Origin of the sequence: Eximiradius sp. (assembly GCA_937127445.1) — a bacterium.
Lineage (GTDB): Bacteria > Bacteroidota > Ignavibacteria > Kapaibacteriales > UBA2268 > JAKIZO01.
The window spans coordinates 1-57,671 of the sequence record CAKZLY010000027.1; the positions used below are offsets into that span (position 1 = coordinate 1).

Annotated in this window: 53 protein-coding genes and 2 tRNA genes (1 of these 55 running past the window's edge); 28 read left to right on the top strand and 27 right to left on the bottom strand. The window is 33.5% G+C overall.

The features are described 5' to 3' along the window. Positions 1-100 precede the first annotated feature (100 nt). The gene (locus AC6QZF_RS08130; RefSeq protein ID WP_499799383.1) at positions 101-586 is read right to left on the bottom strand and encodes a tyrosine-type recombinase/integrase; all 486 of its coding nucleotides are present in this window, start codon (positions 584-586) and stop codon (positions 101-103) included. Between the two features lie 497 nt (positions 587-1,083). On the opposite strand from AC6QZF_RS08130, the gene AC6QZF_RS08135 reads away from it, so the two are divergent. The 8 genes from AC6QZF_RS08135 to AC6QZF_RS08170 all read left to right on the top strand — a co-directional run bounded on the left by AC6QZF_RS08135 (position 1,084) and on the right by AC6QZF_RS08170 (position 6,723). Further along, positions 1,084-1,791 carry a DUF6994 family protein gene (locus tag AC6QZF_RS08135; RefSeq protein WP_499799384.1) on the top strand — a complete coding sequence of 236 codons (708 nt, stop codon included), beginning with the start codon at positions 1,084-1,086 and terminating at the stop codon, positions 1,789-1,791. 236 nt (positions 1,792-2,027) lie between these two features. Further along, positions 2,028-2,807: a hypothetical protein gene (locus tag AC6QZF_RS08140; protein ID WP_499799385.1), complete on the top strand. Its 780-nt coding sequence runs from the start codon at positions 2,028-2,030 to the stop codon at positions 2,805-2,807. 202 nt (positions 2,808-3,009) lie between these two features. Beyond that, a complete protein-coding gene (locus AC6QZF_RS08145) occupies positions 3,010-3,600 on the top strand; it encodes a serine hydrolase domain-containing protein (protein WP_499799386.1) in 591 nt (196 codons plus the stop codon). A gap of 76 nt (positions 3,601-3,676) precedes the next feature. Continuing rightward, complete coding sequence (locus AC6QZF_RS08150) at positions 3,677-3,985, top strand: hypothetical protein (protein WP_499799387.1); 309 nt, start codon at positions 3,677-3,679, stop codon at positions 3,983-3,985. 142 nt (positions 3,986-4,127) lie between these two features. Further along, on the top strand, positions 4,128-4,694 hold the full coding sequence (locus AC6QZF_RS08155) for a Crp/Fnr family transcriptional regulator (protein WP_499799388.1): 567 nt from the start codon (positions 4,128-4,130) through the stop codon (positions 4,692-4,694). A gap of 149 nt (positions 4,695-4,843) precedes the next feature. After that, positions 4,844-5,161, top strand: coding sequence for a DMT family transporter (locus tag AC6QZF_RS08160; protein WP_499799389.1), 318 nt, complete (start codon positions 4,844-4,846; stop codon positions 5,159-5,161). Between the two features lie 27 nt (positions 5,162-5,188). Continuing rightward, the gene (locus tag AC6QZF_RS08165; protein WP_499799390.1) at positions 5,189-6,106 is read left to right on the top strand and encodes a nitroreductase family protein; all 918 of its coding nucleotides are present in this window, start codon (positions 5,189-5,191) and stop codon (positions 6,104-6,106) included. Between the two features lie 20 nt (positions 6,107-6,126). Continuing rightward, positions 6,127-6,723 (top strand): GNAT family N-acetyltransferase, encoded by a 597-nt coding sequence (locus AC6QZF_RS08170; protein ID WP_499799391.1) that lies wholly within the window; start codon positions 6,127-6,129, stop codon positions 6,721-6,723. 98 nt (positions 6,724-6,821) lie between these two features. Here AC6QZF_RS08170 and AC6QZF_RS08175 read toward each other — a convergent pair whose 3' ends face one another. The 7 genes from AC6QZF_RS08175 to AC6QZF_RS08205 form a co-directional block, all read right to left on the bottom strand. Beyond that, positions 6,822-7,118 carry a hypothetical protein gene (locus AC6QZF_RS08175; protein ID WP_499799392.1) on the bottom strand — a complete coding sequence of 99 codons (297 nt, stop codon included), beginning with the start codon at positions 7,116-7,118 and terminating at the stop codon, positions 6,822-6,824. A 16-nt stretch (positions 7,119-7,134) separates the two neighbouring features. Then, on the bottom strand, positions 7,135-8,424 hold the full coding sequence (locus tag AC6QZF_RS08180; protein ID WP_499799393.1) for an HAD-IC family P-type ATPase: 1,290 nt from the start codon (positions 8,422-8,424) through the stop codon (positions 7,135-7,137). Between the two features lie 765 nt (positions 8,425-9,189). Further along, positions 9,190-11,121, bottom strand: coding sequence for an ABC-F family ATP-binding cassette domain-containing protein (locus AC6QZF_RS08185; protein ID WP_499799394.1), 1,932 nt, complete (start codon positions 11,119-11,121; stop codon positions 9,190-9,192). 2 nt (positions 11,122-11,123) lie between these two features. Beyond that, positions 11,124-12,449, bottom strand: coding sequence for a ribosome biogenesis GTPase Der (gene der / locus AC6QZF_RS08190; protein ID WP_499799395.1), 1,326 nt, complete (start codon positions 12,447-12,449; stop codon positions 11,124-11,126). Between the two features lie 83 nt (positions 12,450-12,532). Then, complete coding sequence (gene serC, locus AC6QZF_RS08195) at positions 12,533-13,618, bottom strand: 3-phosphoserine/phosphohydroxythreonine transaminase (protein ID WP_499799396.1); 1,086 nt, start codon at positions 13,616-13,618, stop codon at positions 12,533-12,535. A 134-nt stretch (positions 13,619-13,752) separates the two neighbouring features. Further along, a tRNA-Leu gene (locus AC6QZF_RS08200) sits at positions 13,753-13,837 on the bottom strand. A 67-nt stretch (positions 13,838-13,904) separates the two neighbouring features. After that, positions 13,905-15,098: a CaiB/BaiF CoA transferase family protein gene (locus AC6QZF_RS08205; protein WP_499799397.1), complete on the bottom strand. Its 1,194-nt coding sequence runs from the start codon at positions 15,096-15,098 to the stop codon at positions 13,905-13,907. A 442-nt stretch (positions 15,099-15,540) separates the two neighbouring features. On the opposite strand from AC6QZF_RS08205, the gene atpB reads away from it, so the two are divergent. From atpB to AC6QZF_RS08255, 10 genes are all read left to right on the top strand, one after another. Further along, a complete protein-coding gene (gene atpB / locus AC6QZF_RS08210) occupies positions 15,541-16,551 on the top strand; it encodes a F0F1 ATP synthase subunit A (protein ID WP_499799398.1) in 1,011 nt (336 codons plus the stop codon). Between the two features lie 55 nt (positions 16,552-16,606). Continuing rightward, entirely contained in the window at positions 16,607-16,840 is a 234-nt protein-coding gene (atpE, locus tag AC6QZF_RS08215; protein ID WP_491816368.1) for an ATP synthase F0 subunit C, read from the top strand. Positions 16,841-16,985: 145 nt separating this feature from the next. Then, on the top strand, positions 16,986-17,480 hold the full coding sequence (gene atpF / locus AC6QZF_RS08220) for a F0F1 ATP synthase subunit B (protein ID WP_499799399.1): 495 nt from the start codon (positions 16,986-16,988) through the stop codon (positions 17,478-17,480). An 8-nt stretch (positions 17,481-17,488) separates the two neighbouring features. Then, on the top strand, positions 17,489-18,031 hold the full coding sequence (atpH, locus tag AC6QZF_RS08225) for an ATP synthase F1 subunit delta (protein ID WP_499799400.1): 543 nt from the start codon (positions 17,489-17,491) through the stop codon (positions 18,029-18,031). A 24-nt stretch (positions 18,032-18,055) separates the two neighbouring features. Beyond that, complete coding sequence (atpA, locus tag AC6QZF_RS08230) at positions 18,056-19,612, top strand: F0F1 ATP synthase subunit alpha (RefSeq protein WP_499799401.1); 1,557 nt, start codon at positions 18,056-18,058, stop codon at positions 19,610-19,612. Beyond that, positions 19,609-20,571, top strand: a complete 963-nt coding sequence (rfaD, locus tag AC6QZF_RS08235) for an ADP-glyceromanno-heptose 6-epimerase (RefSeq protein WP_499799402.1) — start codon at positions 19,609-19,611, stop codon at positions 20,569-20,571. Before atpA ends, rfaD begins: the two co-directional genes overlap by 4 nt. Positions 20,572-20,586: 15 nt before the next feature. Beyond that, a complete protein-coding gene (atpG, locus tag AC6QZF_RS08240) occupies positions 20,587-21,465 on the top strand; it encodes an ATP synthase F1 subunit gamma (RefSeq protein ID WP_499799403.1) in 879 nt (292 codons plus the stop codon). A gap of 192 nt (positions 21,466-21,657) precedes the next feature. Next, entirely contained in the window at positions 21,658-22,935 is a 1,278-nt protein-coding gene (locus AC6QZF_RS08245; RefSeq protein ID WP_499799404.1) for a M16 family metallopeptidase, read from the top strand. 12 nt (positions 22,936-22,947) lie between these two features. Beyond that, entirely contained in the window at positions 22,948-24,033 is a 1,086-nt protein-coding gene (locus tag AC6QZF_RS08250) for an Mrp/NBP35 family ATP-binding protein (protein ID WP_499799405.1), read from the top strand. Beyond that, complete coding sequence (locus tag AC6QZF_RS08255) at positions 24,033-24,272, top strand: NifU family protein (RefSeq protein ID WP_499799406.1); 240 nt, start codon at positions 24,033-24,035, stop codon at positions 24,270-24,272. Before AC6QZF_RS08250 ends, AC6QZF_RS08255 begins: the two co-directional genes overlap by 1 nt. Position 24,273: 1 nt before the next feature. Here the strand turns inward: AC6QZF_RS08255 and AC6QZF_RS08260 are convergent, their stop codons facing one another. Genes AC6QZF_RS08260 through AC6QZF_RS08270 form a run of 3 tightly spaced genes read right to left on the bottom strand, consistent with a single transcriptional unit; the run spans position 24,274 to position 26,456 of the window. Beyond that, entirely contained in the window at positions 24,274-25,320 is a 1,047-nt protein-coding gene (locus tag AC6QZF_RS08260) for a CBS domain-containing protein (protein ID WP_499799407.1), read from the bottom strand. Between the two features lie 36 nt (positions 25,321-25,356). Beyond that, on the bottom strand, positions 25,357-25,983 hold the full coding sequence (locus AC6QZF_RS08265; RefSeq protein WP_499799408.1) for an LEA/WHy family protein: 627 nt from the start codon (positions 25,981-25,983) through the stop codon (positions 25,357-25,359). Beyond that, positions 25,983-26,456 carry a response regulator gene (locus AC6QZF_RS08270; RefSeq protein ID WP_499799409.1) on the bottom strand — a complete coding sequence of 158 codons (474 nt, stop codon included), beginning with the start codon at positions 26,454-26,456 and terminating at the stop codon, positions 25,983-25,985. The genes AC6QZF_RS08265 and AC6QZF_RS08270 overlap by 1 nt, the downstream gene beginning before the upstream one ends. A gap of 160 nt (positions 26,457-26,616) precedes the next feature. Here AC6QZF_RS08270 and AC6QZF_RS08275 point away from each other — a divergent pair, with 160 nt between their 5' ends. The 4 genes from AC6QZF_RS08275 to ybaK all read left to right on the top strand — a co-directional run bounded on the left by AC6QZF_RS08275 (position 26,617) and on the right by ybaK (position 31,634). Next, positions 26,617-27,840: a hypothetical protein gene (locus AC6QZF_RS08275; protein WP_499799410.1), complete on the top strand. Its 1,224-nt coding sequence runs from the start codon at positions 26,617-26,619 to the stop codon at positions 27,838-27,840. A 94-nt stretch (positions 27,841-27,934) separates the two neighbouring features. Continuing rightward, the gene (thrS, locus tag AC6QZF_RS08280; protein ID WP_499799411.1) at positions 27,935-29,875 is read left to right on the top strand and encodes a threonine--tRNA ligase; all 1,941 of its coding nucleotides are present in this window, start codon (positions 27,935-27,937) and stop codon (positions 29,873-29,875) included. Positions 29,876-29,883: 8 nt separating this feature from the next. Beyond that, positions 29,884-31,149 (top strand): PP2C family protein-serine/threonine phosphatase, encoded by a 1,266-nt coding sequence (locus AC6QZF_RS08285; protein ID WP_499799412.1) that lies wholly within the window; start codon positions 29,884-29,886, stop codon positions 31,147-31,149. Between the two features lie 8 nt (positions 31,150-31,157). Continuing rightward, on the top strand, positions 31,158-31,634 hold the full coding sequence (ybaK, locus tag AC6QZF_RS08290) for a Cys-tRNA(Pro) deacylase (RefSeq protein ID WP_499799413.1): 477 nt from the start codon (positions 31,158-31,160) through the stop codon (positions 31,632-31,634). A gap of 87 nt (positions 31,635-31,721) precedes the next feature. Here the strand turns inward: ybaK and AC6QZF_RS08295 are convergent, their stop codons facing one another. The 3 genes from AC6QZF_RS08295 to nuoE are packed head-to-tail and all read right to left on the bottom strand — an operon-like array spanning position 31,722 to position 35,179. After that, positions 31,722-33,509 carry an NADH-dependent [FeFe] hydrogenase, group A6 gene (locus AC6QZF_RS08295; RefSeq protein WP_499799414.1) on the bottom strand — a complete coding sequence of 596 codons (1,788 nt, stop codon included), beginning with the start codon at positions 33,507-33,509 and terminating at the stop codon, positions 31,722-31,724. 15 nt (positions 33,510-33,524) lie between these two features. Further along, complete coding sequence (locus tag AC6QZF_RS08300) at positions 33,525-34,706, bottom strand: NADH-ubiquinone oxidoreductase-F iron-sulfur binding region domain-containing protein (protein ID WP_499799415.1); 1,182 nt, start codon at positions 34,704-34,706, stop codon at positions 33,525-33,527. An 8-nt stretch (positions 34,707-34,714) separates the two neighbouring features. Further along, positions 34,715-35,179 carry an NADH-quinone oxidoreductase subunit NuoE gene (gene nuoE / locus AC6QZF_RS08305; protein ID WP_499799416.1) on the bottom strand — a complete coding sequence of 155 codons (465 nt, stop codon included), beginning with the start codon at positions 35,177-35,179 and terminating at the stop codon, positions 34,715-34,717. A gap of 538 nt (positions 35,180-35,717) precedes the next feature. Between nuoE and AC6QZF_RS08310 the strand changes: the two genes are divergently transcribed. Together AC6QZF_RS08310 and AC6QZF_RS08315 are read left to right on the top strand one after the other, a co-directional pair. After that, positions 35,718-36,218: a chemotaxis protein CheW gene (locus AC6QZF_RS08310; RefSeq protein ID WP_499799417.1), complete on the top strand. Its 501-nt coding sequence runs from the start codon at positions 35,718-35,720 to the stop codon at positions 36,216-36,218. A gap of 15 nt (positions 36,219-36,233) precedes the next feature. After that, positions 36,234-38,738, top strand: a complete 2,505-nt coding sequence (locus tag AC6QZF_RS08315; protein ID WP_499799418.1) for a methyl-accepting chemotaxis protein — start codon at positions 36,234-36,236, stop codon at positions 38,736-38,738. Between the two features lie 50 nt (positions 38,739-38,788). On the opposite strand, the gene AC6QZF_RS08320 is transcribed toward AC6QZF_RS08315, so the two are convergent. Then, on the bottom strand, positions 38,789-40,150 hold the full coding sequence (locus AC6QZF_RS08320) for an MATE family efflux transporter (RefSeq protein ID WP_499799419.1): 1,362 nt from the start codon (positions 40,148-40,150) through the stop codon (positions 38,789-38,791). Positions 40,151-40,326: 176 nt separating this feature from the next. Between AC6QZF_RS08320 and AC6QZF_RS08325 the strand changes: the two genes are divergently transcribed. After that, the gene (locus tag AC6QZF_RS08325; protein WP_499799420.1) at positions 40,327-42,612 is read left to right on the top strand and encodes a TonB-dependent receptor; all 2,286 of its coding nucleotides are present in this window, start codon (positions 40,327-40,329) and stop codon (positions 42,610-42,612) included. Positions 42,613-42,665: 53 nt separating this feature from the next. On the opposite strand, the gene AC6QZF_RS08330 is transcribed toward AC6QZF_RS08325, so the two are convergent. From AC6QZF_RS08330 to AC6QZF_RS08365, 8 genes are all read right to left on the bottom strand, one after another. Beyond that, positions 42,666-42,748 (bottom strand) — tRNA-Leu (locus AC6QZF_RS08330). A gap of 51 nt (positions 42,749-42,799) precedes the next feature. Further along, positions 42,800-43,297 (bottom strand): DinB family protein, encoded by a 498-nt coding sequence (locus AC6QZF_RS08335; RefSeq protein ID WP_499799421.1) that lies wholly within the window; start codon positions 43,295-43,297, stop codon positions 42,800-42,802. Between the two features lie 19 nt (positions 43,298-43,316). Further along, positions 43,317-44,087 (bottom strand): cytochrome b/b6 domain-containing protein, encoded by a 771-nt coding sequence (locus AC6QZF_RS08340; RefSeq protein ID WP_499799422.1) that lies wholly within the window; start codon positions 44,085-44,087, stop codon positions 43,317-43,319. Continuing rightward, a complete protein-coding gene (locus tag AC6QZF_RS08345; protein ID WP_499799423.1) occupies positions 44,084-45,436 on the bottom strand; it encodes a hypothetical protein in 1,353 nt (450 codons plus the stop codon). Before AC6QZF_RS08345 ends, AC6QZF_RS08340 begins: the two co-directional genes overlap by 4 nt. 190 nt (positions 45,437-45,626) lie before the next feature. Beyond that, the gene (locus AC6QZF_RS08350; protein ID WP_499799424.1) at positions 45,627-45,974 is read right to left on the bottom strand and encodes a c-type cytochrome; all 348 of its coding nucleotides are present in this window, start codon (positions 45,972-45,974) and stop codon (positions 45,627-45,629) included. 67 nt (positions 45,975-46,041) lie between these two features. After that, positions 46,042-46,551 (bottom strand): Rieske (2Fe-2S) protein, encoded by a 510-nt coding sequence (locus AC6QZF_RS08355; RefSeq protein WP_499799425.1) that lies wholly within the window; start codon positions 46,549-46,551, stop codon positions 46,042-46,044. Positions 46,552-46,563: 12 nt separating this feature from the next. Further along, on the bottom strand, positions 46,564-47,838 hold the full coding sequence (locus AC6QZF_RS08360; RefSeq protein WP_499799426.1) for a hypothetical protein: 1,275 nt from the start codon (positions 47,836-47,838) through the stop codon (positions 46,564-46,566). Between the two features lie 129 nt (positions 47,839-47,967). Next, a complete protein-coding gene (locus AC6QZF_RS08365; protein ID WP_499799427.1) occupies positions 47,968-49,056 on the bottom strand; it encodes a hypothetical protein in 1,089 nt (362 codons plus the stop codon). A gap of 336 nt (positions 49,057-49,392) precedes the next feature. Between AC6QZF_RS08365 and AC6QZF_RS08370 the strand changes: the two genes are divergently transcribed. After that, entirely contained in the window at positions 49,393-50,370 is a 978-nt protein-coding gene (locus AC6QZF_RS08370; RefSeq protein WP_499799428.1) for a hypothetical protein, read from the top strand. Positions 50,371-50,447: 77 nt separating this feature from the next. On the opposite strand, the gene clpX is transcribed toward AC6QZF_RS08370, so the two are convergent. The 4 genes from clpX to AC6QZF_RS08390 form a co-directional block, all read right to left on the bottom strand. Continuing rightward, positions 50,448-51,695 (bottom strand): ATP-dependent Clp protease ATP-binding subunit ClpX, encoded by a 1,248-nt coding sequence (gene clpX, locus AC6QZF_RS08375; protein WP_499799429.1) that lies wholly within the window; start codon positions 51,693-51,695, stop codon positions 50,448-50,450. A gap of 78 nt (positions 51,696-51,773) precedes the next feature. Further along, positions 51,774-53,084 (bottom strand): DUF389 domain-containing protein, encoded by a 1,311-nt coding sequence (locus AC6QZF_RS08380; RefSeq protein ID WP_499799430.1) that lies wholly within the window; start codon positions 53,082-53,084, stop codon positions 51,774-51,776. 20 nt (positions 53,085-53,104) lie between these two features. After that, entirely contained in the window at positions 53,105-54,412 is a 1,308-nt protein-coding gene (locus AC6QZF_RS08385) for an oligosaccharide flippase family protein (protein ID WP_499799431.1), read from the bottom strand. Continuing rightward, positions 54,409-55,719 (bottom strand): replication-associated recombination protein A, encoded by a 1,311-nt coding sequence (locus AC6QZF_RS08390; protein WP_499799432.1) that lies wholly within the window; start codon positions 55,717-55,719, stop codon positions 54,409-54,411. The genes AC6QZF_RS08385 and AC6QZF_RS08390 overlap by 4 nt, the downstream gene beginning before the upstream one ends. Before the next feature lie 163 nt (positions 55,720-55,882). Between AC6QZF_RS08390 and AC6QZF_RS08395 the strand changes: the two genes are divergently transcribed. Continuing rightward, a complete protein-coding gene (locus AC6QZF_RS08395; protein WP_499799433.1) occupies positions 55,883-57,253 on the top strand; it encodes an MFS transporter in 1,371 nt (456 codons plus the stop codon). A 97-nt stretch (positions 57,254-57,350) separates the two neighbouring features. Then, positions 57,351-57,671 carry the start of a glycosyltransferase family 117 protein gene (locus AC6QZF_RS08400; protein ID WP_499799434.1) on the top strand. It continues 2,853 nt past the right edge of the window, so only the first 321 of its 3,174 coding nucleotides appear in the window; its start codon is at positions 57,351-57,353; the stop codon falls past the right edge of the window.

The window sequence follows — 57,671 nt, forward strand, 5'->3', positions numbered from 1 at the left end:
AGTAAGATTTCATCAAAAATATTTATTTTCTACATATATTTTGAAAAATAATAAATACAAATTGCAAGTTATAGTTTACGGCTAATATCCTTTTATTTTATTATAACAAATCCAACGGACTTTTAATTTCTGTAATTTTTGAGATACTTACTTGTGTATAAATTTGAGTAGTTTTAATAGAATTGTGACCAAGAAGTTGCTGAATTATTCTAATATCTGTTCCTGATTCGAGTAAGTGTGTAGCAAAACTATGCCTTAAAGTGTGAACCGATGCCTTTTTAGTAACCTTTGCTTTTTTTAGTGCTTGTTTCAAGATTGCTTGAATTGAACGAGCTGAGTATTTATCACCTTTTTGCCCTTCAAATAAATAATCTTTCGGTCTATATTCTTTATAATAATCACGAAGAAGGGATAAAAGTTTATTGGAAAGCATAACATAACGATCTTTTTTACCTTTAGCGGTCGTAATTCTGATCACCATCCGCTTAGAGTCTATGTCCTTTACTTTAAGTTCAATAACCTCCCCAAGTCGTAAACCTGCACTATAGAGATATAATAGATTTATGTTTGATGTTTTCAATAGCATTCAGAAGAAGAAGGATTTCTGATTTATCTAAAACAATAGGCAATTTCTTTTCGGTTCTGTCAGGATAAAGATAATTAAGCTTAAAATTTTTACGTAATAATTCATTGTAAAATAATTTGATAGCACCAACAAGAATCTTTTGATAAGCTTGGGAAATATTTTTTTATGAACCAAAGAATTAATATAATTTTCAATTAAAATAGGACTAATATGTTCTCAGCTTTCATATCTGGAAAATATGATAAAAAGTCTTTCAAAGCATTTGAATAAGCTTTGATAGTACTATAGCTATATCTTTTAATAGTTAAAAGTTTTTTAAAATTATCTAAATAATTCATATTCAGTTCGACGCAATTATAGATAATAATATACAAAATTAAGTATTTATACGCAATTAAAACACAATAAAAACAATATTTTTTTTAATTTTGCGTATAAAAATATAATTAGTGGCAAGCATAAACGACAGACACGTAAAGAGAAACTAAACAGGAAAAATGAAAATTGACATAACATTTAACGTTTATACAGACGCAAACGGTGGCGACCCGGACAGCACAAGTCCGACACTTCGCTCCTACCATAAAATGTTATGGAGTAAGAAATTGCCAAACGGAGAAAAATTAGAGTTAACCGACAAAAAAAGTGGTACGTATTTATATCACAAGTCAAAACTTGGAGAATTCAATTTGGGAAGTGATGCTATAACTCACTCGTACAGAAACCAGACGAGAAAACAATGGTTGATAAAACAAACTCCAAACGAAGTAAACGAACTCTTTGACATTGGTTCGACAATTGGTGCTTATACACTTTTTCCGAAAAATAAAATAGATAACAAGTTTACAATCAATCAAGCTCGTGGAGTAAACAGCTTAATTGATGATAGGTTCGACTTGACTTTGGAATGTATCAGACTTTTTTACGAAGGACAACAAAGCCCACTTTTCGACACTTTTTTAAGATATAAAAACTTCTTCGACTTGTTTGACAGCTTTAAAGGTTACATTGACTTTTTCTTACTCAACGACCTTGTTGACGAAAACGAGAATGTTAAGTTTTACTTACCGTTTGACAATTTCAAAACAAGACCAACATTTGCGGACGTTGAAGAATATTTGACTTACAAAAAAGGAGTAATGAACTTCATAAAAGCACGTAACAAACGAATTGACAATTATGCTAACCAACAGACGACAGAATAGAATGCCAGCCACTAACACGGGTTTTGCGTCAGGCGGGGTGACGTGCAAAATTGGAGCTTTGGACCTCTATTTAGGTCAAGTGCCTCTTGTTTACTAAAGTTATTTGTTTTAAAATTTTAGAAAATTTTACGCAATAATTAAAATAAATAATGATAAATTACATATAATTTGATGTTGGATAACAAAATATAAAATGCATATCTATGAAATATTTGATAATACTTTTTTTTAGTTTATTGCTCTTGAGTTGTGAAAAAGATGAATCCATAGACTTTCTTAAAGGTCCTTGGGTTGTAAGTACACTTAAGAATATTGAACTTTACACACGACCCAATAATTTCTCAACTTCAAAATCTCCAGACTCGACAACAATTAATTCTGTTTTGATTGACCAGAATTCATTTATTGATACTATTAATAAAAGATTACATATTAATTGTACAAGTAAGTTTAAAATTTACTTATTTAATAGGGATGAAGCCAAAGATTTAATTGGTACCAACACCGGTGGATATGCAAATCCAAAGGATGCCTCGATATATTATACCTTTTTTGAGAAGCCTTTTTTTTATCCTGATATGAACCTGTATTCATATTTAGGGCTACATGAATTGGTACATCTTATTACTTATGATGCATTTGGGCTTCCCAAAAATAGAATGATGATTGAAGGATATGCAGTGGCAATAGAGAATTCTTATGGTGGACATTTTGGGAACAATGGTGAGATGATTAGAACAATGAATCGAGATTGGATGAAGATATTTGTTGCAAATAACTCAATATTAACACCTAATGAATTACTTGAGGGTAATTATATACCTGAAGGGACGTATTATCCACAAGTAGGAACATTTATAAACTGGTTATTTGATAGGTTTGGTGTTGAGCAAATTAATAAGCTCTATATGGTAGATAAACAAGATTTTAAAAGGCGATTTAGGGAGTTGTTTAATATTGAATATGATGATATAGAAAAAGATTATTTAGAATTTTGTAAAAAAGAATTTAAATAAATACTATTGCCAGTATATGGTATAAAAAATTGTCGGTACATTGTGTTCTTAAAGGGTTTTTAGCGAGTTTTAATCTCTGTTCAGATTGATAGGAAATCGTTCGCAATCGGGAATTTTTCATACCAGTGAGAGTCAGATGCAATTTGCAGGAGCATAAAAGCTTATAGATAAATAAGAACTTTGCTTAAAATTTAATAGAAAAATGACGAAAAAGCTTCCTAATAATTTGATTGAATTACTAGAAAATGACTATCATAATATAGCAGGAATTGTTGTTCAAGACGATAACGAAACAATTTTTGAGAGTTATTTTCAGGGATACAATCTGAATGATACGATTCATATAGCATCGGTTACTAAAAGTATAATATCCGTTTTAATTGGTATAGCCATAGATAAAGGAGTAATACGTAGTGTTGAGCAGTATGTGTTGGATTTTTTCCCTGATTATAAAATTAAGAAAAGAGAAAGGACAATTCAAAAAGTAACAATTCAGCATTTGTTGACAATGACCGCTCCATATAAATACAAACATGAACCATATACTAAAGTATATTCAAGTGAAGACTGGACTCAATCAGCATTGGATTTATTAGGAGGTAAAACTTTAAGTGGGGATTTCAAATACACAACGATAGGATTACAAATATTATCAGGAATAATTGAAAAATCATCGGGAAAACCAGTACTTGATTTTGCAGCAGAAAACCTTTTTCAGCCTCTCAACATTGATAAACCCAAAAATATTAGAATAAACAGCAGGGACGAATACATGTCATTTCTTAAAGATTAAGTATGTAAATGGATGGATAATTGACCCAAACGGAACAAATACGGCAGGTTGGGGATTGACATTAACTACCAGAGGTTTGGCCAAAGTTGGACAATTATATTTGAATAAAGGCAAATGGGCTAATCAACAGATTATATCTCAAAGATGGATTGAAGAAAGCACCAAGATTCATAGCAAATGTGGTAATTTAACATATGGCTATTTATGGTGGATAATTGACAACCTGAATAATAATTATTTTGCAGCTATAGGTGATGGAGGTAATATACTTTATGTGGATTCAAAAAAGAAAATCGTAATTTCGATTACTTCTCGTTTTTTACCAAGAGCCAAGGACAGAATTGAACTGATTAGAAAACATATTTTACCATTACTTAAGAATTGATGGCAGTAAAAAATTACGCATAATATACGATAGCCGCCAATGTTGTTCTGCTTTGCATACGCCAAACAGAACAACATAAAACCTTGTACTGCGGTTTACAATTTTTCGTTTTGTAAATAGTTTGCAAGAATATAGTTTACCAATGAAAGATTATTTTAACAAAATAGACAATTTTATAAAATCCCTTGACAAAGAAACATTAGATTTGTTAGATAATATTTCTACTATACGTGAATTTAAGAAAAACGATTACCTATTAAAACATGGTAGCATTTGTCAAAATAGCTTTCTAATTAAACAAGGTACTGTTCGAAAATATCATTTATTTAATGGGAAGGAAATTACAACTCAACTATTATTTGAAAATGAAATAGCGGTTGCTTTTAACAGCTATACGCTGCAAGTTCCAAGTAATGAGATTATTCAGGCTTTATCAAATACTATTGTTTTACAAACAAATTATACTTTATTTCAAAAAGCAAAAAAAAATAATCCCAAATTATTGCAATTAGATTTGATGATAACAGAGTATTACACTTTATGGCTTGAAAATAGGTTTATAGAATTTCAAACTTTAAATGCTACGCAAAGATATTTACATCTATTACAAAAGCATCATAAAGTGATAAAAACTGTCCCATTAACCATCATTGCATCCTACCTTGGCATATCGCTTGAAACCTTAAGCAGAATTAGAGCCAATATATAAAATATTTGATGTAAGTCAAATGTTATTAAATTGATATTTAATAATTTTGTTGTATTCAACTTTAAAAATCTTAATATAAATAAGTTTTTAGAGTTGTCTTTTAAGAATCAGACGATTTATTAATAAAGATGTAAAAACTTCTAACTAATATGGGCTGGATTTATTTAATTATTGCAGGGTTACTTGAAATAGGATTTGCATTATCCTTGAAGTTATTAAACAAGCATAAAGGCCTACTGTGGGCAATAATCTTTCTGGTATGCACATTTGGAAGTTTTTATTTTTCATATAAATCTTTAAGCAACATCCCTATTGGTACTGCCTATGCGGTATGGACTGGAATAGAGGTTATAGGAACCGTACTATGTGGAGTTCTTATTTTCAAAAAACTCGTGACACTGATGCACATAGCATTTTTATTTCTAATCATTGTTGCTGTAACTGGTTTAAAGCTTTCAACAAACTAAATAATAACAACATAAAAAAAGGTTAATATGGCTATCCCAACATCAAGAACAAAAGCAAATGCACAAATTATAATTACTCCTGACAAATGTACGGGATGCGGGTTGTGCATATCAGTATGTAAAGACAATAGCTTAAGGCTTGAAAAGAAAAAAGTGAAAGTTAACCCTGAGGCTGTATTTGGCTGCTACGGATGCTGTCATTGCATGGCTATTTGCCCTACCAATGCTATTAAAATTGCAGGAAGGAAGGTAAATGAAGATGCAATTATTGAATTACCTCATAAATTGAACAATGCAACGTATGAGCAATTATTCTCTTTATTACAGCATCGTCGCAGTATTAGAAATTTTGTTAATAAGGAAATAGAATCCGGAGTAATTGAGAAAATATTGAATGCATCTCTAACTGCTCCAATGGGCATCCCCCCCTCAGATGTTCATATATTGATTATTAATGGGAGAGAAAAAACAAGAGCCTTCACATCTGATTTTTCGAATTATCTAAAGGGACTACGGTTAATAACTTCAAAGCCTGCATTGCTATTAATGCGACTTTTTTCGGGTAAAGCAATATATGAACTATTTAATGGCTTCATTGCACCACTGTTTGATGTATATACCTCAGAATTTGATAAAGGAAAAAATTACATAACGTATGATGCTCCTTTGTTGATGTACTTTTATGGTTCACCTTATTCAGACCCTGCCGATCCTATTATAGCCGCTACGTATGCAATGATTGCAGCTGAATCTCTTGGTCTTGGCACTTGCATGTTAGGGGCAATCCATCCATTTATCCAGAATGGGAAAAAAGCTGATGAATTTCGAATTAAACATAAAATTAAACATAAAAGCAAAGAGGGGTTGTTCTTGGCCATAGGCTATCCGGCTGTAAAGTACAATAAAGGCATCCGTAGAACCTTTGCATCAATAGATTATATTTAATAATATATAATTCAATAAGTATGAACATTTCAATAAGGTTAGGTATTAAACCTGAACATAAAGAGGACGCTGCAAAATTATTTGCATTAGCGTTTAAAAAAAAGTTAGTCAATATTTTAGGCAATACAGAGCAAGTTATTGCATTATTAAAAGATAATTTTTGTTTAAACCAAGCAATTACAGCTGTAACTGAAAATGGTGAAATTGTAGGAATTGCAGGTTTTCAAATAAAAAAGGTACCTCTTATCAATCTAAAGTATCACGACTTCGTTAATTATTTCGGTGTAGTAAAAGGTAGTTATAAGTTTTTGCTCATATATTTGATATTTGACAGAAAACAGGATAATAAGAACCAATTATTATTGAATGGTATAGTTGTAAAAGATGGATTTAGAGGTCACGGTATTGGTCAAAAACTCATACATGAGCTTCAAGTATATGCAATGAATAAAAATATGGATTCTATAAAACTTGATGTTATCGATGAAAATCCTAAAGCTAAAAAATTATATGAAAAATTGGGTTTTCGCTCTGTTAAACATATTAAAGTTCCATCATTTATTTCCAGGTTAATAAATGTTACAGGAGTCACAACAATGATAAAAAAAATAAAATAATACTATATAGGAAAAATAAAGAAAGCCGTGTTCGATGAAAAAATATTATCAGAAGATAGAGAAATTAACAATATATAGTATAACTTAGTATAATAAGATTAAATCAGTTTCGTCATCTTTTCGTCATCTGTTGTGTAATTTACAACATGATCAACATCAAACTCTTTAATAGCTACTATTAATACTCTTAATCCATCTTCATTTAATTCCCTTGAAATGCTAACAATATTATTTCTGAGTTTTTCATCAAATAGAATAATCTCATCGGTTTCAATTTGCAAAGCTCTGTCATCTCCTGGGTCGAAAGCAAAAGAACAGACATTCAACATTTCCTCAACTGCTCCTTTACAAATCAATAATTGTTTATCATTACTCTTTCTAACAATGACAGACATTCTCTTGCGATGGAAATCAAAAGGTATTTTCGTATTGTTCTTCAACTTTAAGAAAATTATGTACTTCTGTATGGTTTAAGACAGCAATGTCAAGCAGATTTCTTAAACCAGTTTGATGAAAACTATTTAAATAAGCCCATTTTAAAACTTCAACATCATCCTCACCAAGAACATTTAAATATTTTTCAAGGACCACCTTATCCAAAGTTAAAGTACCAGTTTTGTCTGTGCACAGTACGTCAATAGCGCCAATATTTTGTATCGAATTTAACCTTTTGACAATAACTTTAAATTTACTCATATTAACTGCCCCTTTTGCCAGATTGGCTGAAACTATCATTGGGAGCATTTCTGGAGTTGATCCAACTGCAACCGCTACTGCAAATAACAATGAGTCCATCCAGTCATGTTTTACGATACCATTTACTATAAAAACAATAGGAACCATAAACAGCATAAATTTAATTAATAACACACTAACTTGGTTAATACCCTTATCAAATGCAGTTTGTGGATTATTACCTACAATACTTTTGCTAATGTTTCCAAAATACGTATTGTTACCTGTTGCAATAACAATAGCTTCTGCTGTCCCTGTGAGAATATTTGTGCCCATAAAACAGATGTTATTTAACTCAGTTACCTGTAATTCACCTGTGTAAGTCATTGCCAAATCTTTTTTTTCGATTGGCATCGATTCGCCTGTCAGCATTGATTCGCTAACAAATAAATCTTTACATTTAATTATCCTACAATCAGCTGGAAGCATATTTCCTGCTGATAGTAAAATAATATCTCCAGGAACTAATTGTTTGAATTCAATTTCTTTCTTATTATCATATTTTCTAATCACAGTGGCTGTGGTTTTCACCATACTTTTGAGTTTCTGAACAGCCTTGTTATTCCGAAACTCTTGAATAAATCGAAGTAAACCACTTATCAATATCATAGCAGATACTATAATAACTGTCTTGTAATCTTCTTCACCTACATTTGCTAACAAGACATCAAGAATAAATGAGATTATTCCAATAAATGACAAAATATAAACAAAAGGATTTAAAAATGCCTTGAATAATTGCTTATACCATGTCATAACTTCTTCATGCGACACTTCATTTAATCCGTATTTCTCAATACGTTTTTCGGCTTCCTCATTTGATAAACCTAAAGGATTGCTGCTAAAAAAAGAGAAAAGTGTTTCTTCGTCCATTAATGACACCTTATGCATTAATATGTCATCAAATTTTGCATTACCATTATTATGGTTAATGAAAAGTTTTTTTGGTTTGATAAAATTAACCATATGAACCTCCTTTTTTGAGGCATAATATGAACAACTCATCATATAAAATTTGAAATCTAACTCAAATTTTATATGATAAAGAAAACTACCAGATTTGAGTTAAAGCAAGTTAGTTTGAAATGGTGTGATTAGAAATGGCTGGAGTAAAGAACACTCTAACAAGCAGACTGGGATAAGGGATATTGTTTAATACTTGAAGCCAATCTATCCCCTTCCAAATCAACTTCTACGGTCAGTTCTCTTATACTGCCAGGGTCGTCCATATATTGACTCTAATTAATTAAACAATTACCAATTACAATCATACAAATTATAAATTTAATATATTTTTTTTGAAAAAAATATATTGTATAATTCCGATAAAATAATATTTATTTTTATTGCATATAGCAAAAAACATAGTCAAAATTTTGAATAGTTTATAATTTCAATAATTATAGAAATATCTATATGCTATAAATATTTTTACAGGTTTTTTATAGTTTTATTAATTTTATAAATTTTACAGTAATCAGTAATTATCTTTTTTCAACTGTTCTTTGATGAAGTATGTTGCAAACAGTTCTACTGGAATATCTCGTTCAAACTCTTTAATAACCCTTCTATTTATTTCGCTTCTCTTTGTATTGTGAGTTTGCTATAATAAGATAGTTCTTTCTCTCACCTATGTTAAGATTTAATGTTCTTTATACTAATAGCCCATAATAACAATCAAACAATAAATTTTATCAAAAAATTATTTCCAATTGCTTATATGCTAATATGCTAAAAGCTAATTAATTTATTTTCTAAATTCTCCCATTCAGCATATTTTTGGTTGAGTTGCTGGCGAAGATAGTTGTATTGGTTACGCTTTTCGATAGATAGTTCTTTGTTTGAAAAGAAATCAGGATCCGCAAAAAGTTGTTCAATTTCGGCAATTTGCTCTTCCAGCGCACTAATTTGAGTTTCGCAATCTGCGATAAGTTTTTTGAGTTTGTTTTCTTGGCGTTGAATTTCTTTTTTTCTAATTCTATCTAATTGGGTTTGGCTTTGAGAGCTTGACGAGTTTTGATAATTAGGAGTTTTTCTCTCGATTTCTTTTAAATTATCGATTTTAATTTTATGCAAATAATCATCGATTGTTCCAAGATATTCTTTGATTGATTTATTTGCAAAATGATATGTCTTTTGAGTTAAATCTTTGAGGAAATCTCTGTCGTGTGAAACGATAATGAGGCTACCAGAAAAGCTCATCAAAGCATTTTTAAGAATATCTTTGGCAAATATGTCAAGATGATTGGTCGGTTCATCTAAAATAAGAAAATTAATTGGTTCAAGAAGAAGTTTTGCAAGAGCGAGACGAGACTTTTCGCCACCGGATAAAACTTTGACTTTTTTATAAACTGAATCACCACTGAAAAGAAAAGCGCCGAGCAAGCCTCTAACCTTGGTGCGCATATCGCCAGTAGCAGCATTATCAATAATTTCGAACACAGTGGCATTTTCATCAAGCATCAGCGAACGATGTTGAGAGTAATATCCAATATAGAGATTATTACCAAAAATCAATTCACCATCATAATCTTCTGTATTTGCAATTATTTTAGAAAAAGTAGTTTTGCCTTCGCCATTTCTACCAACGAAAGCAACTTTCTCGCCACGTTCAAGAACAAAATTTACATTTTCGAATACAATTTTATCATCATATTTTTTGGTAAGATTTTTAGTTTCAACAATAAGACGAGACGGGCGAGGCGGTTCGGGAAATCTAATATTCAAAGTTGCATTATCTTCATCTTCAATTTCGATAATGTCAATTTTTTCGAGTGCTTTGATTTTCGATTGCACGCGAGAAGCAAGAGTAGCTTTGGAACGGAAGCGCTCAATAAAACGTTCAGTTTCAGCAATTTGTTTTTGTTGGGCTTTTGCAGCGGCAATTAGCTCTTCCCTTTGTTTTTTCCTTGTCTCGATAAAATCTGAAAATTTTAATTCTAAATCGGCCAATTTCCCGCGAGAAAGTTCAAAAGTTCTATTAGTGATATTATCTAAAAATGATTTATCGTGAGAAATAATAACAATCGCACCGTAGTAACTCGACAAAAACTCTTCGAGCCATTGTACAGAATCGATATCGAGATGGTTTGTAGGTTCGTCTAAAAGGATGCAATTAGGCTTTGTCAGTAGAATTTTCGCGAGTTCAACTCGCATTTGCCAGCCACCACTGAACGAAGAGACGGGTTTTTGCATATCGAATTGAGAGAAACCCAAACCGAGAAGAACTTTCTCGATTTCAGCATCAATGGAAAAGGCACCGAGAATTTTTAGCCGTTCATTAGCAGCAGATAGCATTTCAATTTTTTTTAAATATTCAACGGATTGATGGTCCGAATAATCTGAAATTTGGAGAGTAAGAAAATCAACTAATTTTTCTAATTCTTGGATTTCGTTTAGAGCAGACTTTGTTTCTTCGAAAACTGACATTGAAGAATGAATATCCATTTCTTGCGGCAGATATCCAATTCGATAGTCATTAGGTTTAGAAACAGTCCCTTTTTCTGGTTCTTGTAATCCAGCAATAATTTTGAACAAAGTAGATTTACCGGTGCCATTGCGACCAATTAATCCAATTTTATCATTGGGTCGAATAATAAAAGAAATATTATCAAATAAATAATTTCCGTTGAATTGAATTGAGAGATTATTAACTTGTAACATATTTAGTGTAATTCCTCATAAGGCACATTCTTTCTACGAAAAACAAAAGAGATAGGAGTTCCATCAAAATTGAAGTTTTCGCGAAGTATTCGTTCCATAAAACGTTTATAACTATCTGGTAATAAATGCGGATGGTTTAAGAAAAATGCAAAAACAGGTGGTTCGGTGCCGACTTGTGTAACGTAGTTAATTCTCAAATCAAGTCCTTTTACGGCTGGTGGAGGAGTTTTTTCAAAGAATGGCAGCAATATAGCATTAAGTTCAGAAGTTTTAATTCGAGTTTTTCGACGTAAATCAATTTCTTTGGCAATTTCAATAATTTTAGTAATTCTTTGTTTGGTAAGAGCAGAAATATATACAATTGGGACAAAGTCGAAAGTTCGTAATTCCTTTCTGATAATGTTAGTAAATTCATCAGCAGTTTTATAGTCTTTTTCGATAAGATCCCATTTATTTACTGCAATAATAATACCCTTTCGAGCATCATTAACAAGATTTATAATTTTTTTGTCCTGATCTTCCAATCCGCGAGTAGCATCAATTAGAACAACTCCGATATCACAACGTTCGATAGCACGCAAAGTACGCATAGTACTGTACATTTCAACATTTTCATTAATGTGAGTTTTTTTTCGAAGTCCAGCAGTATCGACCAGAACAATTTCTTCGCCATAATATTTAACAACGGAATCAATTGAATCTCTTGTTGTACCGGGGATATCGGTTACAATACTTCGATCTTTTCCGAGTAAAGCATTAGAAAGACTTGATTTTCCAACATTAGGTCGGCCTACCAAAGCGATTTTAAGGCGACTATCTGTTTCTTCGATATCTGCTTCCTTCAAGTTTTCTGCAACTATGTCAAGAAAATCACCTGTATTGAAACCACTTAACGCAGAAATAGCATAAGGTTCGCCTAAGCCAAGCGAGTAAAATTCGTAGCTATTAGCCATTTGAATAGAATTATCGCATTTATTAACAATAAGAACAACTGGCTTATCGGAACTTCTCAAAATATTTGCGATATCCATGTCAAAGGAGGTTACACCATCTCGACCATCGCAAACAAACAAAATCACATCAGCTTCGTCGATAGCAATCATTGCTTGTTCACGAACAGAACGTTCCATAATATCTTCGCTTCCAGGGATAAAGCCACCAGTATCGACAAGCATAAATCTTTTGCCATTCCACTCGGAATAGCCGTAAATTCTATCTCGAGTAACTCCGGGAGTATCTTCAACAATCGCTTGCCTTTGTCCCACAAGGCGATTGAAAAGTGTAGATTTGCCAACATTGGGGCGTCCAACGATTGCTACAAAATTCATTTTCTCCTCACACAATTAAATTAAATCGGGTTCAGTTAGAAATATACAACCGAACCCGATTAATATTTTAGAAATTACAAGTGTTATTTATTCTCTTTCATAAATTCTTCCATAAAACGCACTAATGCTTCAACCCATTCGATTGGGCAAGCATTGTAAATCGAAGCACGAACTCCACCGACGCTTCTGTGACCCTTCAAGTTTGTCATATTATGGCGTTTTTTAGCCTCTTCGATAAATTTTGCTTCTAATTCAGGAGTATTGAGATTGAATGTAACATTCATCAAAGAACGATCTTCTTTATCTGAAACAGTCGGCTTATAGAAGTTGTTGTTTGCATCCATAAAATCATATAAAAGATTAGCTTTTTTATAGTTATTCTCTTCGATTGCTTCAAGTCCTTGTTTCAAAATCCATTTGAATGTGCGACCGACAACATAAACAGGGAAGCAAGGAGGAGTATTGAACATAGAAGCTTCTTTAACATGAGTTTCATAATTAATCATAGTTGGAAGTTCTTTTCTTCCTTTTTCGAGCCAAGATTTTTTGATAACCACTAATGTAACACCAGCTGGACCGATATTTTTTTGTGCACCAGCATAAATTAAATGATATTTCGAAAAGTCACGTTTTAGGGCAAACAAATCTGACGACATATCAGCAACAAGAGGCACATTGCCAGCATTTGGGATATGATTTTCTTTATATTCAGTACCGTAAATAGTGTTGTTGGTAGTTATATGTATGTAGTCAGCATCTTGTTCAACTTGTATATTTTTAGGAATATAGTTGAAATTTTTATCTTCTGAGCTAGCGATAATGTTTGTATTGCCAACAAACTTAGCTTCTTTTGCAGCTTTTTTCGCCCACACACCAGTGAGTACATAATTAGATTTGTTGATCAAAAAGTTGGCAGGAACCATATAGAACTGCAAACTTGCCCCACCGCCAAGGAAGAGAACGCTATATTCTTCTTCTGACAAACTCATAATTTTCAAACAATCCGCTTGCGCTTCTTTAATCACAGCATCATATTCCTTCGAACGATGACTCATTTCCATAATTGACATACCTAAACCGTTAAAGTCTAAAGCGGCTTGACTAGCTTCTTGCAAAACTTCATAAGGAAGAACAGCTGGACCTGCACTAAAATTAAACGCTCTATTCATAATTTTCTCCAAAAAATAGTCAAAATGTATTCAAAATTAACATAAATAATTGGAATTTCATAATGATTTAAAGGAATTAACTGCGAAAAAAATACTTAAAACAATAAATTGAATAAAACATTAAAATGAAAAAGTGCTCGGAGAGGGACTCGAACCCTCACGGGCTATTCGCCCACAGGATTTTAAGTCCTGTGCGTCTACCTGTTCCGCCATCCGAGCACATTTTAGATTTCAAAAATAAACAGATTTTTTATTATAACCAAATAATTTTAAAAAATATTTGTAATTAAACAATGCCCTGTGCTTTAAATTCATCTATTTCTTCTTTTGAATATCCAACGCTTTGCAAAATTTCGTAAGTATGCTGTGATAGAGTCGGAGGTGGTGTTTTGACCAATCCTGGAGTTTTTTCAAACTTGGCAGTTAAATTGAAAAGCTTCACTTTGCCAATTCCTTGGAGTTCAACTTCTGCAAAAGTGTTTCTATGTTCAATTTGCGGCTGGCTGACCGCTTCATCTAATTTCAAGATCTCACCTGATGGCACACCTGCATCATTTAGTTTCTCAACCCAATATGAAGTAGTATTTTGCTGCAATTTTTCTTCCAGAAGTGGAGTAAGTTCGAAACGATTCGCCTTTCGTGCATCGCGTTCCTTAAATCTTGGGTCTTCTTTTAATTCTGGGGCACCAAGAATGTCGGCAACTGCATGCCATTGTTCTTGTTTATTTGCAGCAATATTAATATAACCATCTTTCGTTTTAAAAGTACCAGAAGGAGCGGCAGTAAAATTGTCATTACCGAGCAGCTGTGGATGTTGCCCGCCAAGCATCAGATTAGCAACGACCCAACCCATAAATGGCATAACAGAATCAAGCAAAGCAACATCGATAAATTGCCCCTCCCCTGTTCGTTCACGATGGAAAAGAGCAGCCATTACAGCAAAAGCTCCATTTATTCCCCCAATTGTGTCGCAAACCGGGAAACCACAGCGTAATGGATTAAGTTCTGGCGTGCCATTGATTGCCATCACACCGCTTAATCCTTGAATAATCTGGTCGTAAGCTGGTTTGAACGCATCGGGACCAGTTTGTCCAAATCCAGAAATGGCAAGGTAAATTATTCGTGGATTAATTTCAGCAAGTTTCTTGTAACCTATTCCTAGTCTGTCCATAACTCCGGGTCGAAAGTTTTCGACAACAACATCAGCTGTTTTAACTAATTTCAAGAAAATTTCTTTTGCTTTTGGTTCCTTTAAATTGAGTGTAACAGACTTCTTATTAGCGTTTTGAGCGATAAAACTTGTGCCAAGAAGCTTATTGTTGTAATCCGACACACAACCAAGTTTACGAGCAAGATCCCCGGCATCAGGGTTTTCAATCTTGATGACTTCTGCACCTAATAATGCAAGATGTAAAGTTGCAAAAGGTCCAGATAAAACATTTGTTAAATCAAGAACGCGAATACCATTTAAAATTTCCATAAGTATTATTAATTAAGTATGAAACATAAATGAAATCAAATTACAAATTAAATAAAAAAGAAATAACTAAAAAGTAAATTTCATAACAATTATATTAGATAAAATAACGTCTATTACACTCGTGTAAATTCAAATAAGCGCGAAATGGGAGTATTATTCGGAATATTGCTTGGAGTAATTGATTTTATTTTGGCAATATATTTTATCAAAATAGCTTTTTTAAAGCAGTGGAACGCTTTTTACAAAACTATTATTTTTTCTATGTCTATTCGGTTAATCATCATTTTAATTAGTGTTTTTCTAATAATAAAATACACAAATTTTGAAATTGTTTCGTTTTTGGTATCGTTGTTTTCTGCAATTTTTATTTTAAAAATTATTGAAATTTATTATATTCATAAAAAAATAAATGCTTGAATTGAAATTAACATAAAGGGAATTTATGAACGGTTCAGAAATCGCATCAAAAGACACATTAGAACACGTTAGCCATAGCACTGAGTCTCAATCCGCTCATAATGAAGAAAATCAAGACGTTTTTACAAGTTTATTAAATGAATTAGGTGATCACGCGGGATTCTACATAGGTCCTCACAAAATTTCAGAACTTCCGGTAATTTTAATAGATAATGGGTTACATATTTATTCCTCACCATCATCAATGTTGAAAGAAGGTACCTTCACAATTAAAGGCCACGGTGAAATAGTGCGTGCAAGCGATGGAGGGAAACCTACTTTAGACTTATCGATTACAAATTTAGTTGTATTTCAGTGGATTGCAATTATCTTCCTTACCTTTGTATTCGCTAAAGTTGGGAAAAGATTTAAGAAAGAACCTACAAAAGCACCTAAAGGTTTTCAAAATGTTGTAGAAACATTTGTTACATATATCAGAGACGAAGTAGTTCGCCCGAATATCCCGTCACAAAAAACAGCAGATAAATTACTACCGTATTTTTTAGGTTTATTTTTTTTCATTTTAGTATTGAATCTTATTGGGTTAATACCTGGGGGACATACTGCAACAGGTGCTATACCAGTAACTCTTGCGCTTGCAATAACCGCATTTTTTGTAATTAACTTAACAGCAATGAAAGTAGCAGGAGTGGGAAGTTGGTTCAAGCATTTAACAGGCGGTGCTCCCTGGTATTTATGGCCTATTATGATACCAATTGAATTCGTAGGATTGTTCATAAAGCCTTTTGCTCTTACCATCCGTCTTTTTGCTAATATGAGTGCGGGGCATATTGTATTGTTTTCCTTGCTCGGATTGTTATTCTTTTTCGGAAACATTTTGCTTGCGCCAGCAATAGTTGGATTTTCAATTTTTATCTATTTCCTTGAATTATTGGTTGCTTTTTTGCAGGCTTATATTTTCACAATGCTAACAGCAATATTTGTTGGATTGGCAATAGGCGAACACGGACACAATGAGGCTCACGAAACGCATTAATTTATTATAAAGATATTTAAATAAAGTATTTTTATCAACTTTTTTGGAGATTATAATGGAATTAGCACAAGCATTTGCATACTTAGCAGCAGGAATTGGAGCTGGTTTTACTGTTTTTGGTGCCGCAAGCGGTATTGGTAAATTGGCTGCAGCAGCAATGGAAGCAAGTGGTCGCCAACCAGAAGCAGCAGGGGACATTAGAACAAGTATGATAATTGCAGCTGCTCTTATCGAAGGTATTGCATTCTTTGCTGCAATTATCTGTTTGCTGCTTGTTGTGCTTAAATAATTTGATAATAATACTTAGGACAATAATTTGTCTTATTTACAAATTATTTTTTTCGTGGGGGCATATTTATGTCCCTACGAAAGTTCCTAATATCAAATGAAAATTATTGTAGTGAAAATAAAATATAATATAAAAAGGTTTGATTATGGATGCTCTATTAAGTATAAAGCCAGGACTGATTTTTTGGTCGCTTGTAAATTTTGGAATTTTCTTGTTTATTTTAATTAAGTTTGGTGCTAAACCAATCAGCAATGCTTTAAAAGCAAGAGAAGAAAAAATTCAAAAAGCTCTGGATGAAGCAGCTGAAAAAGAGAAAAAAGCTGAAGAGCTTGTTCGTTTGCGTGAAGAAAAACTTAATGCCACACAAAACGAAATTGCTCAAATGCTTGTTAACGCACGTCAACAATCCGAATTGCATATTAAGCGAGCATTAGAAGAAGCTGATAAAATCAAGAACCAAAAAATCGAAGAAGCACAACGTGAAATAAATCGTAGCAAAAATGAAGCAATTTCTGAACTCAGAAAAGAAGTTGCTAATTTAGTAGTATTAGCCACAGAAAAAATATTAGAAGAAAAAATTGATACTGAAAAAGACTATAAAATTATTGAGAATTATATTCAAAAAATGAATAAAAACTGAGATTTATTATGAATACTGAACGTATTGCAATAAGATATGCACGTGCTTTACTTGATGCAGCAAAGCCATTAAATCTTGTGGATACCGCTTTCAACGACTTAAATAAAGTTGAAGCAATAATTTTATCTTCGCAAGATTTGCGAAATTTAATTAAAAGTCCAATTATTAAAACACATCATAAAGTTAAAATTTTCAAAGAGATATTTTCTAATAAAGTTAGCGAAATCGTATTGAATTTTTTAGTTTTGCTCGCTGATAAAAGAAGAGAAGTGTTAATTCCTGATATAATCAAGCGATTTAAAAAGATTTATTATAAAGAACAAGGATTAGTTGAAATTGATATTCATACTGCAAATGAATTGAATGATGAAATAAAAAAGAAAATCGAAGGAAATATCTCTCAAAAATTAAATTTGAAAATAATTAGTAACTACATTATAGATAAATCACTTAAAGGTGGTATTAAAATAAAAGTAGAAGATGTCATCTATGATGCTTCTATTTCAACAATGTTGAATAAATTACATCAAAAATTAATTTCAGAGAATTAATAACAAATATATAGGTAAGTTTTTATGGTAGTAGAAGTTAGACCAGAAGAAATTTCAGCAATATTGAGACGGCAACTTGCTGGCTTTGAAAATGAAGTCGACCTATACGAAGTAGGGACAGTTCTTCAGGTGGGCGACGGAGTTGCCCGCATTTATGGTTTGAACAAAGTAATGTCCTCGGAATTAGTTGAATTCCCTAATGGTGTAATGGGAATGGTACTCAACCTGGAAGAAGATAATGTAGGTGTTATGCTGTTCGGTGACGACAGTAAGGTAAAAGAAGGTGATATAGTAAAAAGAACAGGACGTATTGCATCTGTACCTGTTGGGAAAGAGCTTTTAGGACGAGTTGTCAATCCATTGGGTATGCCAATAGATGGTAAAGGAGAAATTCAAGTAAAGCAGTATCTCCCGATTGAAAGGAAAGCGCCGGGAGTTATTTCGCGTCAACCGGTAAAAGAGCCATTGCAAACTGGTATTAAGGCAATCGACGCGCTTATTCCAATTGGGCGTGGTCAACGTGAGTTAATCATCGGCGACCGTCAAACAGGTAAAACAACAATTGCTCTGGATACAATTATTAATCAAAAATACACTCATACAGAAGAAGCAGCTTCGTTAGGAATTCAACCAGTTTATTGTATATATGTTGCTATCGGGCAAAAAGCATCAACGGTAGCTAATGTTGTAGCAACTTTGCAAGAATATGGAGCAATGGATTATACAATTGTAGTTGCTGCCAATGCTTCGGATCCTGCACCGATGCAATTTATTGCACCTTACTGTGGGTGCTCGATGGGCGAATATTTCCGCGATAACGGTATGCACGCACTAATTATATACGATGATTTAAGTAAGCAAGCAGCTGCTTATAGACAAGTATCATTGCTGCTAAGACGTCCGCCAGGTCGTGAAGCTTATCCCGGAGATATTTTCTATCTACATAGCCGCTTGCTGGAACGTGCCGCTAAATATAATCAGGATTATGGCTGGGGTTCTCTTACAGCACTACCTGTAATAGAAACACAAGCTAATGACGTTTCTGCATATATCCCAACAAACGTAATTTCTATCACTGACGGTCAGATATATCTTGAACCAGGGTTGTTTAATGCCGGTATTCGTCCTGCATTGAATATTGGTATTTCTGTATCACGCGTTGGTGGTAATGCACAAAATAAAGCTATGAAGAAAATTGCAGGTCCATTGAAAGTGGAACTTGCTATGTTTCGTGAGCTCGAAGCTTTTGCTCGATTTGGCTCGGATTTGGACAAAGAAACTCAGGCAAAACTAACACGCGGTGCTCGACTTACTGAAATTTTGAAGCAACCACAATTTAACCCATTGCCAGTAGAAAAGCAAATTGCCTTGATATTTGTTGCTACTGCTGGTTTTCTTGATGATTTGCCAGTATCTTCTCTAAAACGTCTGGAAAAAGAATTTTACGAGTTTATGGACACAAAATACCCTAATATTTTAAACGATATTAAGACGAAAAAAGAATTAACAGAAAATATTTCAAATAATTTGAAATCTGCTATTACTGAATTTATTGATAAATTTAAGCAATCATTGAAATGATACTATTAACAGGTGGAGCAGGGTTTATTGGCTCTTGCCTTCTGAGAAAGCTCAATGATGAAGGCATAAAAGATATTATTATTGTAGACAATCTATCGAAAGAAGATAAATGGAAAAATCTTCGCGGTAAGATTTTTCATACATACGTTGATAAAAATGAATTATTCGATTACCTCGAAAATAATAGTGTTGATGATATCGAAGCAATAATACATTTAGGTGCGTGTTCAGATACTACAGAAAAAGATGCAAACTATCTGCTGAAAAATAATTATCAGTTTTCACGGCATCTTGCGAGCATCGCTTTCGAAAATGATATTCGCTTCATATACGCTTCATCAGCAGCCACTTATGGAGATGGTTCGAAGGGTTATTCTGATAATATTTTTTATGATCTTAAACCATTAAATTGTTACGGCTTTTCTAAACATATTTTTGATTTGTGGATAATAGAAAACAATCTCGATACTAATTGCGTTGGATTTAAGTTCTTTAATGTATTCGGACCAAACGAATACCACAAAGGAAATATGGCAAGTATGGTCTTCAAGTCTTTTAACCAAATTTCCTACACGGGTAGAGTGAAGCTTTTCAAGTCGTATAAACAAGAATTTGCTAATGGGGAACAAAAACGAGATTTCGTTTATGTAAAAGACTGTGTTGATATTATCTATAAAACTCTTGTCAATAAGAAAATAAACGGCATTTTCAATTTAGGAACTGGAAGGGCAAATTCGTGGAACACCCTGATAAAAGCAGTTTTTTCTGCGATGGGACGTCATCCAATAATTGAATATATTGATATGCCTGACAACCTTAAAAATCAGTACCAATATTATACAGTAGCTGACATCAGTAAATTATTAGAATACTTACCAAGCTATCAGTTCACAAAATTAGAAGATGCTGTTGCTGACTATGTTCAAAATTACTTATTATCCGAAGATATTTATTTGTAATCAAAAGGATTATTTATGGCTACTTTGAGAGATATTCGCCGTAGAATTGGGGCGGTTCGCAATATTGCTAAAATTACTTCTGCTATGAAGATGGTTTCGGCAGTTAAGATGCGCCGCGCACAAAATGCTATTGAAAATGCTCGTCCTTATTTTTCTAAACTTGAAGACACTGTATCAAATTTAATTTTAATTTCTGACGATTATTCTAATCCTTTTATAGAAACAAAAACTGAAATAAAAAACATTGCCATTGTGTTGATAGGCTCAGATAGAGGACTTTGCGGAAGTTTTAATACAAATTTATTCAAATCATTGAACGTTCACATTGAAGATTTAACAAAGCAATATCCAAATGCACATTTCCGCTTTGTCCCTGTTGGGAAAAAGGCTGTTTCTTTTGTTAGACGGTCGAAAATGGACAGCATAACCGAATTCTCAGATATTTTTAACAAATTACGTTTTGATGATGTCCAGCAAATTGTAGGTTCGTTGATAAGTTTATACTTGAACAACGAGGTTGATAAAATTTACTTGTTTTACAATGAATTCATCAATATTCTAAAGCAAGTTCCACGTGTTAAGCAACTGCTCCCAATCGAACCAGCTTCTGAACAAACAGAGATTAAATCGCTTGATTATATTTTTGAACCGTCAAAAGAACAAATTTTAGATGTATTGGTACCCAAATTAATAGATGCTCGCCTTTGGAAAGCATTGCTCGAATCTAACGCAGCTGAACAAGCAGCACGAATGATGGCAATGGATAATGCTACAAGCAACGCAAACGATTTAATTCGTATGTTAGAACTTCAGTACAATAAAGAACGCCAGGCATCTATAACTAAGGAAATGCTTGAAATTGTTGGTGGAGCAGAAGCTTTGAAGGTTAAGTAATTCTTGTATGTTTTATTTAGGCTTTTATAAAAAAGGTTTTCATCTACTGAAAACCTTTTTTATATGAATAGAAAAGTAAATTACTATTTCGGTTCAGAAAATATTAATAAATATCCAATTTTTATCTAATTGATGCATTCTTTTTTTATTTCGCTTAATTTTGCTAATTTTGATAAATAGTACTAAATAAATATGAAAAACAAAAATAAAATATACAAATCGAATAACAACAATAGCCAAATAAGATTATCTCCCAAGATTACGAGATTGGATAATGGGATTACTGTTATTACCGACGAAATTCCTTATCTTGAATCATTTTCACTTGGAATTGGAATTGGAGTTGGTTCGAGAGACGATTGGAGTGGTAAGAATGGACTTGCTCATTTTTTGGAGCATTCTGTTTATAGACGAACAGAGAATAGAACTTCTCGCCAGATTGCAATTCAATTGGATTCTGTTGGTGCATATTCTAATGCATATACCACAAAAGAACTCACATTATTCTATGTAAGAGCAACAAAATTTCACTTTAATAAATGTTTTGATATTTTAGCTGATATAATCCTACATCCAATTTTCATAAAAACTGAGATAGACAAAGAGCGTCAAATTATTATTGAAGAAATAAAGTCATACGATGATGACCCGGAAGAACATATATTTGATGTCGCAGATGAAGTAATTTTTCCCAATAATCCTATTGGATTGAGCATTGACGGAACAATTAATTCTCTCAACAGGATAACAACGGAAGATTTGAAAGCATTTCATCAAAGTTTTTATCAGCCACAAAACATTGTAATTGCTGTTTCAGGTAATATCCCCAACGAGAAAGTATTAGAAATTGTAAAGATGTATTTCGAAGATAAATGTAATTACTGTGAAAAAGTCAAAAGAGTATCACCAAACCCAATTATCCAAGATAAAGTCATTAATAAGCCAATACAGCAAGCGCATTTAATTTTTGGCAAACAGATTTTTGGAGCCAACCACCCAGACAAATACACATTATCGCTTCTGAATATTATTTTTGGAGATGGGCTTTCATCAAGACTTTATCAAAATCTTCGAGAAAAGCAAGGACTTGCTTATTCTGTTTTTTCTCAGCTGAATTTATATTCTGATTGTGGTTCAGTCTATCATTACATTGCAACAGACAAATCAAAAATTGAAAAAGCAGAAGAATCTATTTATAAAGAATTACTCGAACTTAAAAATAATAAAGTTAAAAAAACGGAATTTTCCAGAGCTAAGGAACAATTAAAAACTGCAAAAATTCTGGAATTCGAAAGTGTTTCTGCACGAATGCAGAATCTTGTAAAAAATCAAATTGTTTCAAGTAAAATTGAAACTTTAAATGATATAATACAACGTATCGATCAAATAACAATTGATGACGTTGTTCAGGTAATTGAGAGTCATTACAATGAAAATGGATTATCTAAAATATTACTTTTGCCCAAATAATAGGAAATAAAAATGGACATTGAACAAATCAACCAAATTATTGGAAAAGTTGAAGACCCTCATTTGTCTTTATCATTGAGTGCATTAGATGCAATAAAGCACATCGAATTGTCGGAAGGCAGAGTTGTTATCACTGTTGAATTAGTTGGCCCTATAATACATGTTGCGGATATAATAGATCAACAAATAAAAGAAACATTGTGTGCCGCCGGCTTGTCTGAAAAAATCGAAATTATCTTCAACGAAGTTTGTTTAGACAGAACAAACAGACAATTCTTGAAAGAAGTGAAGCATATTATTGCTGTTGCCTCCGGGAAAGGAGGAGTTGGCAAATCAGCAATTGCAGGTAATATTGCAGCGGCTCTATCAAAAATGGGTTTAAAAGTTGGATTGCTTGATGCTGATGTTTATGGGCCAAGCCAACCAACAATGTTCGGCTTGAAAGAAGCAAAATTAGAAGCGATAACAGACAGTCATGGAAACACAGTTGCAATTCCAATAAAACGTGATAACAATCTGTTTATAGCTTCGATGGGATTTGTATTAAATAGAAACGAAGCAGCAATTGTACGAGGTCCGATGCTTGCAAGTTACTTTTCGTTGCTATTTGAACAAATTGAGTGGGGCGAGCTCGACATGCTTGTATTCGACCTGCCTCCTGGAACCGGTGATATTCAGCTAACCCTGGTGCAAAAAGTGCCGCTCAATGGTGCTGTTATTGTTACAACGCCACAAGAAATTGCACTTGCTGATGTTCGTAGAAGTATCGCTATGTTCAGAAAAGTTAATGTAGATATTTTAGGAATCGTCGAAAATATGAGCTACTTTGTTCCTCCTGATATGCCTGATAAAAAGTATTATATTTTTGGCAAAGATGGGGGCAAAATTATTGCTTACGAAGAAAATGTCCCGCTATTAGGGCAAATTCCGCTCGATGTAGAAATGAGAGAAGCAAATGATGGCGGTGAACCCGTTGGATTAACTGAAAAATATCCAAATCAGGCAAGAACAATAAAAGAAACTACATTAGAACTAATCAAAGAATTGAGAAAACATAACTATGAAAATTTAAATAAATCGATTGAAATTGAGATATAATGTCTAAAACTGAATTAATTCATAGAGTCGAAGAATTATTGAACAAAGCACGCCCTTATTTAGCAATTGATGGTGGTGGAGTTGAATTTGTTGATTTCGAGGAAGACAATGGCGTGCTTGTATTAAAATTATTGGGTAATTGTGCAGATTGCCCACTTTCTATGATGACGTTACGAGCAGGAATTGAGCGTTTGATACTCAATAATATTTCAGAAATTAAAAGAGTGGAAAAAATATAGTTTAGTTATTGGTTTCTGGAAAAGCTGAGATTCGTTTGTCTCTCTTTTGTTTTGCAAGTTGACGCATATCAACAACTTTATCGGCTTCATCAACAATTTCAGTGCCAAGAATTGTCTCCAATACATCTTCCATCGTAATTAAACCCTCGATACCACCATATTCATCTACAACGATAAATAAATGTTGTTTGCGTTCAAGAAACAAATCTAAAGCTGAATCAAGAGGAGCATTTTCTGGAATATAATAAACCTCTCTGATAAAATTTTTAAGCGTTAGATGCATTTCACCTTTCAAAGCAGCATAGAGAATATCACGACTCATAACATAGCCAATCACACCATCATCAATGGTTTCTCCTTCCCACACAGGAAAACGAGAATACATACGAATTTCTGGCAAGAAAACAGTTTGTTCTATTGTATTATTTGCATTGCAACTGAAAACAACAGTGCGAGGTGTCATGACATCTGAAACAAGTATTTCATTAAATTTGATAATATTTTTCAGTATTCTGTATTCTCCATCGTCCAAAGAACCTTCGTCACGGGCAGATTCGACAGCATCCTCGATTTCAAGCCAGCTTTCTTCTTCAGTCGTTGCTTGACCCTTAATTGAAGTGGAGAGTTTTTTCTTAATTAAATACAATAGAAAAACGAGAATTGAAAAAAAATTAATAATTGTTAAATATGAAACAAATGTTTTTAGATTTGTTTTTTTTCCAAAGTAATAAAAAAGGTAATCAAAAAATATTATACAAAAGAGTAAAGCGACTGATACAATGATTTTTTCAACTATATCAAATAATGCAAAGGAAAGATAATGACCAATTAAGATAGAAAAAATAATATAAATAGAAAATTTGAAAATGATTAATGAATCATCAAATTTGTCGTAATTATTCCAAAAATCAATTATTTTTGTTTTTTTTTCTGGAGATTCTTGAATTATTTCGTCAATAACATTTTGATTAATTAAGCGTATTAATCCCCTTAGATAAGAAACAAAGAAAGCAGTAATAAGTAAGATAAAAGCAAAAGATAACTCCATTAAATATTTAAATTAACTCCTAAGGTATTAAACATACTAATCGCGAAATTCATAATCTACAATTGTAATTCGCCCAGGATAAGTTATCGGGAAATTACCAATGCGAATGATTGGTTTTGCATCAAGTTTAATACGAGAGGAACCACCTTCACCAGCAATTGCTAACACCAGATTGATTACTCTATCATAACCCGCATTACCGAAAAATTCATATAAATCTAAATTTACTGAAAGTGGAATGACAACGGTTTGACCTTTACCTGGAACACTAACTGGTGAGGCGATATTTCCATTAACCGTTGGGGTATCATCTATTAGCAATCTCCAATCGAAATTAGTAATTAAAGCAGTAGAATTCGAGCTTTTCTGAGTACTTCCATCATTTGGATTTCTTGCATCAACATTTAAAATAAAATCCGAGACTATTTTTTTTGATGAAAATGCATTAGTTAATTTTAATGCTTCGGAGACAGAAAAGTCAGATATTTTTTTCTTATTAGAAACGTCTATGCCCGCAACACGAAAATTAGTAACACCAGCTATTTTGAATTGAACACGCCTAAGATTTTCCAAAGCATCAGATAGTTGCTTTACTGCACTACAACCCGCAATTAATACTAAAGTTGCAAGAAAAAATAAAAAAGTATTAATATTCTTTCTCATTAAAAATCAATCCCATGTTGATTAAGCAATTCCTCTAAATTTACACCATTTAAATTTTGTTTGGCAATGGTTTCGAGTGCTTTCGCCTTTGCATTAGCCATATAATAGGACGATAGAAGCTTAACTTTTGCAATAAGCAATTTTTCTTCTATAGGTTTGCTGAGAAAATCATCTGCACCTGATTCTATGGCTTTTAGTTGGTTCTGAACATCATTTAAAGCAGTAACAATGACTACAGGAATGTCTTTTGTATGTTCTTGTTCTTTTAAACGACGAGCAGTTTCATATCCATCCATCCTGGGCATCATAACGTCAAGAACAATTGCATCAGGTTTGCGTTCCTCAACCTTTTCCAGGCAATCGACGCCATCGTATGCTTCTTTTGCTTCGTAGCCATTTGCTTCAAGATAACGTCTAAGTAATTTTGTGGTAATTTTGTTATCATCTACTACTAAAATGAAAGGTTTTCGCATTTGAACTCCGTATATCATTTCTCAAAATATCATTATGCAAATATATATTAAAAAAATTATTTATCAAATAATTGTGTAAAAAATTGTCCTAATGGTATATCGAATGAACTATTACTTTATTTTGAAACTATTTATTACCTATTTCGTTAAATATCTTTGTATGAAAAGAATTATTCTATTAACATTATTCTCAACAATTAATCTTAGCGCTCAGCTTTGTTTCGACTACCAAATCTGGGATGGCTCAGAAACAGTCAAGCAATACGGTATCGATAGTACTGGAAATTGGTGGATTATTACTGAGCCTTTTTCAAATTACAATCGTCTTATTGTAAATGGTGAGCAACTCGAAGAGTTCAATCAAATTTCTATCCCTATTTTTTCACAAGACGGTAAGCGTTGGGCTGCTTTTGGAGAATATCAGGGCAGTTGGTACTTGATTACAGAAAAAGACATAATTGAGCTTAATGCGACAGGTTCTGGGAATATTGTATTCACCAATAATTCTAATTACCTCGCTTATTCTTATTTTATTGCAAATTTGGAATATATTATATTGCCTGATAAAACAATTGAAGTATATGGAAAGCAAGGAAGTTTCTACGTAAATCAAGATGCAACAAAGTTTGCTTTCAAAGGCATGAGAGGCACAAAATATATTCTAAACATTAATGGAAAAGAGAGCAATACATTTGATGAAATAATACCAATAGGCTTTTGGAAAGATGATGGATTTGTCTATTCTGCGAGAAATGGTCTTAACTGGCAAGTCTATAAGAATTTTGCACCTATAACTCGAACATATGCAAGTATCAAAGAGCCTTTAATAAATCCAGAAGGGACCGTGCTCGCTTTTATTGCAGGAACATTTTCAAATTATCAAATAGTGGTAACAATCACCGATGATTTCTTTGAACCACTTGAAAGTCGACAATATGATTTAGTATCTTATTTATCGCTCCATCCTGAATTGCCAATATTATCTTTTTTTGCACAAAAAGATAATTTCCCGTTAATTTGTGTAAATACTGCCGAGTATGCAACAAGTAATGAAACAAGTCCACCCTATTTTTCAAGTAACGGTAACGATATTTATTTCATTGGATGCGACTTTGCTTGCTTCATTTCAATTAACGGAATTAGATACAATCTTAGACATAACCTTGCTCCACAAACTAAATTAGCAATGAAACCTAATTCTAAAACAATTGCATTTTCCTCGTCGAGTTCTATGAATTTACTATTTTTAGAAACAGGCAAAATGCACTCTGGAATGATGGTCGATAGAATACTTCCACCAGTCTACAATTCAAAAACCAAAAGATACGAAACCATTGGTCAAATTGGGAATAGGTTGTATCTTTTGACTTGCCGAACTGATTAGTAAAATTATAAGAACTAATACTTATTTTCGTCTATATTTTTATTCTTTTTTTTAATAATTTTGTTGTTTATGAAAAAATATTTTAGGAAATACAATGAAAATCACTCTACCTGACAACACAATAAGAGAATATCCTGATGGCACAACAGGTATGGAAATTGCAAAATCTATTTCCGAAGGACTTGCACGTAATGCAGTGGGGATAATTGTCAATGGGAAGACCTATGATTTATCTCGAAAAATTAATGAAAATGCATACATACGTATATTAACATTTGATGATGAGGAAGGGAAAGAAATTTTTTGGCACAGTTCCGCACATTTAATGGCAGAAGCAGTATCGAAATTGTTTCCAGGTGCTAAATTTGGAGTTGGTCCTTCAATTGAAAACGGTTTTTATTATGATATAGATCTCGGGGATAGGAAAATTACCATCGAAGATTTGCCTAAAATCGAACAAAAGATGGCGGAACTTGCCAAAAGGTCCGCTGATTATGAACGCATTGAAATTGCGTGGGATGAAGCAGTTGAGTTTTGGAAAAAAGCAGGAGATGAATATAAATTAGAATTGCTCGAAGGATTAAAGGAAGATGGAATCACCTTTTACAAGCAAGGTAATTTTATAGATTTATGCCGAGGCACACATATCCCAAATACTTCAATGATTAAAGCAATCAAATTATATAGTATTGCTGGTGCATATTGGAAAGGCGATTCTAACCGTAAAATGATGACACGAATTTACGGCATCACTTTTCCCAAAAAAGCAATGCTTGATGAATGGTTACATCAAAGAGAAGAAGCAGAAAAACGTGATCATAGAAAACTTGGGAAAGAGCTCGAACTGTTTATGATTACTCCGATGATTGGCGGTGGACTTCCAGTTTGGTTGCCAAAAGGCGCATTTATTCGCAGAAAATTAGAAGCGTTTATTAAAGAAGAACTTGTAAAACGCGGATATGTTGAGGTAATTACCCCTCACATAGGGAACCTTGAACTTTACAAGACTTCTGGACATTATCCGTATTATGCTGATTCGCAATTTGCTCCGATTAAAGTAGAAGAAGAAGAATATATGCTCAAGCCAATGAATTGCCCTCACCATCATCAAATATATCTATTGAAACCACGCTCATATCGAGAGCTTCCATTACGACTTGCTGAATTCGGTACTGTTTATAGATATGAGCAATCAGGTGAATTAAATGGTTTGTCTCGTGTTCGCGGTTTTACACAAGATGATGCACACATTTACTGCACAGAAGAGCAGCTAAAAGATGAAATAAGAAGCTGCATCGAACTTACTCAGCTTGTATTCAAAACTTTTGGTATGAATGTAACAACTCGTCTTTCTTTCAGAGACGAAACTTCATCAAAATATGCAGGCGATACTTCACTTTGGGAAAAAGCTGAACGCGAGCTCCGAGAAGTTGCAGACGAAATGGGTTTGGATTATTTTATCGGAGTTGGTGAAGCATCTTTCTATGGTCCGAAAGTAGATTTCATTGTTAAAGATACAATAGGCAGAAAATGGCAGCTTGGCACGGTTCAAGTCGATTATGTAATGCCTGAAAGATTTAACTTAGAATATACAGGTGCTGATAATTCGAAACACAGACCAGTTATTATTCATAGAGCACCCTTTGGTTCTATGGAACGCTTTTTCTCTATTCTAATTGAACATTATGCAGGAAACTTTCCTTTCTGGTTGTGCCCAACTCAGGTAAGTGTTTTGCCAATTGGTCAAAACCAATATGAGTATGCAGAAGAGTTGACCTCAAAATTAAAAGAATTTGGCTTCCGTGCAGTTGCTGATGTTCGTTCAGAAAAAATAAGCAGGAAAATTGCTGAATCCGAACAACAAAAAATTCCTTTTGCATTAATTATCGGTCAAAAAGAAATTGAAAATAATACAGTTTCCGTTCGAGTTCATGGCATTGGCGATATTGGGGCAAAAACAATTGAGGAAATTGTAGAGATTTTCAATAAATTAGATGTTCCTGGTGCAAAAATAGATGATATTATTAAAAAATAACAAACATAATGGAATTATATCAAACCCAAAGAGATGTCTATAAGTTAGTGGAAAAGCTTGTTTCGGGTAATTTTCGAAATGAGCTTTCCTTTTTAAAGACATTAGTCAAAGAAATCGTTCGCCACGAGGAATTTGAAATAATTGGCGGACGTGTATGGGAATTAAACGCTCAGGAAAAGTGTTATGAATTACGATACCAGTATGGGAAATTGAGTAAAATACCTACAAATTATAAACTTGCTATTGAAGATTATCCCGTACTTTCAGAATTATACCACAAAAGAACATCATTACATCAGGAAACTGATCAGTTATTAAAGCAAAAAGGGATTGATATTTATTCAGTTGCAGCAGTGGGCGATTTAATCAGAATTGGTCAGCATTATTATTTCAAATATGTTCTCGGATTTAATGCGGAACACATTCTTCAATCATTTTACGAAACCTTGAACGTAATAAGTTCAGTTGCAACTGTTAAACTTCGCGATTTAGCATACAACGAAATACAGAAAAAAATACAACGAGATATTAATAAAGCCTCAGAAATTCAACGCAGTTTGCTACCACCGCATAATGTAGAATTTCACGACTTTGATATTTTTGGCGTTTGCATACCTGATAGTGAAGTAGGTGGAGATTTTTTTGATTATCTTAGAAATAAAAGCGATGAAGAGGACAGAATAGGTATTGTAATTAGTGATGCAGCTAGCAAAGGACTACCTGCTGCAATTCAAGCGCTGTTTGTCTCGGGTGCAATAAGGATGGCACAGTCTTTTTCTCCCAAAATTTCTTCACTTCTGAGTAGATTAAATACATTAATTTTCGATACTTTCCCATATGAGAGATTTGTAACGTTGTTCTATTGTGAACTTACTCTATCATCTAATAGATTGGTATTATATGCAAATGCAGGACATTGTGCTCCAATTCATTTTAGATATGAAGATGAAAGCTTTAGATTTCTAAAGCCAACAGGAGGATTGCTTGGGTTAATTCGTGAACAATCTTTTAGCGTTGAAAATATTAGAATGAAACCAAATGATGTTCTTATTCTCTATACTGATGGCATATCAGAAGCTATGGATCAAAATGGTAGTATTTTTGGTGAAAATAGAATTTGCGAAATTGTAAAGAAATATAAAGATGAATCAGCAAAACATATTGCTTATATGATAATAGAACACGTTCAAAAATTCAATGTAAATTCCAAATATAATGATGACAAAACTATCGTCGTCGTAAAAAGACGTTCACTTGACAATTTATCTGATTAGGAGGTATTATGGCTCAAAAAGATTATCCTGTAACTCCTGCAATCCGTTTTTTACGTGAAAAGAATATTGATTTTGAACCATTTGAATATGAATATCAGGAAAAAGGTGGTACTCGACAAACAGCAGAAGAACTTAAAGTAGATGAACATAAAGTAATTAAGACATTAATTATGGAAGCTGACGGACAACCAATTGTTGTTTTGATGCACGGAGATAAAGAAGTTTCTACCAAAAATTTAGCAAGGTTATTGGGTGTGAAAAAAGTTGAACCAGCAAAAGCTGAAAATGCCATAAAATATACTGGATATTTGTTCGGCGGAACAAGTCCATTTGGTACAAAGCGAAAAATGAAAACTTATATTGAAGAAAGCATAATGCAACTGGATTGCATATATATTAATGGTGGAAAACGCGGATTTATTCTAAAAATCTCTCCTGATATATTAAAATTGCTTGATTACGAATTGGTTAGTGCTGCAATTTAAGATTTAGATAATAAGTATTAAAAAAGAGGCTGTATGATTTGCTCATCAGCCTCTTTTATTTTTTATTATTAACGTTTTGAAAATCAACTAATACCTGTTTCGTTTTGTATAGTGAGTGTGCAATAATTTGTGTGATTTTTTGCTTAATGGACCATCGGGAATAAATTCTTCGTAGAGAAGTTTTATTTCTGGGTTTTCGTGAGATTTGCGAATAGGCATACCTTCATCTTCCGCATAGATAGCAGCGATACGTCTTTTACGAATTTCATCGTTTGTAGGTATTGGTTGCCCACCGCCACCTATGCACCCACCAGGACAAGCCATAATCTCAATAAAATGATATGGTGATGTTCCTGATTTGACTTGATCCATAATTATTCGGGCATTAGTTAAGCCGTGAGCGATTGCAACTTTAAGTTGCACTCCATTAAGAAATGCCCACTCCTCTTTACACTCTTCAAGTGGAATCGTTGCCTCTTTGATTTTACCTAAACCACGAGCTGGAGTAAAATTAAGATTTTCAAAAGGTAATTCGCACCCTGTTACAATTTCATAAACAGTTCTCAAAGCTGCTTCCATAACGCCTCCGGTAGCACCAAAAAGTACAGCAGCACCAGTTGATTTGCCCATAAGTGTGTCAAAGTACCCATCTTCGAGTTCTGCAAAGTTCAAACCTGATTGCTTTATCATTAGTCCAAGTTCGCGAGTAGTAAGCCCAGCATCAACATCTTGATAGCCGCTATCCTTCATTTCAGGGCGATTTGCTTCGTATTTTTTGGCAGCACAAGGCATAGCTGCAACACAAACTATATCTTTTGGATCTAATCCCATTTTTTCAGCATAGTAAGTTTTAGCAAGAGCACCAAACATTTGCTGTGGAGATTTGCAAGTGGAAAGATGCTCTAAATGATCTGGGTACATATGTTCGATGAATTTTACCCAGCCGGGGGAGCAAGATGTAATCATAGGCAAAGCCACCTTTTCTTTTTCGAGCAATGCCTTGCGAAGCCGGTGTAATAGCTCAGTTCCTTCTTCGATAATTGTCAAGTCTGCTGTAAAATTAGTATCAAGCACAGAATCGAAACCCATTTTCTTTAGAGCTGTAACCATTTTGCCAGTAACACGAGTACCTGGTGGATACCCTAATGTTTCGCCAATAGCTACGCGAACAGATGGTGCTGTATTGATAATAACATGCTTTTTCGCGTCCCCGATAGCTTCCCAAATATAATCAAAATAACGACGCTCTGTAAGAGCTGCTGTCGGACAGTGAATAACGCATTGTCCACAATTTACGCAAACAACTTCTGCAAGAGGTAACTCCATAAATGTGGAAATTTTCATATGCTCACCACGATGAGCAACAGTAATTGCATTTACGTGCTGCAATTCTGCACAAGTTCGTACGCATCGTTGACAGCGAACACATTTGCTATCGTCTTTTTCTATCGACCAGGAAGATCTATCTATCACTGAGTCAGCGTGAGATAAAGTAATATAACGGTTATTATCAATATTAAACTCGTTCGCCAATGCTTGCAATTCACAGTTAGTGCTTCGATAGCAAGTAGTACATTGAGTATTATGTTCGGAAACAAGCAAAGCAACTAAATCTTTTCTTGCATTTCGCACTTTCGGTGAATTTGTTTTAATAACCATTCCATTTGTAACAGGAGTAGCACAAGCCGCAGCAAGAGTTCGTTGACCGACAACTTCTACAACACATATGCGGCAGTTACCCGCTATGCAAAGGTCCTCGTGATAGCAAAGTGTCGGAATATATATATTTACTTTCTTTGCTGCATCAAGAATCGATGTCCCTTCTTCTACAATGACATCAATACCATCAATATTTACATTAAGAAATTTTTCCATATTTTTTCCCTGATTTTAATAAATCATTTCTTCAATAAAATTAGTTACAATCGATGAGAAAGAATTTGCAACTGATTGACCAAGACCGCATTTAGCAGTTATTTTCATTGTATCTGTAAGCTTCAGCAATTGATCGAGATATTCTGGAGGCTTAATTCCACGCTTGACAGCATCAATACCAATTTTTAGCTGCTGGCAACCAATACGGCATGGAGTGCACTGTCCACAAGATTCTTCTGCAAAGAAGTCTAAATAATTTTTTAAAACATTATACATAGAGCGTGAACTGTTAAACAACATCATCGAGCCACCTGTAGGAAGTGAATCGCCAACAAGTCCACCCTGAAAACCAATAGTTGTTTCTGCAAACTTTTTACGGGGAACACAAAAACCAGAAGCTCCACCAACTTGCACCGCTTTCGTATCGCCGTCGCCAAATTCTTCTACAAACTCCGCAAGCGAAAGACCAAATTCAAGATCATAAATACCAGGCTTAGGTGTATCCCCTGAAACGGAAAACAATTTGGAACCATGCGAATCTTGAATACCAAGCTTCTTGAATTCTTCGGGGCCAATTTTGAAAACCATCAGTGCCGAGGCAAGAGTTTCTACATTATTTACAACAGTTGGCATATTTTTGAAGCCAGATTGGGTTGGGAATGGCGGCTTATTTCGAGGTTCACCACGTTTTCCTTCCATTGATTGAATTAATGCTGTTTCTTCACCACATACATAAGCTCCACTACCAAGGAAAATTTCAATTCTAAAATCAAGATTAAATTGTTTTGCAACTTGATGAAATAAATCAATTTCAGCTTGAAGTTTTGGAACTAAAAATTTATATTCACCACGAAGATAAATATATCCTTTTTTGGCACCTACGACTCTACCGCAAATAGCCATAGCAGAAAGCACCTTGCGAGGGACACAATCCAAGATTTCACGATCCTTGAATGTCCCGGGTTCTCCTTCGTCGGCATTGCAAATTACATATTTTTCGTCACCAGGAGCAGCAGCAGCCAATCTCCATTTTAGTCCCGTTGGGAAACCAGCGCCACCACGACCTTTAAGTCCCGAATCGATTAAATCTTTAATAATTTCTTCATTGCTCCTTTTCAGTGTTTTTTCGAGTACTTTATATTTTTCAGTTGTGTAGGAGCCAAGAATCATATCGAGTTTTCTTAATCTGTCTGGCATAATTACCTCTATTTATTTTTATACATTGTTATTATATCACGAACTTTATCAGGGGTAAGCTCTGTATAAACGTCGTCATTAACGAGCATAGCTGGAGCTTTGTGGCACCAACCAAGACAATTAGTATATAGCAAGGAAAACTTGCGATTGTTGGTGGTCTCCCCCATCTTGATTTTCAATAAATTTTCGAGTGTCGCTACAATTTCTTTCTTGTTCTTCATATCACAAACAATTGTTTTACACACTCTGATTACATATTTTCCGAGTGGTTTGGTTGAGAGAAAATGATAGAATGTTGCTTTGCCATATACTTCTGCACTTGAAATATCAAGATGACGTGCAATTTCTACCATCGCCTCGTCAGAAACATAACGTTGCTCATCGAATATACCTTGCAAAATCGGCAATAGACTCTCTCGTTTATTGCCATACCGAGCAACAAGTTCACTTACCAACAAAGAAGTATCTTTCATAAAACTCCTAAATAAAAAGTGGTACAATTAAGTAAAATCTTCATTTTTTATTCATATATAGTTAATTAAAGAATTTTGTATTTATTTTAGGAACTTTCATAAAATCGATAAATAATTCTCAATTATTTTACGACTTTTTATGATATTTTCCAAATATTTTTTTCATTTTAGATTAAAATTTTTCAATAATTAATTAGTTCCATCTAACAATCAAATTGTTGTATCTTAATAACTTAATTTATATCTAATAAAAAAATTTAATATTATTAATTAATGATTTATTTTTAATCAAACATATAGGTTGTAGTTTATTTTTTTGAAACATCATTATTTTTCTTAACAATCAGTTAAAAGTTATTCATTTTTCAGGTTAATCGAACTTTTGATTTTAAATGACTTAACATGACTTGAACCATTCTTTGATATTAAAGAATTGATAACACAATATATTTCTTAAAAAATTCCCTCAATTTTTTTTAGTTTATTACGATAATATTATTTAGATTACATTTTATTCCAACATTTTTTGAGGCTATTTATGGAGTTGAAAAAAGACGCTGTTTCCGATACTTCGCAATCCCAACTTCTTCAATTAGTTTCTTTTCATATTGAGGAAGAAGAGTTTGCGGTCGATATTCTGAATATTCAGGGAATCAACCGTATGATGAATATTACACGTGTGCCTAACACGCCTGCATTTGTCGAAGGAATTATTAACCTTCGTGGGCAAGTAATACCTGTTGTTAATTTAAGGAAAAGATTAGGCTTTCCTCCTAAAGAACCTGATAAAGCTACTCGAATAATTGTTGTAGAAATTGGGAAACGTGTGATAGGTTTCATTGTTGACAGTGTTAATGAAGTTCTTCGTATCAGTAGTTCTATTACCGAACCACCTCCTCCAATGGTTGCTGGTATCGATTCTGAATATATAACAGCAGTTGGAAAGCTTGACGATCGCCTCCTTATCTTGCTTGATTTAGAAAAAGTTCTCTCGGGCGATGATTTAAATGTTTTAGAAAACATTTCTAATAATAGTTAATATAGGAGTTATGTTATGAAAATTGGTATGAAATTAGGTATTGCGTTCGCTATACTTACTGGTATTATGATTATTGTTATTTATATGGGAATTAATGCAACCTCAACATTAAATCAATCTATCCAAGATTTAGCTAAAGACAGATTCCCTAAGACCGTATGGGCTAATAATATAATAGATGCACTCAATGAAAACGCACGAGCATTTAGAGATGCGATGCTTACAAACGATCCAAAAGAAAAAGAGAAGCAAATTGAAAGAGCAAAAGGAGTTGCTTCTATTGTAATATCTAATATGGATTCTCTTAGAATCAATGCAAAAACTGAACAAGAAAGAAAAATGATTGAAGAATTAAAAGAAATTAGATCTCAATATATAAAAGGAAGAGAAAAGTTGTTCGAACTCATTAACTCCGAAAAAAAACAAGAAGCAGTTGATTATTTATTTGGTGAATTTAGACAATATCAAACTGAATATATGGATAAAATAACTGAAATAATAACATACTATACAGATATGTTTAATAAATCCTCAACTGAAGCAGCAGAAACATACAACTCCCAATTTACCATGCTGATTGTTTTGGGAATAATCGCAGTAATATTGGCAATTGTTTTAGCTGTGGTTGTTACTCGTGGTATTACAAAGCCACTTAATGTTGGTGTTAAAGTAGCCGAAGAAATTGCACGAGGTAATACAAATGTACATATAGAAGTAAAAGGCAAAGACGAAACAGCTGTTCTTTTGACTGCAATGAAAGGAATGGCTGGTACAATTAAGACTATTATTAATGAAATAAACAATTCAGTGAAAATGGCAAAGGACGGCAAGCTTGATTATCGTGCTGATGCTATGAAATATCAAGGCGATTTTAAAGAACTTGTTTTGGGGTTCAATTCAACGCTGGACGCAATAATTGGGCCGCTCAATGTTGCTGCTGAATATGTTGACCGTATCTCCAAAGGTGATATTCCTCCTAAAATCACTGATGAATACAAAGGTGATTTCAATGAAATTAAGAATAATTTGAATACTTGTATTGATGCTGTCAATCTTCTTGTTTCTGACGCTAATATGTTAGTTCTTGCAGCGATTGAAGGCAAATTAGATACTCGTGCTGATGCATCTAAACATCAAGGTGATTTTCGTAAAATTGTTCAAGGTGTAAACGACACTCTTAATGCAGTTATTGGACCTCTCAATGTTGCTGCTGAATACGTTGACCGTATCTCCAAAGGTGATATTCCTCCTAAAATCACTGATGAATACAAAGGTGATTTCAATGAAATTAAAATTAATCTAAACACCTGCATAGATGCTATTAATTTATTAATTTCAGATGCTATGATGCTCTCAAAAGCAGCGGTTGAAGGGCGTCTCGACACTCGAGCAGATGCATCCAAGCATCAAGGTGATTTTTGTAAAATTGTGCAAGGTGTAAACGATACTCTGGATGCTGTAATAGAACCAATAAAAGAAGCAAGCCAAGTGCTTGGGATAATGGCAACAGGAGATTTGACTGTTCGAATGCTTGGTGATTATCGTGGCGACCTTGCAAAGCTAAAACAAGATATCAATATGCTGGCTGATTCGTTAAGTGGACTAATCCAACAAGTGAATGAACTGGTTGATAATACAGCAAGTTCAGCAACCGAAATTTCTGCAACAGCTGAAGGTTTGGCAGCAGCATCACAAGAACAAAGTGCTCAAGCAGACGAAGTAGCGTCGGCAGTAGAACAAATGTCTCGAACTATCACAGAAAATGCAATGGCAGCGAACAAAACAGCAGAAGTAGCAAAAGAAAATGGCCGGATTGCTTCGGAAGGTGGACAAGTTGTAAGTCAAACAGTCAACAAAATGAGAGATATTGCAAAGGTGGTTAAAAACTCAGCTGAAAATATTGAAAAGTTAGGAGAATCAAGCAAACAAATTGGTGAAATTATCTCTGTAATAGACGACATTGCGGATCAGACGAACCTACTTGCTTTGAACGCTGCAATCGAAGCAGCACGAGCTGGAGAGCAAGGACGTGGGTTTGCAGTAGTTGCTGATGAAGTTCGCAAACTTGCCGAACGCACAACTGAAGCCACAAAACAAATTGCAATAATGATAAAGGGAATTCAAAGCGAAACAGAATCAGCTGTACTTGCAATGAATAAAGGAACGGTTGAAGTTTCAAGTGGAATAGAGCTTGCAGACAAGGCTGGACAATCCCTGCAGCAAATACTTAATTCTACGCAAGAAGTAATTGATATGATTAACCAAATAGCAGCTGCAAGTGAAGAACAATCGGCAACAAGCGAACAGATTTCGAAGAATGTTACTTCTATTTCTCAGGTTACTTCTGAATCGGCTAAACGTGTAGAGGATGTTGCACATACAGCCGAGGAGCTCGCTAAGATGACCAACCAATTGGCAGATTTGATGAGACAATTCAAAGTGGACGAATACAGTTCTAATATGCCTATGAGACAACTATCAAGGAATCGAGCAAAGCAATTGGGAAGCAAGTTAGGATAAAAACACTAATAGAAAAGAAAAGGGACGCGCATTTTCGATAGCGTCCCTTTTTACTTATTAATAATTAGAAGCGATTTATTTTTAAGATTGTTAAGCTCATAAATAAGGAAAATTAGAGCAAGCACAGCTGCAAGGTAATCAGCGAATGGTGCGAATGCCCAAAGTCCATCCAACCCTAAAAAATGCGGCAAAATAAGCACAAGAGGTATGATAAAAATAATTTGCCTTGTTAATGTAAGTATAATAGATTTCAACGGCTTACCAATAGCTTGGAAGTATGCACCTAAAATCACCTGAAATCCAATAATAGGCAGCGATAAAACATAAATTGTAAGCCCATGCCTCCCAACTTCCAATAATTTCAAATCATTAGAAGAAAAAAGTTTAATCACATCATTTGGAAATGAAATTAACAAAACAAATCCAGCAAAGCAAACAATAGAAGCATACATAATTCCACGTGAAAGTAGTTTCTTAACTCTTGTAAATTGCTTAGCACCGTAATTATAGCCAATTATTGGTTGAATACCTTGATTTAAGCCAAATACTGGCATTAAAATAAACATAACGGTACTATTGATAATTCCCATAGCTGCAACAGCAGTAGAACCACCATAATAGAGAAAACTACTATTTAACAAAATAAATATTCCACTTGAAGCAATGTGCATAATAAAAGGAGAAAAACCAATCCCGACTATTTGTTTAGAAATAGTTTTATCAAGATGAATATTTTTAAAGTAGAGTTTTAGATAGCTCTTTTGGTTCAAGAAATAAACCAATACCCAAATCGCAGAAATAATTTGAGCAAGAACAGTCGCAAAAGCCGCGCCTTTTATTCCCCAGCGAAACCCAAAAATAAAAATTGGATCTAAAATCATATTGCCGATCGCTCCAATAATCATCGTAAACATTGCTATTCTTGGATTCCCTTCTCCGCGAATAATTGCATTTAAGACAAAAGCCACTATTTGGAATATTATCCCCCAAATTACAATTCGAAGATAGTCTGCTGAAAGCGTAAGAATTTCTCCCTTAGCCCCCAGAAATCGCATAATTAGTTCAAGGAAGAAATAATATAGAAATGATAATACTAACGAAGTCGAAATACTTAAAAAAACAGCATTTCCCAAAGCTTTTTCTGCCATATTTTTCTGCTTTTCACCAAGCTTTAGAGAAACAACAGCACCTGCTCCAATCCCAAATAACATAGCAAAAGAAAAAGTGAACATTAGCAATGGAAATGTCATTGTAATTGCAGAAATAGCGTTAGAACCAACCCCTTGACCAACAAAAATCCTATCGACAACATTATATGAAGCATTAGCAACCATTCCAACAATTGCAGGGAGTGAGAACTTCCAAATCAGTGAATCAATGTTTTCAGTTTCCAATCTATTAATATTATTCATTTATTTACCGTATCAACAATAAATCAACGCAAAATTAAGCAATATAAAGCAACCCCAAAAATTATTTATTAATTTAGTGATGCTAAATATTTTTTTAGATGCGATTAAAATTTTCGTATTTTTCATTCGTCACCATTAAACAATTAAATAAATGTCTAACATTAAATTGTATTTTTATGAAAAACATAATTTTATTTCTTGCGCTAACTCTCTTCATTTTAACTAATAATACATCAGCAAACCAGCAGCCAACAGGAACACTTTCAGGACGAGTATTATCACGAATGAATGAAAAACCTCTTGTTGGAGTAACTGTTAGGGTTCTTGGAACAAATTTAGGAGCAATAACTCGTGGAAATGGCACATTTACAATTAGTAATATACCACCTGGTATTTATGCACTACAGTTTAGTTACGTTGGATATGAAACTTATGTAAATGCTAATACAAGCATTACCTCTGGTAAAATAGTAAATTTAGAAATCTACCTAACTGAAAGTGTCATTCGACTCGAGGGTGCAGAAGTACGTTCGAGCTACTTTATAAAAAAAGCAGAAACAGTTACAAGCACGCAGACACTAAATTCGGAAGATATTCGGCGAGCACCGGGTGTTCAGGAAGATGTTTTGCGGGCAACTCAATTATTGCCTGGTGTGGCAATTACTTCAGCAGGTAGAAATGATTTAATAGTGCGTGGCGGAGCACCATTCGAAAATCTTTATGTTGTTGATAATATTGAAGTTCCGAATATAAATCATTTTGGTTCGCAAGGAACTGGCGGGGGGCCATTATCAATAATAAATATTGATTTTATTCGAGAAGTATCATTTTCTGCTGGTGCATTTGGTGCAAAATATGGCGACAAAGTATCGTCGATAACTAACATTAGTTTAAGAAATGGAAATGAAAATCAATTTGGAGGAAAGGCAACATTATCTGCGACAGGATTTGGATTAAATTTAGAAGGGCCAACAAACGAAAACGGGTCATTTCTATTTAGTGCGAGGCGTTCATATCTTGATTTCATATTTGAGGCAGCTGGCTTTGCATTCATTCCAGAATATTGGGATTTTCACGCTAAATTTAATCAAAGGTTAAATAGTTCTAATACTCTATCTTTTTTAACAATTGGTGCAATTGGATCTGTAAAATTGAATAACGATGATGAAGAAAATAGATTTGAAAATAGTCGTGTTGCAGTTCCTACTCAAAAACAGTATTTTTCTGGTCTTACTTGGAAACACTTATTTGAAAATGGATTTTCCACTGTAACATTGGGACAAACTTTGACTGATTATTCAACGTTTCAAAATGATATAAATTTGAACAAAATTTTACAAAATGATTCGCGCGAAGCTGAAACATCATTAAGAACGGACGTTGATTTAATGGTAACAAATACCGGACAGATTACTTTTGGAAATCAACTTAAATGGGCAACAAAATTGAAATATGACGTCTTTGTTGCTGGATTTTTCAGAACAGATGAAAATGGAATTCCACAAGAATTATCAATTGACACAACTTTCAAAACTTACCAAAATTCTTCTTATTTTAGCTACACACAAGGAATTGGACAGCACAAATTAACATTAGGCGGACGATTAGAATATATTAATTATGTAGAAAAAAAATGGCTGTTTTCTCCTCGAATTTCTGTCTTTTATCAGATAAATCCTGTCTCAGCAATAAGTGTAAGCGGTGGTAGATATTTCCAATCCCCATCTAAAATTTGGCTTATTGGAGCACCGCAAAACGGGCAACTTAAAGCTATACAATCAGACCAAGTAGTTCTTGCTTACGACCATACACCGCTTGAAGATGTAAAAGTACAAGTTGAAGTCTATCACAAATGGTATTCCAATTATCCGGCACGTTTGTGGAGGCCTTATGCTGTTCTTGCACCAACAGGATTTGATGATATTAGCAATGATATTCCATTCGGTCTCGAACCTTTGGTTAGTCAAGGCAAAGGATATTCAAGAGGCTTTGAAATTTTTATCCAGAAAAAATTAAGTGAACTTCCACTATATGGATTGCTAAGCTTCACTTTGAGTGAGAGTAAATTCAAGTCTCTCAAAGGTGGATACCGTCCAAGCAACTACGATAGCAGAGTGATTTTAAATGTTGCAGCAGGATATAGAATAAATCAAGAATGGGAATTAAGTTCTAAGTTTCGAATAGCATCAGGACAACCAACCACCGCATTTTTACCAAGCGGTCTAAGAGATTGGGAGAATTATAATTTAGGAAAGCGTTTGTCTATATTCCATGCTTTAGATTTCCGCGCTGATAAACGTTGGAATTTCACAAAATATACATTAATTACTTATTTAGATATCCAAAACATCTATGGAAGAAAAAATGTTTCTAATATGCGTTGGAATAGTAAAGAAAATAAAGTAGAATATGGTCGTTCGATAGGAGTGCTGCCAAGCATTGGAGTTAGTTTTGAATTTTAGGCACTAATTTTCAAAATATTAACAAAAAAACGTCTTTAAAGACGCTTTTTTTGTGCGGAAGAGGGGACTTGAACCCCTACGCTCGTGGAGCACCACCCCCTCAAGATGGCGTGTCTACCAATTTCACCACTTCCGCAATAAATGGAGTACAAAAATAAAACATTTCTTATAAAAAACAAAGTGAAAATTATTCCGGAGCTTCCATTCCAAATTGTTTCCATTCTTCTTTTGATGGTCCATAAATACCGGTTACAGGTAGCCCAGCTTGCCGCATCAATACTGTAAGTTGCCCACGATGATGTATTTGATGATATACTAAGCCTTTCAATAATTCTTTAAACTTCCAATTTTCACCATAAACATTATATTCTTCATTTAATTTACTATTATCAAAATTCTTAATTGTTTCGATTAATGAATCTGAGTACTTCTTGTATTTGTCAATCATAGCATTAATGTTGGAAGGTATTTTTTCTTGCAAGTCAAAATCTGGAAGTTGAATTCCCGCAGCACTCATCATTTCTCCAACTGTAAAAACAATGTGCCACACAATTGTGCCAAGAGTACGCCCTTCATGATATACCTTTTGATTTAAAGATTTGTCTGTTATCAATTGAAAAAGTTTAATAGTTGCAGAGCTTTCTTGTGTCCAGTCGGCTATAAATTCATTAATTGTTGAGTACATAAAAACATCCCTTTTGTTGTTATTTTAAGTTGTTATTTATTACTTCAATTTTATTTTCATTGTTATTCGATTCTTGCTTGGAAATATCAACCGATGAATTACCCGATTGTTCAGGTGCATCTTCATCAGAAATTTCAGAATTAGAAACATTATATTGATTATTATGCTCGATATGCAAATGCCAGCCATTTATCATAGATTTGAAATTTGCAGTAACAGTATCACCGTGTGTGGCAAGGTAAATATGCCCAATAAAAAACAAATTCAAAAAGAAACCAATTGTAATGTGGAGCAGTGCCATTGGCCAAACACCACCCATACCCATAATTTGTTCAGGAGCAAGTTCTGGAAACATAAGTAGCCAGCCAGAGATAATAATTCCCGGGACAGCTAAAAACATAATCAAAAAATAAGTAAGTTTTTGAAGAGGATTAAATTTATTTTCTGGAGTGGTTTCGAAAGGATGAGGTTCACCCTTGAAAACACCCACTAAATAATAACGCATTTGTTTTAAATACATCTCTTTAGCACCACGTAATTGTGGTATATATTGCTTATAATTTCTTGTTTTAATATTAAAAAATAAATAGTAAAGAAAAACAGCCGAAAGCAATATACCGCAAACATTATGAGTAACAATTGCGTATTCGAATGGCATCAGTAGTGAACTTGTATCGGAATACTGCATACTGACACCAGATAATATCAGTAGAAAGAACAAAATTGCATTTATCCAATGCCAAAAACGCAACCAACGTGGGTACATATATACTTTTCGAACATTACTCATACTTTTTTCTCCGTAATTTGTTTTCGTTTTATACTAAAATAAGCTCGAAGTGAAGCGTGAATAATAATTCCCAATAAAGTAAGCACAAAAATAGCAATACTTACCATATTTAGATATAAGTTTCTTGTAACACCAATTACGTATGCATCAGAAAGAATAGTTCCATTGATAAAACCGTATTTCTCACGTGAAAGAGATTTCTGATGGCGATATAATGTGTTCATAAGCATTGAATTCATAGAATGGCAAGTTTCACATCTCTTGACTGTTTTTTCTGGTGGCAAAATATCGTGAGAACGGTTAGGCGGTTCAATTGAAGAATGACAGTCAATACAACGAACTCTATCCCAATGAGAACTGATACGTGGTAACCAACGATGAGCTTTATCAACTGTAGCAATACCATATTTGCTCATCATTTCTTCGTTAGCGTGACAAGCAACACAATAAACCATTTTATTATTGACTACAACATTGAATTTCATACCTGATTTTGTAAAAACTGCACTTGGGATATCTGGAACGTGCTGAATATTATGTTCACCGTGGCAATAAGTACAGTTTGGCGCATCTGAATTTCGACTTAATAGAGATTTGCCATGAACACTTTCAATATACTCAGTTGAAACTTCACTATGACAGGAATTACATACATTATGAATATTAAAATGGTTTATTCGAGATTCTGGATTAGAAGCTTTTTGAAGTTTATGGGTACCGTGACAGTCAACACACATAGCAGCCTTCGTATTCCCAGCTAATAAAGCAGAACCGTGAACACTTTTTTCATAATTAATTAGTGAGTTTGCATATTGGCTCGATATAGAAGTAATGTGAAGGTGACAAGATAAACATAATTTTTCTTGATTTAATTTTTTTTCTAATTCAGAAATTTGATTTCCTTTTGTTATTGGTTGTTTGTGGCAATAGATGCAAGTTGGAGCATTAGGATTGTGAGCAACATACTGGATTGAGTGTTCAGATCGCAAATGGTCTTTTTTTATGTCGGAATGACATTTACCACAAAATTCAGTAGAATTAGTAAAATGTAAAGGAGAATTAGGATCGCTGGGACTCTGAATATTGTGAGAGCCATGGCAACCTACGCAATTAATATCTGCACCGCCCTTGCTTCCAGTTGCTTTTGCCATAGATGGATGCCAAGGATGCTTTCCTTTTAAATTCGAGTGGCAATTTGCACAATTGACACTCAAATCACCTTCTTTGTGAGGAATATCATCTGCTTTAAAACCAACGTGGCAATTTATACATAGCATTTTTGAGTGTACAGAACGAGCAATCTCGAATTTTCTTACGTGCAGTTTAACCTTACGGCCATTTTTTTCCATATAAATATCGGGATCGCTATGACAGCTCAAACAGTCATCGTTAGACTGAGAATTAGAATTTTGTACACTAAAAGATACTATGTAGAAAAAAACTAATAATAGCGGCAAATATCTGTACATAATTTTATCATAAGAAGTTTTACATATTGAAAAAAGTAGGTAGCAATAAATTGCTACCTACTAGATAAAATTATTCAGTTTTTAGAGTAGTCAACCACTCACTTATAATATTTAATTCTTCATCGCTGCCTTTGAACTGAGCAGGATGCTTTTTACCTTTTAAATCAGTTTCTTTTTTCAAATATTTTGCAAAGAATTCTGCATTGCCTTCAACAGAAGCATTTGACAAGTCAATTGCTCCTGATTTTTTCTTGGAAGCAATTCCAAGAGAATTGATCGAATGACACATATCGCATTTTTGTTCGGTAAAAATTGTTTTGCCATCTTTTGCTTCTTCTGCATTTACCGATGCATTGAAAGATGCAGCTGCAATAAAGGCAATTGCTACAACTGCTAAAAATAAATGCTTGATCTTCATAAAACCTCCTTATGAAAAAATATTCTATATACAAAAGTAACGAATATATTATAAATTAGTTTCATCTTTATATTGCAATAGTTAAAGTATTATTAACAGGATCAAACACAGAATTATATTTTAATAATGGAGGAACATCACCCGAAGCAGTCCCTTTATCTTTTAACAGTCCGTCTGAAGAAGAAAATTTAGCACTATGAGCAGGGCAATATATGTCTCCACCAGGAGAACTTGGTAGAAGTACTTGCGCACCAGCATGTCTACAAATTGAATCAAGAACAACAAATTTATTTTGTTCAATCCTGAAAATAATTAAAGGATTACCATTATTTACTGGTTTATTGTTTTTGTCTCGCACGATTGTCATTATTATTCCACCAACACTACTTAATGCAGGATAATCGGATATTTTCAGAAGTGGATAATTTTCTGGTTTGGGTTGTTCTGGTGGAGCTACAGTTTCGCCATCATTGTCGCAAGCAGTAAAAATCGAGCTTAGAACACAACCGCATAAGCCAATCCCAGCAATTTTTGCTGATTTAATCAAAAATTCTCTTCTATCATTATTTATTTCCATTTCGCTTGCCTCCTAATAGAATATATGTAATTGAAATGCAAACTGAGAATTGAATTTATCAACATGTTCACGGTCAAAAATCTTATATTCAGGGATCAAAGCTACATAAGGCAACAGAAATATTTTGGCTCCTAATGTATATCTATTAGCATGATATTTTGGATTGCCAGATGTTTGCATTTCTGTATTACCACGTTCAAAACGCAAATAAGCATAAGCAGGTTCAATCACTTGATAATTAAATTCAAGAGTAAAATTACTAGTAATTCTCCGCTGAGATAATTCTGTTCTCATATATTCTGTCATTACGGCAAATTTGCCTGGCATTCCAAAATGGAAGAAAATACTTGATGCAGTTAAGTAACGATTGCCAAAGTATATTCCATCATCTGTTTTGAGTGTGCTATTGAAAAAATGTGTTGCACCAAGGAATGAAGTCAGTCCAGTGCCAAAATCAGGTGGATGCAAAGTAATTTTTGCAAGTCCGGATAAAGTATTATCTTTTACAAATCCGTTTGTCATTTCCGATAAATTTTTCGAATCGAATACACCTAATGAAATGTCTGCCCATTCAAATGGTTCATAATCAAGAATTGCCCCTAATTCAAAATAATCACAAGGAATTGTTGGAGGGGTGAGCGTCTTAGTAACAACTTGACGGGTCATTACTGTGTGGTCGTCCCAATCAGTTCCAATTGTTGCCTGCACCATTCCAATCCGCAGGGAAGGAAGTTTCTCAAATGGATGCAGGATTATGCTTGCGGTATAAGGTGTCTGTCCCGGATACCGCTTTTTATTTTCAATTTCGTAAGCTAAATTGTAAGATCCCTCTATAATCACTCCTTCAATCGGTGTAATTGTAAGATATGGTGTTAATATCATCAACATATTGTCTCTTTTAGTTCCGTAAGGGTCAGTATAAGGAATAGTATCTTTAATATTTGGATCAAACAAGTTGTTATAAACAACAATTTTATTTTTAGTTGTGGGCCATCTAGCTGATTGATAGCGAAAATCAAGCCCGAATGTTACTTCGTCAGTAAATAAAGCGTTACTTTCTCTAATTGCATCGTAAGCTGGACTTATTCCCAAATCCTCCGGTTTAATCAAAGCAACATCACTGAAGGACATCCATCCAGACATATTACGTTGCAAGCCTATATTCGGTGCAACGTGGCAATTTTGACATTTTGTGCCGAACGATTGCAATATTGAATATTGCGGTCGGGCATTTGTTACATCAAATATTATCAACAACATTAGACATGTTATCAGAATTTTCTTCATAAACTTCTCATAAAATTGCACAAAATGTGAAATGAAAAATAATTTAAAATATAACTATGGTTAACATTTACTTTATTAAAAATTAAAGGCTGCAAAATAATTTTGCAGCCTCATCCATCAAATAATAAACTAATTCTTCAAATAAGCTAACCCATTTTTCAAAATTGCAAGTGTTAATCCAGGATTATGAGCACCATTGGAGCGATCTCTTGCAATGTATAGATAATTCAACAATACATCACCATCGGAACGAGGAATAACTCTTCTTTTGCCTGCTTCTTCGAGTTTAGCGTATTCTCCAAGAACATTATAGTCTGGATCGCCAGGATTTCCAGCAGTAGCAATCAACAAACCTTTGTCGATGAGTAATTGACGGTATTCTGCAAGTAAAGTTTTGATCTCATTAGTCTTAGTTGTTGGAATACCCGATGGGTGGCAACTCCTGCAGGATTCAATAGTACTCATTTGAGCAACTGTCATCTTAAATGAATGCCCACCAGCTGCAGGTGCAGTCGGATTGCTACCCATATGGCAGCTTACACAACCTTTCGCAAGAACACTATGAGGATTGCCTGTTGGATATGTTTCAGAACCTTCGATAAAATTCAAGCCTTTGCCTGCAAATACATTGGCAACTGTTCCATAGTGTGGTCCAAATCTTGAATACATTGCAGTAGAGCTTGCAGCTGTCAAAGTATCAAAATTTGGACTATTTCTTGCATACGAGCGAGCCTGATGGCAGGTAGCACACAAATTTCCTGTTTTGAAATCTACATTCCCATCAGCAGCAGAACCCTTGTAAATTAATGTAAATGGCTGAGTAATTCTTAATGCATAATCTGTTTCATCAAGATTTTTGTGAATGTTGTGACAAGTTTTGCAATCAAGCGCTGTAATACCAGCTTGTCCCCAAGTATTTGTTGATGCCATCTTACGGAAACCATCTCCATTGTGGCAATCACCACAGCCAGCACGACCAGCTGTGTAGGCATAAGTCTCGCCTGTTTTGTGTAGCGAGTAGTTAAATTGAGCAAATGCAAGATTCGTTGCAGTAGCATTGTCAGAGTGGCAAACGGCACAAGCGACGCTTGCGTCTTTGCCGTCTTTACCGTCTTTGCCTGCCGGCCCCTGTGGTCCTGCTGGTCCTTCAGGACCTTCGCAAGCAGTCATAAATAGAACAAATGCTACTACTGAAAGAATTGAAAACAATTTTTTCATAAAAACTCCATAATAGTGAATGGAAAATCTTTTCTTACTTCAAATATAAAAATTTATAAAATATTAAACAAAATAAATATTAAAAAAAATTAATCAATTATTATATCGCTACGACAAATATTTCACGAATCATTATATTTTAAGACTATTTAATTCTATACATATTTTGATTATTTAATTAATTTAAAATTAATTATTTTTCATTGTTTTTAATTATATCTAATTCATAAGGTAATTTTGAAAATTAAAATGAAATTATTGCTTTGAAACAATTTCTGTTAATTCTCGTAAAGATTTATGAAGAATTGTTACTTGAAATAACAAAGGGTAAAATCTATGAAAAGAAAACTACTATTGATTATCTTGATTTTAATGAGTTGTTACTCATCTGTATTAGCATATCAAACAGAAAATTTGCCTACTAATGACACTTCAAATGTATCTGAAGAAAATGACTTTTTTGAAGATGACGACGTCAATAATCCATTGTTAGATATATTTACATCTGCACTTAGATTCAAACAATACAAGCCATCGAAAAAATTACGATTAGATTTCTATAAAAATTCACCTACAATATATTTAGGTTACGGTGTAACAAATCATTTTTATGAAAGAAATACTTTCACTTCTAAAATTAACAATAATGGAATAATTGACATCAAACTTGGTTCTACTGATTTATACCGTGCCACTTCAAATGTTGTTGAATATGATAATGATTATTTGTCATTCAGTTATGCTGAAAATAAAATAAATTATGAAGAAAACGGTTATAGTAATAATCATATGGGCTTGCGACACTTTAAGCTAAGCTTGAATAATTCAGATGGTTATGGATGGAATTTAGGTGGCAACTCACATATAGTGCTATTCCATAGTTCAGGAATAAATTGGAATAACCTATCATTTGACTATGATAATGCTGATAGTGCCTCAATTAAATCGGCTAAAATATTTGGTAAACAATTAAGATATGGTCGCGGTTTTGCAGGCGGAGTAAAGATATTCTTAGTCAATGGTGTTGCAATTTCAGCTGAATATGAACAAACTATGACTTTTCCACGTCATTTGTTCTGGAAGGATCTTGGAGCATTTATTATTGAGGCTGTTGCTCAGGGATTATCTACCAATTTTGTTGATGAAGTGCTGGATAGTTCTCCTAAATTTGCTCCAGTAATTCATTTTCTACTTAAAAATGGAATTTCTTATGGTTTTTATGAACTTTATAGAGACAAGATGAATTGGCCATTCAAAACTACACCACCATTAATGAACAAAACTTACAAAATTGGCATAGATTTTATTTTTTAAACATATTTTTATCTGCATACAAAATAAGGATTTGCTTGACGCCAGGCAAACCCTTGTTTTGTATAAAAATCATAATATTAAGCAATTTTGGACTTCTTTGAAATTATTTCAGCAACAGATTTATTTAGTACGACTTGCTCATTTATTATAACTTTTTTAACATTCTTTTGGTTTGGTATTTCGAACATAATTGGCAACATTATCTCTTCGATAATACCTCGCAAAGCGCGAGCACCAGTTTTTCTTTCGCGAGCAAGTTTTACGATACTTTTTAAAGCATCATCTGTAAATTCAAGTTCAACATTATCCATTCCAAGAAGCTTTTTGTATTGCTTAATTATAGCATTTTTCGGTTCAGTTAATATGCTCATCATTGCTTCATCCAATAATTCTTCAAGAGGAGCAATGATTGGCAATCTTCCAGTTAGCTCAGGAATAAATCCAAATTTCACTAAATCTTCTGGTTCGGTATGCTTTATCAGGTCAAGTTTTTCTTCGACTTTTTCGGTTGCTTCTGCTAAGAAACCAAGTGTCTGCTTTTGCATTCTGCGAGCAATAATTTTCTCAATTCCTTCAAAAGCACCGCCACAAATAAACAAGATATTTCGAGTATCAAGATATATCAATGATTGTTCAGGGTGCTTGCGACCACCTTTCGGAGGAATCCCGGCGCGAGTGCCTTCAAGAATTTTTAACAAAGCTTGCTGCACTCCCTCCCCACTCACATCACGAGTAATACTTGTTGATTCACTTTTGCGAGCAATTTTATCAATTTCATCAATATAGATAATACCTCTTTCAGCTGCCTTTATGTTATAGTCAGCATTTTGGACTAAATTTAGAAGAACTGTTTCAACATCATCACCAACGTATCCAGCTTCGGTTATCGTTGTAGCATCTGCCATAGCAAACGGAACATTTAGTATCTTTGCTAATGTGCGGGCAAGCAAAGTTTTGCCTGTCCCAGTAGGACCAATAAGAAGAATATTACTTTTTTCGAGTTCAACATCACTATCAAATTCATCTAAATTTATTTTAAGCCTTTTGTAATGATTATAAACGGCGACAGAGAGAACACGTTTCGCATATTCTTGTCCAATAACATATTCGTCAAGTTTTGATTTAATTTCTGATGGCTTTGGTAATTCTTGTGCATTTGTGGAAAAGAATTCTACTTCGTTTTTACGAACGATTTGAATAGATGTTCGAACGCAATCATCGCAAATAAACACACCATCCTGCCCTTCGATAATAGTTTTGACTAAATAGGCTGGTGTCCCACAAAAAGAACAATGTATATTATTTTTCTGCTTGTTATTGGACATTTTTATTCTTTTATAAAATACATAAAATACAAAATTAATAAATTATACATTCTTATCATAATATTATTAAATCAAATATCAATTACTAAGTACAATAACCGATATACTGTCTTTTTGCATTCGAACTTTTATCCATTTTTCAATATTTTGAAGTTCACTTTTAGTTTTTCGTTCATTATTTGATCTAACAATGAAAACATTATGTTTAGACTTCGAGCCATCAATGTTGTAGAAGTATTGTTGAGAATAAGAAATTGTATTGATTTCTGGGAACAAAACGCTTATTTCATTAATAATATTAGAGCTAATTTCATTTATTTTCAAAAGAGAATCAATATTTTTTTCTTTTTCCGAAAGCAGTGATTTGAGTTTATTAATTTCAACTTGATATTTATTCATTTCATTATAACTTGAACTAATTTCATCGAAAGAAAAACCTTGCTTTATTTCAATCTTGGCTTTTTCAAGTTCAAAATTTTTCGAATTTTTACTAATTATCTCTTTTTTTTCTTCAGTCACAGTGCTTCCGCCATAAGTAAGTTCAATAGTTTTATTTGAAACATCAACTTTGCTTCGGAGCAAGTAGCTACCATCTAATATGCTAATGCTGCTAATAAATTTTGAGGCATTTTGGGAAAAATTTTCATTTTCAACTAAATTATAGCCAAAATAAATACTTGGCAAAATAGTAATAGAAATTATAGCCCAGATAGCATGATTAATTTTTTTCTTCTGTTCTTCGTTAACTATTGTGCGGATGGGAAATTTTAAAATTTGGGATACTAGTACAGATGAAATTGCAATAAAAACAGTATTAATTGTAAAAAGATAGATAGCACCAAAAAAGAATTTAGGTTGAAAAGTTGCCAAACCATAACCTGCCGTGCAAAGTGGTGGCATCAATGCAGTAGCAATAGCAACACCAGGAATAACATTGCCTTTCTTTTTACTGCTTGCAGCAATAATTCCCGCCATTCCTCCAAAAAGAGCAATAAATACATCATATATTGTTGGGCTCGTTCTTGCTAATAGTTCTGATTGTGGAGATGACACCGGACTTATTGCGAAATACGTAGTTGAAGTAACAAGACTAACAATAACAGCAAAAGTAAAATGCTTAACTGACTTCCTCAACAATTCAAAGTTATAAGTTGCAACGCTATATCCCATTCCGTTAATGGGTCCCATCAAAGGTGAAATCAACATTGCACCTATGATGACTGCAGTAGAATTCATATTCAGACCAACAGAAGCAACAAGAATGGCAAACATCAATATCCAAAGATTAGTGCCTCGGAAAATACTATCGGCTTCAATGTTTTTATGTAAAGTATCAAAATCATCTAATTCGTGCTCTAAATTGAAATATTGTAGAATTTTAGCGAACATATTTACCTCTATTTTGGTAATTATTTTCGGGTTCTAAAAAAGTTTTTTATCATATTACTAAAATCTGGAATAAATCTTAAAATATCTTTCAATCTTATATTAATATGTTTGTTAGTTTCTAAATGTAACAATAAGGATAAAATGAAAAAATATAATATATGAGGTAAAGGTATTAACAACGGTTGATTAATAATACCCACTATAATGAAACCAATTAGCCATAAAAAAAGAGAAATAGACATAATCTTCATTGTTTTAGTAGGCTGATTGAAAGCAATCAGCACCGAACCTAATATTGTAAAAGGCAAACCAATTGCTACCATCGAAAGCAAATTAAAAAATGGAATAGCCAAATAGTATTTTTCAGGCAAAAACCATTTAATAAATAGTTCAGTTAAACCTAAATTCAAAGATATGATAACAAATATATTGAAAAATAAAATATACGACAGAGCTTTTGTAGTCATATCAAATAAAGAATTAAAATCATTTTTAACGATTTGGCGAACAGCAGCTGGATATATTAGCCCATTTGCTGCATTTACAATTTCTTCGAACGCTCTAAATAAGTTTTTAGCAAGAAAATATATGCCTACAATTTTTGTTTGAAAAAAATATTGAATAATATATACATCTAATTGACGTGGAGCTAAATGAATAGCACTTGCTAAAGTATATGGAATAGAAAAGTTAATTATTTCTTTCAATTTAGTTTCACCTTTGAATCTGAAAAATAGTTCATTCTTAATGTTAAGCAACGCTACCAATGAACTGAAGAAAGTCCCCGCCATATAGATGTAAACAAGTTCCTTGAAGGTAAGAAAATGTTTTAAAAAAACAATAGACAATGTTGCAAAAGTCATTACTCCAAAATACACAGAATTTGTAAGAAAAAGTCGGTTCATTTTCGTATCGCGATAGAAAATTTTAATTGCGTATGTCCGAGGTATATTGATAAGTGTCAGTATGATTAAAAATTCAAACACTTCGCTTAATCTTGGTTCATTGAAAAATACACTCAAAGGCTTTCCGAAAAGCAGCAACAATAACGAGGAACCTAATGTAATAGTTAAGTGGAATGAGCTTGCAATGAAATTAACAAATCCTCTATCGTGTTTTCTTTGACCAAATTGTATCAAATTTTGAAGAGCGAATGAATCACTGATGATAAAAATCCAATTAAGTATTGTAATTAGCAATGCAAATAGCCCCATTTCTTCGGGCTTCATTGCATTAAATTGCACAATAGTAATAATACCATAACCTACAAATAATAATTTATCAGCAACTGACCAGCTAACTTTATCAATATGTTCTTTTAATCTCATTTTTTATAGCGATTTTTCCATAATTTTTCGAGACGTTCTTTGATTAATTTTTCTCGCCCTTGTTCAGTAGGATAATAAAATACTTGAAATGTATTTTTGTCAGGGAAATAATTTTCCTCGACAAAATGATTTTCGTAACTGTGAGGATATTTATAATTAATAGCATACCCTTCTTGCTTCATCAACTTCGTAGGTGCATTTCGCAGATGAAGAGGAACAGATAAATTCTCCACACTTTTAATTGCTTGTAAAGCTTTGTTAATAGCCAAATATGAAGCGTTAGATTTTGGAGCTGATGCAAGATAAGTAACACCCTGCGCTAAATTTATCCTGCACTCAGGCAAGCCAATAAGATTAACAGCTTCGAAAACACTAACGGCAAGTGTTAGAGCAAATGGATCAGCATTACCAATATCCTCGCTTGCAAAAACAACCATCCGCCTAGCGATAAACTTTGGGTCCTCCCCTGCATCAAGCATTTTTGCCAACCAAAAAATTGCAGCATCTGGATCAGAGCCCCGTAATGACTTGATAAATGCAGAAATAGTATCGTAGTGACTTTCTCCTTTCTTGTCGTACTTAGGTATTTTTTTATTGATTATTTGTTCAATGCTTGATTTATCAACTACAATGGTTTTATTATTTTTATTAGATTTTACTATTAATTCTAATACATTTAGTAAATTTCGAGCATCTCCACCAGCAATTCTAAAAAGAAGATTTTCATCTAAAATTTTAAAACGATACTGTTTTAAAATTTCATCTTCGGTTATTGCTCTTTCTAACATCCTTTCCAAGGCTTCATCGTCGAGTTCTTTCAAATGGTATACATTACAGCGACTGAGCAAAGCAGAATTTACTTCGAAAGATGGATTTTCTGTTGTTGCACCAATGAGAATAACTAATCCTGTTTCTACTGCATGAAGTAAAGCATCTTGCTGACTCTTATCAAATCTATGAATTTCGTCAATGAATAAAACAGTTTGTTTCCCGTGTTTGTAGTTTATTTTTGCTTTTTCTATAACAGCACGAATATCTTTAACACCTGCTTCAACCGCGGAAATTCTAATAAAGTCTGCTTCGTAATATTGCGCTACAATGCGAGCAAGAGTTGTTTTTCCGCTCCCTGGTGGTCCCCAGAAAATCATTGAAGCAATTTCTTTATTTTCAATTAACTTTCTCAAGCTCCCAGAATTCCCAATAATATGCTCCTGCCCAAAGAAATGTTCAATGGATTTTGGACGCATACGCTCAGCTAACGGTGGTACAATTCTCTGCTCATTCTGTTTTTCAAACAACTCGCTCATATATTATCATAATTTTGAATAATACAAAAGTAAAATTAACAATTAATCTTTAACTTGTAAAACAAAAACAAAAAATGTTTGCAATTATAACAAAGTAAACAATCATTTTTGATTATTTTTATTGAATAAAGTAACTTGCGTTTTTTTAAATCGCAAAAATAAAATGGAAAAAAATTATAGCATTAAATTTTGGCTTTTAAATGCCGTTCAAATGATAGAGCGGCTCGCCTACTGGATAACAATTATTCAAATACCCATCTACATTGCTCAAAAAGATGTGCCTGGTGGGCTTCACTTTGCCCAAACAACAAAAGGGTTAATTTTTTTCTGGTGGGCATTAGTCCAAAATTTGACACCAGTATTTTGGGGTGCTGTTTCAGATAAAATTGGACAAAAACGATCCCTTTTTATTTCTTCGATTGTAATAATAATCGGTTATTGTCTATTAGCAACTCAAAGAGAGTTTATTCCATTTTTATTGGGAACACTTGTTTTAGGTTTCGGGCTTGGGTCTTATAAACCTGCAATACAAGGTTGGATAGCCAAAGAAATCGAGGGCAGAAATACATCATTAGGATGGGGAATATACATATTTCTGGTAAATTTATCTGTATTCGCAGGACCGATATTATCAATATACCTGAAAAATATATCCTGGGAAGCAGTTTTCTTCGGCTCTGGGATAATTTTTTCCTTGAATCTGATACTATTATCTATTGTTAAATATGATTATTTGAAAATCAAAAGCAATGGCAATATATTCAAAGAATTGTTTCGAGCAATAATAACGCCTAAAATTATATTTTTCATTCTAATTATGTCTGGCTTTACAATTACTTATATGCAGTTCTATGAAACATTGCCAAATTTTATTTTCGATTGGTCGGATACTTCTTCAATAGCCAAACACTTGCCAGATTTTATGACTTCGGAAACTGTTCGTGGACGCATGATTGCATATGAATGGGTATATAACTTAAATTCAGGCCTCGTTGTGCTATTAGTACTATTTATGGCAAAATTCACAGACAAAATAAAAATCACAAGAACTTTAACTGTTGGAATACTACTTGCTGGATTGGGACTGTTTATTGTCGGATATTCTCAAAGTGGAATCTTTTTAGTGTTTGGCGTTGTTTGCTACACATTTGGGGAATTAACAGTTAATCCAAAATTTCCTGAATATATTGCAAACATTGCACCTAAAACTAATAAATCATTATACTTAGGAATAATGAACATTTCGTGGGCAATTGGACTGGCTGGAGGCGGGCTTATTGGCGGTTGGCTATATAAACATTATGCAGAAAAGGCGTATTTCGCTAAAATACTGTTGGAGAATAAAGGAATAACAGGTGTTCAATTGCAAAATGCTTTTGTCAAAGCACAAGAAGCGACTGGTATGAGTGCAACAGAGCTCACGACATATTTATGGCAAGCTCACAATCCAAGTATAATTTGGTATCCTTTTTTAATACTTAGTATTTTATCAGTTATCGGAATGAACTATTATTCAAACAAGTACGATAAATAAAAGTTTTCTAAATCACTTTGTAATAAGAAAGTATTTTTATAAATTGTAAATTTACATTTACTGCAATTTATTTGTTTATAAATATATGGCAAGAGAAATGAATTACAAGCATCTGAATCGTGTTTTTGCGGGATTATCCTTTGCTTTAGCATTCATAACGTATGTACTTACTGTTCAGCCAAGTGTCCCGTTTTGGGACTGTGGAGAATTTTCTGCAGCATCGGTATGGCAACAAGTCCCACACCCACCAGGCGCGCCACTTTTCTTAATGATTGGGAAAGTATTTCATACGCTTATCCCATTTGGAGATGAAGGATGGCGAATTAATATGGTATCTGTTGTTGCAAGTGCTTTGACGGTGTGGCTTTTATATTTAATCACAGTAATGGCAATTCGAAACTTTTATAAAAAAGAGAAT

Excerpts from the sequence above, each read along its gene's own strand:
- AC6QZF_RS08130 (WP_499799383.1), bottom strand. The coding sequence starts at position 586 with ATGCTATTGAAAACATCAAACATAAATCTATTATATCTCTATAGTGCA.
- AC6QZF_RS08135 (WP_499799384.1), top strand. The coding sequence starts at position 1,084 with ATGAAAATTGACATAACATTTAACGTTTATACAGACGCAAACGGTGGC.
- AC6QZF_RS08145 (WP_499799386.1), top strand. The coding sequence starts at position 3,010 with ATGACGAAAAAGCTTCCTAATAATTTGATTGAATTACTAGAAAATGAC.
- AC6QZF_RS08155 (WP_499799388.1), top strand. The coding sequence starts at position 4,128 with ATGAAAGATTATTTTAACAAAATAGACAATTTTATAAAATCCCTTGAC.
- AC6QZF_RS08160 (WP_499799389.1), top strand. The coding sequence starts at position 4,844 with ATGGGCTGGATTTATTTAATTATTGCAGGGTTACTTGAAATAGGATTT.
- AC6QZF_RS08165 (WP_499799390.1), top strand. The coding sequence starts at position 5,189 with ATGGCTATCCCAACATCAAGAACAAAAGCAAATGCACAAATTATAATT.
- AC6QZF_RS08170 (WP_499799391.1), top strand. The coding sequence starts at position 6,127 with ATGAACATTTCAATAAGGTTAGGTATTAAACCTGAACATAAAGAGGAC.
- AC6QZF_RS08175 (WP_499799392.1), bottom strand. The coding sequence starts at position 7,118 with ATGTCTGTCATTGTTAGAAAGAGTAATGATAAACAATTATTGATTTGT.
- AC6QZF_RS08180 (WP_499799393.1), bottom strand. The coding sequence starts at position 8,424 with ATGGTTAATTTTATCAAACCAAAAAAACTTTTCATTAACCATAATAAT.
- AC6QZF_RS08185 (WP_499799394.1), bottom strand. The coding sequence starts at position 11,121 with ATGTTACAAGTTAATAATCTCTCAATTCAATTCAACGGAAATTATTTA.
- der (WP_499799395.1), bottom strand. The coding sequence starts at position 12,449 with ATGAATTTTGTAGCAATCGTTGGACGCCCCAATGTTGGCAAATCTACA.
- serC (WP_499799396.1), bottom strand. The coding sequence starts at position 13,618 with ATGAATAGAGCGTTTAATTTTAGTGCAGGTCCAGCTGTTCTTCCTTAT.
- AC6QZF_RS08205 (WP_499799397.1), bottom strand. The coding sequence starts at position 15,098 with ATGGAAATTTTAAATGGTATTCGCGTTCTTGATTTAACAAATGTTTTA.
- atpB (WP_499799398.1), top strand. The coding sequence starts at position 15,541 with ATGAACGGTTCAGAAATCGCATCAAAAGACACATTAGAACACGTTAGC.
- atpE (WP_491816368.1), top strand. The coding sequence starts at position 16,607 with ATGGAATTAGCACAAGCATTTGCATACTTAGCAGCAGGAATTGGAGCT.
- atpF (WP_499799399.1), top strand. The coding sequence starts at position 16,986 with ATGGATGCTCTATTAAGTATAAAGCCAGGACTGATTTTTTGGTCGCTT.
- atpH (WP_499799400.1), top strand. The coding sequence starts at position 17,489 with ATGAATACTGAACGTATTGCAATAAGATATGCACGTGCTTTACTTGAT.
- atpA (WP_499799401.1), top strand. The coding sequence starts at position 18,056 with ATGGTAGTAGAAGTTAGACCAGAAGAAATTTCAGCAATATTGAGACGG.
- rfaD (WP_499799402.1), top strand. The coding sequence starts at position 19,609 with ATGATACTATTAACAGGTGGAGCAGGGTTTATTGGCTCTTGCCTTCTG.
- atpG (WP_499799403.1), top strand. The coding sequence starts at position 20,587 with ATGGCTACTTTGAGAGATATTCGCCGTAGAATTGGGGCGGTTCGCAAT.
- AC6QZF_RS08245 (WP_499799404.1), top strand. The coding sequence starts at position 21,658 with ATGAAAAACAAAAATAAAATATACAAATCGAATAACAACAATAGCCAA.
- AC6QZF_RS08250 (WP_499799405.1), top strand. The coding sequence starts at position 22,948 with ATGGACATTGAACAAATCAACCAAATTATTGGAAAAGTTGAAGACCCT.
- AC6QZF_RS08255 (WP_499799406.1), top strand. The coding sequence starts at position 24,033 with ATGTCTAAAACTGAATTAATTCATAGAGTCGAAGAATTATTGAACAAA.
- AC6QZF_RS08260 (WP_499799407.1), bottom strand. The coding sequence starts at position 25,320 with ATGGAGTTATCTTTTGCTTTTATCTTACTTATTACTGCTTTCTTTGTT.
- AC6QZF_RS08265 (WP_499799408.1), bottom strand. The coding sequence starts at position 25,983 with ATGAGAAAGAATATTAATACTTTTTTATTTTTTCTTGCAACTTTAGTA.
- AC6QZF_RS08270 (WP_499799409.1), bottom strand. The coding sequence starts at position 26,456 with ATGCGAAAACCTTTCATTTTAGTAGTAGATGATAACAAAATTACCACA.
- AC6QZF_RS08275 (WP_499799410.1), top strand. The coding sequence starts at position 26,617 with ATGAAAAGAATTATTCTATTAACATTATTCTCAACAATTAATCTTAGC.
- thrS (WP_499799411.1), top strand. The coding sequence starts at position 27,935 with ATGAAAATCACTCTACCTGACAACACAATAAGAGAATATCCTGATGGC.
- AC6QZF_RS08285 (WP_499799412.1), top strand. The coding sequence starts at position 29,884 with ATGGAATTATATCAAACCCAAAGAGATGTCTATAAGTTAGTGGAAAAG.
- ybaK (WP_499799413.1), top strand. The coding sequence starts at position 31,158 with ATGGCTCAAAAAGATTATCCTGTAACTCCTGCAATCCGTTTTTTACGT.
- AC6QZF_RS08295 (WP_499799414.1), bottom strand. The coding sequence starts at position 33,509 with ATGGAAAAATTTCTTAATGTAAATATTGATGGTATTGATGTCATTGTA.
- AC6QZF_RS08300 (WP_499799415.1), bottom strand. The coding sequence starts at position 34,706 with ATGCCAGACAGATTAAGAAAACTCGATATGATTCTTGGCTCCTACACA.
- nuoE (WP_499799416.1), bottom strand. The coding sequence starts at position 35,179 with ATGAAAGATACTTCTTTGTTGGTAAGTGAACTTGTTGCTCGGTATGGC.
- AC6QZF_RS08310 (WP_499799417.1), top strand. The coding sequence starts at position 35,718 with ATGGAGTTGAAAAAAGACGCTGTTTCCGATACTTCGCAATCCCAACTT.
- AC6QZF_RS08315 (WP_499799418.1), top strand. The coding sequence starts at position 36,234 with ATGAAAATTGGTATGAAATTAGGTATTGCGTTCGCTATACTTACTGGT.
- AC6QZF_RS08320 (WP_499799419.1), bottom strand. The coding sequence starts at position 40,150 with ATGAATAATATTAATAGATTGGAAACTGAAAACATTGATTCACTGATT.
- AC6QZF_RS08325 (WP_499799420.1), top strand. The coding sequence starts at position 40,327 with ATGAAAAACATAATTTTATTTCTTGCGCTAACTCTCTTCATTTTAACT.
- AC6QZF_RS08335 (WP_499799421.1), bottom strand. The coding sequence starts at position 43,297 with ATGTACTCAACAATTAATGAATTTATAGCCGACTGGACACAAGAAAGC.
- AC6QZF_RS08340 (WP_499799422.1), bottom strand. The coding sequence starts at position 44,087 with ATGAGTAATGTTCGAAAAGTATATATGTACCCACGTTGGTTGCGTTTT.
- AC6QZF_RS08345 (WP_499799423.1), bottom strand. The coding sequence starts at position 45,436 with ATGGAAAAAAATGGCCGTAAGGTTAAACTGCACGTAAGAAAATTCGAG.
- AC6QZF_RS08350 (WP_499799424.1), bottom strand. The coding sequence starts at position 45,974 with ATGAAGATCAAGCATTTATTTTTAGCAGTTGTAGCAATTGCCTTTATT.
- AC6QZF_RS08355 (WP_499799425.1), bottom strand. The coding sequence starts at position 46,551 with ATGGAAATAAATAATGATAGAAGAGAATTTTTGATTAAATCAGCAAAA.
- AC6QZF_RS08360 (WP_499799426.1), bottom strand. The coding sequence starts at position 47,838 with ATGAAGAAAATTCTGATAACATGTCTAATGTTGTTGATAATATTTGAT.
- AC6QZF_RS08365 (WP_499799427.1), bottom strand. The coding sequence starts at position 49,056 with ATGAAAAAATTGTTTTCAATTCTTTCAGTAGTAGCATTTGTTCTATTT.
- AC6QZF_RS08370 (WP_499799428.1), top strand. The coding sequence starts at position 49,393 with ATGAAAAGAAAACTACTATTGATTATCTTGATTTTAATGAGTTGTTAC.
- clpX (WP_499799429.1), bottom strand. The coding sequence starts at position 51,695 with ATGTCCAATAACAAGCAGAAAAATAATATACATTGTTCTTTTTGTGGG.
- AC6QZF_RS08380 (WP_499799430.1), bottom strand. The coding sequence starts at position 53,084 with ATGTTCGCTAAAATTCTACAATATTTCAATTTAGAGCACGAATTAGAT.
- AC6QZF_RS08385 (WP_499799431.1), bottom strand. The coding sequence starts at position 54,412 with ATGAGATTAAAAGAACATATTGATAAAGTTAGCTGGTCAGTTGCTGAT.
- AC6QZF_RS08390 (WP_499799432.1), bottom strand. The coding sequence starts at position 55,719 with ATGAGCGAGTTGTTTGAAAAACAGAATGAGCAGAGAATTGTACCACCG.
- AC6QZF_RS08395 (WP_499799433.1), top strand. The coding sequence starts at position 55,883 with ATGGAAAAAAATTATAGCATTAAATTTTGGCTTTTAAATGCCGTTCAA.